60 protein-coding genes (1 of these 60 only partly in view) are annotated in these 54,174 nt (G+C 59.2%); 17 read left to right on the top strand and 43 right to left on the bottom strand.

Annotation, left to right across the window (positions count from 1 at the left end; genetic code table 11):
* From rplF to rpsJ, 17 genes are all read right to left on the bottom strand, one after another.
* Window positions 1-470, bottom strand: partial view of a 50S ribosomal protein L6 gene (rplF, locus tag ACE1BR_RS05015; protein ID WP_005340607.1) — the 5' portion only. It extends 64 nt beyond the left edge of the window; 470 of the gene's 534 nt are visible here — the first part of the coding sequence; its start codon is at window positions 468-470; the stop codon falls past the left edge of the window.
* Window positions 471-483: 13 nt separating this feature from the next.
* Window positions 484-876: a 30S ribosomal protein S8 gene (gene rpsH / locus ACE1BR_RS05010; RefSeq protein WP_005307980.1), complete on the bottom strand. Its 393-nt coding sequence runs from the start codon at window positions 874-876 to the stop codon at window positions 484-486.
* A 21-nt stretch (window positions 877-897) separates the two neighbouring features.
* Window positions 898-1,203 (bottom strand): 30S ribosomal protein S14, encoded by a 306-nt coding sequence (rpsN, locus tag ACE1BR_RS05005; RefSeq protein WP_005340609.1) that lies wholly within the window; start codon window positions 1,201-1,203, stop codon window positions 898-900.
* A gap of 10 nt (window positions 1,204-1,213) precedes the next feature.
* Window positions 1,214-1,753, bottom strand: a complete 540-nt coding sequence (rplE, locus tag ACE1BR_RS05000) for a 50S ribosomal protein L5 (RefSeq protein WP_005331162.1) — start codon at window positions 1,751-1,753, stop codon at window positions 1,214-1,216.
* A 13-nt stretch (window positions 1,754-1,766) separates the two neighbouring features.
* Window positions 1,767-2,084: a 50S ribosomal protein L24 gene (rplX, locus tag ACE1BR_RS04995; RefSeq protein WP_005307977.1), complete on the bottom strand. Its 318-nt coding sequence runs from the start codon at window positions 2,082-2,084 to the stop codon at window positions 1,767-1,769.
* 11 nt (window positions 2,085-2,095) lie between these two features.
* The gene (rplN, locus tag ACE1BR_RS04990) at window positions 2,096-2,464 is read right to left on the bottom strand and encodes a 50S ribosomal protein L14 (protein ID WP_005307975.1); all 369 of its coding nucleotides are present in this window, start codon (window positions 2,462-2,464) and stop codon (window positions 2,096-2,098) included.
* Window positions 2,465-2,611: 147 nt separating this feature from the next.
* Window positions 2,612-2,860 carry a 30S ribosomal protein S17 gene (gene rpsQ / locus ACE1BR_RS04985; protein ID WP_033138836.1) on the bottom strand — a complete coding sequence of 83 codons (249 nt, stop codon included), beginning with the start codon at window positions 2,858-2,860 and terminating at the stop codon, window positions 2,612-2,614.
* Window positions 2,860-3,051, bottom strand: coding sequence for a 50S ribosomal protein L29 (rpmC, locus tag ACE1BR_RS04980; RefSeq protein WP_005307965.1), 192 nt, complete (start codon window positions 3,049-3,051; stop codon window positions 2,860-2,862). The genes rpsQ and rpmC overlap by 1 nt, the downstream gene beginning before the upstream one ends.
* Window positions 3,051-3,464, bottom strand: coding sequence for a 50S ribosomal protein L16 (rplP, locus tag ACE1BR_RS04975; protein WP_005340612.1), 414 nt, complete (start codon window positions 3,462-3,464; stop codon window positions 3,051-3,053). The genes rpmC and rplP overlap by 1 nt, the downstream gene beginning before the upstream one ends.
* 13 nt (window positions 3,465-3,477) lie before the next feature.
* Window positions 3,478-4,191 carry a 30S ribosomal protein S3 gene (gene rpsC / locus ACE1BR_RS04970; protein ID WP_005331168.1) on the bottom strand — a complete coding sequence of 238 codons (714 nt, stop codon included), beginning with the start codon at window positions 4,189-4,191 and terminating at the stop codon, window positions 3,478-3,480.
* 3 nt (window positions 4,192-4,194) lie between these two features.
* The gene (gene rplV / locus ACE1BR_RS04965) at window positions 4,195-4,539 is read right to left on the bottom strand and encodes a 50S ribosomal protein L22 (protein WP_005319741.1); all 345 of its coding nucleotides are present in this window, start codon (window positions 4,537-4,539) and stop codon (window positions 4,195-4,197) included.
* A gap of 10 nt (window positions 4,540-4,549) precedes the next feature.
* A complete protein-coding gene (gene rpsS, locus ACE1BR_RS04960; RefSeq protein WP_005307960.1) occupies window positions 4,550-4,828 on the bottom strand; it encodes a 30S ribosomal protein S19 in 279 nt (92 codons plus the stop codon).
* A gap of 22 nt (window positions 4,829-4,850) precedes the next feature.
* Complete coding sequence (rplB, locus tag ACE1BR_RS04955) at window positions 4,851-5,672, bottom strand: 50S ribosomal protein L2 (RefSeq protein WP_005331177.1); 822 nt, start codon at window positions 5,670-5,672, stop codon at window positions 4,851-4,853.
* A gap of 15 nt (window positions 5,673-5,687) precedes the next feature.
* Window positions 5,688-5,990 (bottom strand): 50S ribosomal protein L23, encoded by a 303-nt coding sequence (gene rplW, locus ACE1BR_RS04950; protein ID WP_005331199.1) that lies wholly within the window; start codon window positions 5,988-5,990, stop codon window positions 5,688-5,690.
* The gene (gene rplD / locus ACE1BR_RS04945) at window positions 5,987-6,592 is read right to left on the bottom strand and encodes a 50S ribosomal protein L4 (RefSeq protein WP_025325386.1); all 606 of its coding nucleotides are present in this window, start codon (window positions 6,590-6,592) and stop codon (window positions 5,987-5,989) included. The genes rplW and rplD overlap by 4 nt, the downstream gene beginning before the upstream one ends.
* A gap of 17 nt (window positions 6,593-6,609) precedes the next feature.
* A complete protein-coding gene (rplC, locus tag ACE1BR_RS04940) occupies window positions 6,610-7,242 on the bottom strand; it encodes a 50S ribosomal protein L3 (protein ID WP_005340620.1) in 633 nt (210 codons plus the stop codon).
* A gap of 22 nt (window positions 7,243-7,264) precedes the next feature.
* A complete protein-coding gene (gene rpsJ / locus ACE1BR_RS04935) occupies window positions 7,265-7,576 on the bottom strand; it encodes a 30S ribosomal protein S10 (RefSeq protein WP_005307944.1) in 312 nt (103 codons plus the stop codon).
* 378 nt (window positions 7,577-7,954) lie between these two features.
* On the opposite strand from rpsJ, the gene ACE1BR_RS04930 reads away from it, so the two are divergent.
* Window positions 7,955-8,881, top strand: a complete 927-nt coding sequence (locus tag ACE1BR_RS04930) for a DMT family transporter (RefSeq protein WP_374868146.1) — start codon at window positions 7,955-7,957, stop codon at window positions 8,879-8,881.
* Between the two features lie 37 nt (window positions 8,882-8,918).
* Here the strand turns inward: ACE1BR_RS04930 and envZ are convergent, their stop codons facing one another.
* Window positions 8,919-10,229, bottom strand: a complete 1,311-nt coding sequence (gene envZ, locus ACE1BR_RS04925; protein ID WP_374868144.1) for a two-component system sensor histidine kinase EnvZ — start codon at window positions 10,227-10,229, stop codon at window positions 8,919-8,921.
* On the bottom strand, window positions 10,226-10,948 hold the full coding sequence (gene ompR / locus ACE1BR_RS04920; RefSeq protein WP_374868142.1) for a two-component system response regulator OmpR: 723 nt from the start codon (window positions 10,946-10,948) through the stop codon (window positions 10,226-10,228). Before ompR ends, envZ begins: the two co-directional genes overlap by 4 nt.
* 245 nt (window positions 10,949-11,193) lie before the next feature.
* On the opposite strand from ompR, the gene greB reads away from it, so the two are divergent.
* Together greB and ACE1BR_RS04910 are read left to right on the top strand one after the other, a co-directional pair.
* On the top strand, window positions 11,194-11,667 hold the full coding sequence (greB, locus tag ACE1BR_RS04915) for a transcription elongation factor GreB (protein ID WP_374868140.1): 474 nt from the start codon (window positions 11,194-11,196) through the stop codon (window positions 11,665-11,667).
* 265 nt (window positions 11,668-11,932) lie between these two features.
* Complete coding sequence (locus ACE1BR_RS04910) at window positions 11,933-14,245, top strand: Tex family protein (RefSeq protein WP_374868138.1); 2,313 nt, start codon at window positions 11,933-11,935, stop codon at window positions 14,243-14,245.
* 70 nt (window positions 14,246-14,315) lie between these two features.
* On the opposite strand, the gene ACE1BR_RS04905 is transcribed toward ACE1BR_RS04910, so the two are convergent.
* The 4 genes from ACE1BR_RS04905 to bioH all read right to left on the bottom strand — a co-directional run bounded on the left by ACE1BR_RS04905 (window position 14,316) and on the right by bioH (window position 16,520).
* Window positions 14,316-14,594, bottom strand: coding sequence for a hypothetical protein (locus ACE1BR_RS04905; RefSeq protein WP_374868136.1), 279 nt, complete (start codon window positions 14,592-14,594; stop codon window positions 14,316-14,318).
* An 84-nt stretch (window positions 14,595-14,678) separates the two neighbouring features.
* Window positions 14,679-15,449, bottom strand: coding sequence for a putative metalloprotease CJM1_0395 family protein (locus ACE1BR_RS04900; protein ID WP_374868134.1), 771 nt, complete (start codon window positions 15,447-15,449; stop codon window positions 14,679-14,681).
* 1 nt (window position 15,450) lies between these two features.
* A complete protein-coding gene (locus tag ACE1BR_RS04895; protein ID WP_374868132.1) occupies window positions 15,451-15,684 on the bottom strand; it encodes a flagellar basal body rod C-terminal domain-containing protein in 234 nt (77 codons plus the stop codon).
* Between the two features lie 71 nt (window positions 15,685-15,755).
* A complete protein-coding gene (gene bioH / locus ACE1BR_RS04890; RefSeq protein ID WP_374868130.1) occupies window positions 15,756-16,520 on the bottom strand; it encodes a pimeloyl-ACP methyl ester esterase BioH in 765 nt (254 codons plus the stop codon).
* A gap of 38 nt (window positions 16,521-16,558) precedes the next feature.
* On the opposite strand from bioH, the gene ACE1BR_RS04885 reads away from it, so the two are divergent.
* Window positions 16,559-17,287, top strand: coding sequence for a ComF family protein (locus tag ACE1BR_RS04885; RefSeq protein WP_374868128.1), 729 nt, complete (start codon window positions 16,559-16,561; stop codon window positions 17,285-17,287).
* Window positions 17,288-17,367: 80 nt separating this feature from the next.
* A complete protein-coding gene (gene nfuA / locus ACE1BR_RS04880) occupies window positions 17,368-17,946 on the top strand; it encodes a Fe-S biogenesis protein NfuA (protein ID WP_374868126.1) in 579 nt (192 codons plus the stop codon).
* A gap of 69 nt (window positions 17,947-18,015) precedes the next feature.
* On the opposite strand, the gene gpsA is transcribed toward nfuA, so the two are convergent.
* The 3 genes from gpsA to ACE1BR_RS04865 are packed head-to-tail and all read right to left on the bottom strand — an operon-like array spanning window position 18,016 to window position 19,976.
* The gene (gene gpsA, locus ACE1BR_RS04875; RefSeq protein ID WP_374868124.1) at window positions 18,016-19,020 is read right to left on the bottom strand and encodes an NAD(P)H-dependent glycerol-3-phosphate dehydrogenase; all 1,005 of its coding nucleotides are present in this window, start codon (window positions 19,018-19,020) and stop codon (window positions 18,016-18,018) included.
* Window positions 19,021-19,022: 2 nt separating this feature from the next.
* Window positions 19,023-19,493: a protein-export chaperone SecB gene (secB, locus tag ACE1BR_RS04870; protein ID WP_033115599.1), complete on the bottom strand. Its 471-nt coding sequence runs from the start codon at window positions 19,491-19,493 to the stop codon at window positions 19,023-19,025.
* A gap of 51 nt (window positions 19,494-19,544) precedes the next feature.
* Window positions 19,545-19,976 (bottom strand): rhodanese-like domain-containing protein, encoded by a 432-nt coding sequence (locus tag ACE1BR_RS04865; protein WP_374868122.1) that lies wholly within the window; start codon window positions 19,974-19,976, stop codon window positions 19,545-19,547.
* A gap of 246 nt (window positions 19,977-20,222) precedes the next feature.
* Here ACE1BR_RS04865 and gpmM point away from each other — a divergent pair, with 246 nt between their 5' ends.
* Together gpmM and envC are read left to right on the top strand one after the other, a co-directional pair.
* Window positions 20,223-21,752: a 2,3-bisphosphoglycerate-independent phosphoglycerate mutase gene (gpmM, locus tag ACE1BR_RS04860; protein WP_374868120.1), complete on the top strand. Its 1,530-nt coding sequence runs from the start codon at window positions 20,223-20,225 to the stop codon at window positions 21,750-21,752.
* 9 nt (window positions 21,753-21,761) lie between these two features.
* Window positions 21,762-23,114, top strand: coding sequence for a murein hydrolase activator EnvC (envC, locus tag ACE1BR_RS04855; protein WP_374868118.1), 1,353 nt, complete (start codon window positions 21,762-21,764; stop codon window positions 23,112-23,114).
* Window positions 23,115-23,226: 112 nt separating this feature from the next.
* On the opposite strand, the gene ACE1BR_RS04850 is transcribed toward envC, so the two are convergent.
* The gene (locus ACE1BR_RS04850) at window positions 23,227-23,877 is read right to left on the bottom strand and encodes a Qnr family pentapeptide repeat protein (protein WP_374868116.1); all 651 of its coding nucleotides are present in this window, start codon (window positions 23,875-23,877) and stop codon (window positions 23,227-23,229) included.
* A gap of 88 nt (window positions 23,878-23,965) precedes the next feature.
* On the opposite strand from ACE1BR_RS04850, the gene ACE1BR_RS04845 reads away from it, so the two are divergent.
* A complete protein-coding gene (locus ACE1BR_RS04845) occupies window positions 23,966-24,973 on the top strand; it encodes a substrate-binding domain-containing protein (protein ID WP_374868151.1) in 1,008 nt (335 codons plus the stop codon).
* A gap of 142 nt (window positions 24,974-25,115) precedes the next feature.
* Here the strand turns inward: ACE1BR_RS04845 and ACE1BR_RS04840 are convergent, their stop codons facing one another.
* The 3 genes from ACE1BR_RS04840 to ACE1BR_RS04830 are packed head-to-tail and all read right to left on the bottom strand — an operon-like array spanning window position 25,116 to window position 28,083.
* Complete coding sequence (locus ACE1BR_RS04840) at window positions 25,116-25,757, bottom strand: bifunctional 4-hydroxy-2-oxoglutarate aldolase/2-dehydro-3-deoxy-phosphogluconate aldolase (protein WP_374868114.1); 642 nt, start codon at window positions 25,755-25,757, stop codon at window positions 25,116-25,118.
* A gap of 23 nt (window positions 25,758-25,780) precedes the next feature.
* The gene (gene edd / locus ACE1BR_RS04835; protein WP_374868112.1) at window positions 25,781-27,577 is read right to left on the bottom strand and encodes a phosphogluconate dehydratase; all 1,797 of its coding nucleotides are present in this window, start codon (window positions 27,575-27,577) and stop codon (window positions 25,781-25,783) included.
* The gene (locus tag ACE1BR_RS04830) at window positions 27,574-28,083 is read right to left on the bottom strand and encodes a gluconokinase (RefSeq protein ID WP_374868110.1); all 510 of its coding nucleotides are present in this window, start codon (window positions 28,081-28,083) and stop codon (window positions 27,574-27,576) included. The genes edd and ACE1BR_RS04830 overlap by 4 nt, the downstream gene beginning before the upstream one ends.
* Before the next feature lie 242 nt (window positions 28,084-28,325).
* On the opposite strand from ACE1BR_RS04830, the gene gntU reads away from it, so the two are divergent.
* From gntU to ACE1BR_RS04810, 4 genes are all read left to right on the top strand, one after another.
* Entirely contained in the window at window positions 28,326-29,666 is a 1,341-nt protein-coding gene (gntU, locus tag ACE1BR_RS04825) for a gluconate transporter (RefSeq protein WP_374868108.1), read from the top strand.
* A gap of 149 nt (window positions 29,667-29,815) precedes the next feature.
* Window positions 29,816-31,165 carry a CDP-diacylglycerol--serine O-phosphatidyltransferase gene (gene pssA, locus ACE1BR_RS04820; RefSeq protein WP_374868106.1) on the top strand — a complete coding sequence of 450 codons (1,350 nt, stop codon included), beginning with the start codon at window positions 29,816-29,818 and terminating at the stop codon, window positions 31,163-31,165.
* A gap of 185 nt (window positions 31,166-31,350) precedes the next feature.
* Window positions 31,351-33,420, top strand: a complete 2,070-nt coding sequence (gene recG, locus ACE1BR_RS04815; RefSeq protein WP_374868104.1) for an ATP-dependent DNA helicase RecG — start codon at window positions 31,351-31,353, stop codon at window positions 33,418-33,420.
* Between the two features lie 144 nt (window positions 33,421-33,564).
* On the top strand, window positions 33,565-35,646 hold the full coding sequence (locus ACE1BR_RS04810) for an AsmA-like C-terminal region-containing protein (protein ID WP_374868102.1): 2,082 nt from the start codon (window positions 33,565-33,567) through the stop codon (window positions 35,644-35,646).
* 52 nt (window positions 35,647-35,698) lie between these two features.
* Here the strand turns inward: ACE1BR_RS04810 and ACE1BR_RS04805 are convergent, their stop codons facing one another.
* Window positions 35,699-36,607 (bottom strand): YiiD C-terminal domain-containing protein, encoded by a 909-nt coding sequence (locus ACE1BR_RS04805; protein WP_374868100.1) that lies wholly within the window; start codon window positions 36,605-36,607, stop codon window positions 35,699-35,701.
* Between the two features lie 51 nt (window positions 36,608-36,658).
* On the opposite strand from ACE1BR_RS04805, the gene ACE1BR_RS04800 reads away from it, so the two are divergent.
* Window positions 36,659-37,339, top strand: coding sequence for a spermidine synthase (locus tag ACE1BR_RS04800; protein WP_374868149.1), 681 nt, complete (start codon window positions 36,659-36,661; stop codon window positions 37,337-37,339).
* On the opposite strand, the gene dtd is transcribed toward ACE1BR_RS04800, so the two are convergent.
* The 5 genes from dtd to ACE1BR_RS04775 all read right to left on the bottom strand — a co-directional run bounded on the left by dtd (window position 37,328) and on the right by ACE1BR_RS04775 (window position 43,283).
* On the bottom strand, window positions 37,328-37,765 hold the full coding sequence (dtd, locus tag ACE1BR_RS04795) for a D-aminoacyl-tRNA deacylase (RefSeq protein WP_374868098.1): 438 nt from the start codon (window positions 37,763-37,765) through the stop codon (window positions 37,328-37,330). The two genes, ACE1BR_RS04800 and dtd, sit on opposite strands and share 12 nt — an antisense overlap.
* 92 nt (window positions 37,766-37,857) lie before the next feature.
* Window positions 37,858-38,730 (bottom strand): virulence factor BrkB family protein, encoded by an 873-nt coding sequence (locus ACE1BR_RS04790; RefSeq protein ID WP_374868096.1) that lies wholly within the window; start codon window positions 38,728-38,730, stop codon window positions 37,858-37,860.
* Window positions 38,731-38,906: 176 nt separating this feature from the next.
* Window positions 38,907-40,148 carry a malic enzyme-like NAD(P)-binding protein gene (locus tag ACE1BR_RS04785; protein ID WP_374868094.1) on the bottom strand — a complete coding sequence of 414 codons (1,242 nt, stop codon included), beginning with the start codon at window positions 40,146-40,148 and terminating at the stop codon, window positions 38,907-38,909.
* 241 nt (window positions 40,149-40,389) lie between these two features.
* The gene (locus tag ACE1BR_RS04780) at window positions 40,390-41,616 is read right to left on the bottom strand and encodes an aromatic amino acid transporter (RefSeq protein ID WP_374868092.1); all 1,227 of its coding nucleotides are present in this window, start codon (window positions 41,614-41,616) and stop codon (window positions 40,390-40,392) included.
* 233 nt (window positions 41,617-41,849) lie between these two features.
* The gene (locus tag ACE1BR_RS04775) at window positions 41,850-43,283 is read right to left on the bottom strand and encodes a DUF2867 domain-containing protein (RefSeq protein WP_374868090.1); all 1,434 of its coding nucleotides are present in this window, start codon (window positions 43,281-43,283) and stop codon (window positions 41,850-41,852) included.
* Between the two features lie 188 nt (window positions 43,284-43,471).
* Here ACE1BR_RS04775 and ACE1BR_RS04770 point away from each other — a divergent pair, with 188 nt between their 5' ends.
* The gene (locus tag ACE1BR_RS04770) at window positions 43,472-44,554 is read left to right on the top strand and encodes a hypothetical protein (protein ID WP_374868088.1); all 1,083 of its coding nucleotides are present in this window, start codon (window positions 43,472-43,474) and stop codon (window positions 44,552-44,554) included.
* Between the two features lie 79 nt (window positions 44,555-44,633).
* Here ACE1BR_RS04770 and priA read toward each other — a convergent pair whose 3' ends face one another.
* On the bottom strand, window positions 44,634-46,841 hold the full coding sequence (priA, locus tag ACE1BR_RS04765) for a primosomal protein N' (protein ID WP_374868086.1): 2,208 nt from the start codon (window positions 46,839-46,841) through the stop codon (window positions 44,634-44,636).
* Window positions 46,842-46,988: 147 nt separating this feature from the next.
* Here priA and rpmE point away from each other — a divergent pair, with 147 nt between their 5' ends.
* Complete coding sequence (gene rpmE / locus ACE1BR_RS04760; RefSeq protein WP_005340673.1) at window positions 46,989-47,204, top strand: 50S ribosomal protein L31; 216 nt, start codon at window positions 46,989-46,991, stop codon at window positions 47,202-47,204.
* 84 nt (window positions 47,205-47,288) lie between these two features.
* On the opposite strand, the gene ACE1BR_RS04755 is transcribed toward rpmE, so the two are convergent.
* A complete protein-coding gene (locus ACE1BR_RS04755; protein ID WP_374868084.1) occupies window positions 47,289-47,939 on the bottom strand; it encodes a chromophore lyase CpcT/CpeT in 651 nt (216 codons plus the stop codon).
* A 122-nt stretch (window positions 47,940-48,061) separates the two neighbouring features.
* Complete coding sequence (locus ACE1BR_RS04750) at window positions 48,062-49,915, bottom strand: methyl-accepting chemotaxis protein (RefSeq protein ID WP_374868082.1); 1,854 nt, start codon at window positions 49,913-49,915, stop codon at window positions 48,062-48,064.
* A 146-nt stretch (window positions 49,916-50,061) separates the two neighbouring features.
* Here ACE1BR_RS04750 and rraA point away from each other — a divergent pair, with 146 nt between their 5' ends.
* Window positions 50,062-50,547, top strand: a complete 486-nt coding sequence (gene rraA, locus ACE1BR_RS04745; RefSeq protein WP_005340678.1) for a ribonuclease E activity regulator RraA — start codon at window positions 50,062-50,064, stop codon at window positions 50,545-50,547.
* 270 nt (window positions 50,548-50,817) lie between these two features.
* Here the strand turns inward: rraA and ACE1BR_RS04740 are convergent, their stop codons facing one another.
* The 3 genes from ACE1BR_RS04740 to ACE1BR_RS04730 form a co-directional block, all read right to left on the bottom strand.
* A complete protein-coding gene (locus ACE1BR_RS04740; protein WP_374868080.1) occupies window positions 50,818-51,492 on the bottom strand; it encodes a 7-cyano-7-deazaguanine/7-aminomethyl-7-deazaguanine transporter in 675 nt (224 codons plus the stop codon).
* A 94-nt stretch (window positions 51,493-51,586) separates the two neighbouring features.
* Complete coding sequence (locus tag ACE1BR_RS04735) at window positions 51,587-51,874, bottom strand: DUF3630 family protein (RefSeq protein ID WP_374868078.1); 288 nt, start codon at window positions 51,872-51,874, stop codon at window positions 51,587-51,589.
* 10 nt (window positions 51,875-51,884) lie between these two features.
* The gene (locus ACE1BR_RS04730; protein ID WP_374868076.1) at window positions 51,885-53,312 is read right to left on the bottom strand and encodes a YdiU family protein; all 1,428 of its coding nucleotides are present in this window, start codon (window positions 53,310-53,312) and stop codon (window positions 51,885-51,887) included.
* On the opposite strand from ACE1BR_RS04730, the gene ACE1BR_RS04725 reads away from it, so the two are divergent.
* Entirely contained in the window at window positions 53,299-53,649 is a 351-nt protein-coding gene (locus ACE1BR_RS04725; protein ID WP_374868074.1) for a hypothetical protein, read from the top strand. The two genes, ACE1BR_RS04730 and ACE1BR_RS04725, sit on opposite strands and share 14 nt — an antisense overlap.
* Here ACE1BR_RS04725 and ACE1BR_RS04720 read toward each other — a convergent pair.
* The coding region (locus tag ACE1BR_RS04720; RefSeq protein ID WP_374868072.1) for an RQC domain-containing protein at window positions 53,627-54,174 on the bottom strand (548 nt) is incomplete at its 5' end. The two genes, ACE1BR_RS04725 and ACE1BR_RS04720, sit on opposite strands and share 23 nt — an antisense overlap.

Raw genomic sequence — 54,174 nt, 5'->3', positions numbered from 1 at the left:
TAGGGCTCCGGAGCGCGGTAAGCACGGATATCGGCGGCGACTTGGCCAACCAGCTGCTTGTCGACGCCACGCAGAACGATTTCTGTAGCAGTCGGGCACTCAGCGGTCACACCAGCCGGCAGCGCATGCTCTACCGGGTGAGAGAAGCCCAGAGCCAGCGCAACAGCATTGCCCTTGATGGAGGCTTTATAACCTACACCAACCAGCTGCAGCTTGCGCTCGAAGCCTTGGGTAACACCGATTACCATGTTGTTGACCAATGCACGGGCAGTACCGGCCTGAGCGTCAGCACCAGCGATGCTGCCGCGCGGGGCGAACTTGAGTACATTGTCTTCTTTGGTCACTTCTACACCGGCGTGAATAGAGCGAACCAGAGAACCTTTACCACCTTTGATGGTCAGTTCCTGGCCGTTCAGAGTCACCTCTACGCCAGCAGGAATAGTGACGGGTGCCTTAGCAACACGAGACATTTCCTACCTCCTATTAAGCGACGTAGCAGATGATCTCACCGCCCATGCTTGCTTTGCGAGCAGCACGGTCAGTCATCACACCTTTAGACGTGGACACGATAGCAACACCGAGACCGCCCATAACTTTCGGCAGATCAGTAGTGCGCTTGTAAATACGCAGGCCTGGACGGCTTACGCGTTGGATCAGTTCTACAACTGGCTTGCCCTGGAAATATTTCAGTTCAATTTCCAGTTCCGGCTTCACGTCACCAGCTACGGAGTAGCCAGCGATGTAACCTTCTTCTTTCAGCACTTTGGCGATAGCCACTTTCAGCTTGGAAGAAGGCATGGAAACCGCAACTTTGCTCGCCGCCTGACCGTTACGGATGCGGGTCAGCATATCCGCGATCGGATCTTGCATGCTCATAAGTCTAACTCCCGAGATTCGTTACCAAGAAGCCTTCTTCAGGCCCGGAATTTCGCCCTTCATGGCATGCTCACGCACCTTGATGCGAGACAGGCCAAACTTGCGCAGGAAACCGTGCGGACGACCAGTAATATTGCAACGGTTACGCTGGCGGGACGGACTGGAATCACGGGGCAGCTGTTGCAGTTGCAGTACAGCATCCCAACGCGCTTCTTCAGAAGCGTTCATGTCAACGATGATAGCTTTCAGCTCGGCACGCTTGGTCGCGTACTTGGCTACCAGCTTGGCACGCTTTGCTTCGCGCGCTTTCATGGATGTTTTAGCCATAACCCTAACCTTACTTGCGGAATGGGAAGTTAAAGGCAGCCAGCAGAGCACGGCCTTCTTCATCGGTATTCGCGGAAGTGGTGATGGTGATATCCAAACCACGGACGCGATCGACTTTGTCATAGTCGATTTCCGGGAAGATGATCTGCTCACGCACGCCCATGGAGTAGTTACCACGACCGTCGAACGCTTTAGCGTTCAGGCCACGGAAGTCACGGATACGCGGTACGGAGATGCAGATCAGCCGTTCCAGGAACTCCCACATACGCTCGCCACGCAGGGTTACTTTACAACCTATCGGGTAGCCTTCACGAATCTTGAAGCCCGCAACAGATTTGCGAGCTTTGGTGATCAGCGGCTTCTGACCGGAAATGGCAGCCATATCGGCAGCAGCATTTTCCAGCAATTTCTTGTCAGAGATCGCTTCACCAACACCCATGTTCAGGGTGATTTTCTCGATCCGAGGGACTTGCATGATAGTCTTGTAACCGAACTGCTTTGACAGTTCATTTACTACATCGGATTTGTAGTAATCATGCAGTTTCGCCATCGTTAAACTCCAATTACTTCACAAGTTCGCCGGTGGATTTGAAGAAACGGACTTTTTTGCCGTCTTCAATCCGGAAACCAACGCGGTCAGCTTTGCCAGTGGCAGAGTTGAACAGCGCTACGTTTGATACATCGATGGGGGCTTCTTTGGTGACGATACCGCCAGCCTGACCCAGTGCGGGTACCGGCTTCTGGTGTTTCTTCACCTGGTTGATGCCTTCAACGATTACCTTACCTTTTGCAATCAGGACTTGAGTGACTTTGCCACGCTTGCCCTTGTCTTTGCCGGTAAGTACGATCACTTCGTCTTCGCGACGGATTTTAGCTGCCATCGTTCGACTCCTTACAGTACTTCGGGTGCCAGGGACACAATCTTCATGAACTTCTCATTACGCAGTTCACGGGTCACCGGGCCAAAAATACGAGTACCGATTGGCTGTTGGTTGTTGTTAAGCAACACAGCCGCATTGTTGTCGAAACGGATGACAGAGCCGTCCGGACGACGAACGCCTTTACGGGTGCGTACGACCACCGCGTTATACACATCACCTTTCTTCACTTTACCGCGAGGAATAGCTTCCTTGATGGAAACCTTGATGATGTCGCCGATGCCGGCGTAACGGCGGTGCGAGCCACCCAGAACCTTAATACACATTACACTGCGAGCGCCGGAGTTGTCGGCAACACCCAGCATACTTTGCATCTGGATCATCTTAGTGCTCCGCTTTGTTTACTTCTTATCCCTGATGGGATCTGGCTGCCTTCAAAAGGCGCGAAACTATAACACAGGATTTTTAGAAAAGGTAGCCTAAAAAACAAACGGCCCCTGAAAGGGGCCGTTTGGACTAAAAAGTACCGATTAGGCCTTTTCTAAGATCGCAACCAGGGTCCAGGACTTGGTCTTGGACAGCGGGCGGCATTCGCGGATTTCCACGAGATCGCCTGCTTTACACTCGTTGGTCTCGTCATGCACGTGCAGCTTGGTAGTACGCTTGATGATCTTACCGTAGATCGGGTGCTTTACCTTGCGCTCGATAGCAACAGTGATGGACTTGTCCATCTTGTCGCTGATTACACGACCTTGCAGAGTACGGATCTTGTCAGTCATTACGCACCTGCCTTCTCAGTCAGTACAGTCTTGATACGTGCGACGTCACGACGCACTTGTTTCAGAGTGTGAGTCTGAGCCAGCTGGCCGGTGGACGCTTGCATGCGCATGTTGAATTGCTCACGCAGCAGGCCCAGCAGCTCCTGGTTCAGTTCTTCGACGCTCTTTTGACGCAGATCTTGGGCTTTCATCACATCACCGTCTTAATTACGAAAGTGGTCTGAACAGACAGCTTAGCTGCGGCCAGGGCAAACGCTTCACGCGCCAGAGCCTCAGGTACACCGTCCATCTCGTACAGAACCTTGCCAGGCTGGATCGGGCAAACCCAGTATTCCACGTTACCCTTACCTTTACCCATACGAACTTCGAGGGGCTTTTCGGTGATGGGCTTGTCCGGGAACACACGGATCCAGATCTTACCTTGACGCTTAACGTGACGGGTCATGGCACGACGGGCTGCTTCGATTTGACGAGCAGTCAGTTGACCACGGGATGTCGCCTTCAGGCCAAAGGTACCGAAGGATACTTCGTTACCAGAGGTGGCCAGACCGCGGTTACGACCCTTGTGGGTCTTGCGGAATTTAGTACGCTTAGGTTGCAACATTTACCGAATCTCCTTACTTAGCAGCGCGGCGCTTGTTGTCACGCTTGGGCTTTGCAGGAGCTTGCTCTTGAGCAGCGGCAGCGTTAACAGCAGCCAGACCGCCCAGAACTTCGCCCTTGAAGATCCAAACTTTAACGCCGATCACACCGTAAGTGGTGTGGGCTTCAGAAGTTGCGTAGTCGATGTCGGCACGCAGGGTGTGCAACGGCACACGACCTTCACGGTACCATTCGGTACGCGCGATTTCAGCGCCGCCCAGACGACCGGAAACTTCCACTTTGATGCCCTTGGCACCCAGGCGCATTGCGTTCTGTACGGCGCGCTTCATAGCACGACGGAACATTACACGACGCTCCAGCTGGGAAGTGATGCTGTCGGCAACAAGTTTGCCATCCAGCTCCGGCTTGCGGACTTCGGAAATGTTGATCTGAGCAGGCACGCCAGCAATAGCGGCTACAGCTTTGCGCAGTTTCTCAACGTCTTCGCCTTTCTTACCGATTACAACACCCGGACGAGCGGTGTGAATGGTCACACGGATGCTCTTGGCCGGACGCTCAATGGTGATCTTGGACAAGGACGCGTTTTTCAGTTCCTTGGTCAGGAACTGGCGTACTTGAAAATCGCTGTACAGGTTGTCAGCGAAGTCTTTGGTGTTCGCGAACCAGGTAGAATTCCAAGGCTTGGTAATACCCAGGCGAATGCCATTAGGATGTACTTTCTGACCCATTGCTTATCTCCCAGCCTTAGCGTCGGATACCACTACAGTGATGTGAGCGGTACGCTTGAGGATACGATCCGCACGACCTTTGGCACGCGGACGGATGCGCTTCATGGAGGGACCTTCGTCGACCATGATAGTAGCAACACGCAGCGCGTCGATGTCGGCGCCTTCGTTGTGCTCAGCGTTTGCAATGGCAGATTCCAGCACTTTCTTAACCAGCACAGCAGCCTTTTTCGGGCTGAAGGTCAGGATATTCAGAGCCTTGTCTACGGACAGACCACGTACTTGATCGGCTACCAGACGAGCTTTCTGGGCAGAAGTACGGGCATAACGGTGTTTAGCGATAGCTTCCATCATTTATCCCTTAGCGCTTCTTAGCCTTCTTATCAGCAGCATGGCCGCGATAAGTACGAGTCGGTGCGAATTCACCCAGTTTGTGACCGATCATTTCTTCGGTAACGAAAACCGGAACGTGCTGACGACCATTATGGACAGCGATGGTCAAACCGATCATGTTCGGGATGATCATTGAACGACGGGACCAGGTTTTAACCGGCTTTTTATCCCCGCTTTCCACCGCTTTCTCTACCTTCTTCAGCAAGTGCAGGTCAATAAATGGACCCTTCTTGAGAGAACGTGGCATGGTGATTCCTCTATGTTAACAATTACTTGTTACGACGACGTACGATGTACTTGTCGGTACGCTTGTTCTTACGGGTCTTGAAGCCTTTAGCCTTCTGGCCCCATGGGGACACAGGCTGCATGCCCTTGTTACGACCCTCACCACCACCGTGCGGGTGATCAACCGGGTTCATCGCCATACCGCGAACGGTCGGACGAATACCACGCCAGCGGTTTGCACCGGCTTTACCCAGTTGACGCAACATGTGCTCGGAGTTACCGACTTCACCGATGGTAGCGCGGCACTCGGCCAGAACTTTACGTACTTCGCCGGAACGCAGACGCAGAGTTACATAGTTACCTTCACGAGCCAGGATCTGGATGAAAGTACCAGCGGAACGAGCCAGCTGGGCACCTTTACCAGGCTTCATCTCTACAGCGTGAACGGTAGAACCAACCGGGATGTTGCGCATCGGCAGGGAGTTACCTACCTTGATGGCTGCATCAGCACCAGAAGCGATCGCGTCACCAGCTTTCAGGCCTTTCGGAGCCAGGATGTAACGACGCTCACCGTCTGCATACAACACCAGAGCGATGTTAGCGGTACGGTTAGGATCGTATTCCAGGCGCTCTACTTTAGCCGGGATACCGTCTTTGTCGCGTTTGAAGTCGACGATACGGTAGTGCTGCTTGTGACCACCACCGATATGACGGGTAGTGATACGGCCGTTGTTGTTACGACCACCGGACTTGCTTTTGCTGTCCAGCAGAGCGGCAAAGGGCTTACCCTTGTACAGCTCTTGATTGACGATCTTGACGACGTGACGGCGGCCCGGAGAAGTAGGCTTGCACTTAACGATTGCCATTTTTGAGAACTCCTCTTACTCGGCTGCGCCCATGAAGTCGATGTCCTGACCAGCTTTCAGGGTCACATAAGCCTTTTTCCAATCGGAACGACGGCCTACACGCGCACCTGAGCGCTTGGTCTTACCCTTCATGTTCAGGGTACGGACGGTCTCAACTTCGACCTCGAACAGTTTCGCAACTGCAGCTTTGACTTCCGCCTTGGTGGCATCAACAGCAACTTTGAACACGATAGTGTTCTGCTTTTCTGCGACCATGGTGCTCTTTTCAGAGATGTGCGGAGCCTTCAGAACTTTCAACAGACGTTCTTCGCGGATCATGCCAGCATCTCCTCGATTTGCTTAACTGCGTCAGCAGTCATCAGAATCTTGTCGAAGGCGATCAGGCTGACCGGGTCGATACCGGCAACATCACGCACGTCGACCTTGTACAGGTTGCGAGCAGCCAGGAACAGGTTCTCATCGACTTCAGCAGTCACGATCAGAACGTCAGTCAGTTCCATCTCTTTCAGCTTGGCGATCAGTTCTTTGGTCTTCGGCGCTTCGATGCCGAATTTCTCGACAACGATCAGGCGCTCTTGACGTACCAGCTCGGACAGAATGCTACGGATAGCGCCGCGGTACATCTTCTTGTTTACTTTCTGGCTGTGATCTTGCGGCTTAGCAGCAAAAGTCACACCACCGGAACGCCAGATGGGCGAACGGATGGAGCCAGCACGGGCACGACCAGTACCCTTCTGACGCCACGGCTTTTTGCCGCCACCAGACACTTCAGAGCGAGTCAGCTGCGCACGAGTACCCTGACGGGCACCTGCGGCATATGCAACGACGACCTGGTGAACCAGAGCTTCGTTGAATTCGCGCCCGAAGGTAGTCTCGGAAACTTCAAGAGCGCTCTTGGCGTCTTTCATTACCAATTCCATTACTATCTCCTCAGACGTTACGCTTTGACGGCAGGTTTGACGATCACGTTGCCGTTGGTTGCACCCGGTACTGCACCTTTGATGAGCAGCAGGTTGCGTTCAGCGTCAACACGAACCAGTTCCAGGTTCTGAGTCGTTACACGCTCAGCACCCATGTGACCAGCCATCTTTTTGCCCTTGAATACACGACCCGGAGTCTGGTTCTGACCGATAGAACCCGGAACGCGGTGAGACAAGGAGTTACCGTGGGTCATATCCTGGGTGCGGAAGTTGTGGCGCTTAACAGTACCAGCAAAGCCCTTACCTTTGGATGTGCCGGTAACGTCTACCAGCTTAACGTCAGCGAGAAGATCTACTTTCAGCTCGCTACCAACAGTGAAAGTCTCACCGTTGTTCAGGCGGAATTCCCACAGACCGCGACCGGCTTCTACACCAGCTTTGGCGAAGTGGCCAGCTTCCGGCTTGGTCACACGGCTGGCTTTTTTGGCGCCAGTGGTAACCTGAATAGCGTTGTAGCCGTCGGTTTCTACAGATTTGACCTGAGTTACACGGTTAGCTTCAACTTCGATAACAGTCACCGGGATAGAAACGCCATCTTCAGTGAAGATGCGAGTCATACCCACTTTGCGACCTACAAGACCGATTGTCATTGTTATCAACCTCTTTCCGTAATTAACCCAGGCTGATCTGGACGTCTACACCAGCTGCCAGATCCAGACGCATCAGGGCGTCTACGGTCTTGTCAGTCGGCTCAACGATGTCTACCAGACGCTTGTGAGTGCGGATCTCGTACTGATCACGCGCATCTTTGTTGACGTGCGGGGAGATCAGGACGGTGAAGCGCTCTTTGCGAGTCGGCAGCGGAATAGGACCGCGAACCTGCGCGCCAGTGCGCTTTGCAGTTTCAACGATTTCCGCAGTGGATTGATCAATCAGGCGATGATCAAAAGCCTTCAGGCGGATACGGATTCTTTGGTTCTGCATTGACAGAGCTCCAATAGATAAAAGAACATAAATCAACACCGCCCGACCGAGATTGCTCCCGCCAGAGGTGTGATTTTTCACGTTTCCTCCCATATCGGGAGGACTGTATGGCTGGTCTCTGCAAGCAGTAAACTCAGCAGCAGACATATCGTCTGGCTTACCTCATGGGTAAGCGGAGGGGATTATACGGATTTTTTCAATTTGCGCAAGTGAGGGCGAACAGATTGTGCACAATTTTATGTGGCAGATGGATCTCTGTTGCCACACCTGACATAGCCCCCCGTTACAGGAATCGCCTCAAGGAATGTCCGGCATCACGACAAACTCGTCGACAGCCTGATAGACTTTGGCTTTTTTCACGTTTGCGACACGACAGCGATGCTCAAAGATCAAAAGAAAGCCTACCAGTACGCACTCTGCGCAGTGGCCCTCTGGTCCACGGTGGCTACGGCCTTCAAGATTTCACTCACCTATTTTGCACCGGTGCAACTGCTGCTGGTTGCAGCGCTGACCTCGACCCTGCTGCTGGGGACTATCGTGCTCAAACAGGGCAAGCTGCCACTGCTCTGCAGTTATCTGCGCAGCCGCCCGTTCTATTACCTGATGCTGGGGGTGATGAACCCCTTCCTCTATTACCTGCTACTGTTCAAAGCCTATGACCTGCTGCCAGCCCAGCAGGCACAGACCCTCAGCTACACCTGGGCCATCACCCTCACGCTGCTCTCTGTGCCGTTCCTCGGCCAGACCCTGCGTCGCCGCGATGGCGTTGCAATTGTGCTGGGTTATTTCGGAGCGCTGGTGATTGCCACCAAGGGGGATGTCTTCGGTCTGCACTTTGATAATCCCTTGGGGGTCGCATTGGTGCTGCTCTCGACCCTCATCTGGGCCAGCTACTGGATCCTAAACACCCGCAATCAGGGGGATCCCATCGTCAGCCTGCTGCTCGGTTTTATTATCAGCCTCCCCTTCATCGTGCTCGCCACCTGGCTGCTGGCCGACTTCAAGCTGACTGCTTGGCAAGGATGGTTTGGCGCCATCTACGTCGGGATTATCGAGATGGGTTTTGGCTTCGTGCTCTGGCTGATGGCGATGCGCCATGCCACCAACACGGCGCCCATCAGCAACCTTATCTTCATCTCGCCATTTGCCTCGCTGGTGTTGCTCAATCTGCTGGTTGGCGAAGCGATCCATCCAGCCACGCCTATCGGGCTGGGATTGATCGTGGCAGCCCTGCTGATCCAGCAGCTGAGATATGGCAAGCGCTACCGCAAGGCTGCTGCCACCACTCCAGAGAAAGTGGTCTGATAATGCAGAAGGGCGTATCCACCGATACGCCCTTCTCTCAATCCAGCCACTCCTGCGGCTGATGTTTCGGCAACCGCATCTCAACCAGCAAGCCGCCCAGTTCCGAGCGGCCTAGCCGGATAGTACCGTGGTGCTGGGCAACAATCTTGGCCACAATCGCCAATCCCAAGCCACTGCCGCCAACGGTTCGCGCCACATTGCCCTGAGTAAATGGCTTAAGCACCCGTGAATAGTCCTGCTCGGGAATGCCGGGGCCATCATCGGAGAGACGCAAGCGCACCCAGTGCCCATCATCTTTCAATTCGGCATACAGCTGGCTCGCACCATAGCGCAGCGAGTTGCTTGCCAGGTTGTTTAATACCCGCCGCATGCTGACCGGATTGCAAGCGACTCGCACCGCATCTTGTGGCAATGCCAGTTCGACCTCCAGTCCCTGCTCCGAATAGATCAGCAAGGTGTCATGGACCAGCTGGGTCAAATCGATCGGCATCAGGTCCTGACCCTCATCCGGGCGAATATAGTCGATGAACTGATCGATGATGGCATTGGACTCATCAATGTCGGAGTTGATGCTCTCCTTGAGATACTCGTCACCGGAGGACATCATCTCGGTCGCTAGCCGGATCCTGGTCAAGGGGGTCCGCAAATCATGGGATACCCCGGCCATCATCAGATTACGCTCCTCGATCAGGCTCTTGATGGAGTGCGACATATGGTTGAAGGTGCGGGTCAGCCTGCGCACTTCCCGTGAGCCCAACTCCCCCAGCGCCTCCGGGAAATGCCCCTTGGCCACCGCCACGGCGCCGGCTTCGAGATCTTCCAGCGGCCGCACCAGCTGTCGGGCAAAACGCCAGGCAGCAAACAGGGTGATCACCAGCAGCACACTCAGATAGATAATGAGGGGCTCGATATCATCATCTTCAATCTCGGTCAGCGGGATCCGTACCCAGATTTTGCTGGCTTGGGGCGGCTGGATCCAGATGATGTAGTGATCCTGGATTTCGACCCGTACCTTGGCTTTCCCCCCCAATTCGCGACTGATGTTCTCTTCCAGATAAGGGTACGGCTTGGCATCATTGAAACCGTGCTGGACCGCCTCGCTCTGGGTGTAGATGTCTGTTCCGGTCGTCACATAAACCAGTGCTTCGGCATCTTCACTCAGCGCCAGTTGCTCGGTATTGAGTGGAAAGATCAGCTTGACCTGATTTGCCAACAAGTGACTGATCTGCTTGACGGTGGGCGCCAGCAGATAGTTATAAAAGGTGACATAGGAGACAGCTTGATAGACCACCAGTACGGCAGCCAGAAACCAGAGCATGCGAGAGAACATGCTACCGACTTTTTTCATGCCCCATCACCGTCCGGTACGAACACATAACCCAGTCCCCACACGGTCTGCAGATAGCGAGGTTGAGCAGGATCTTGCTCCAGCAGGCGGCGCAAGCGAGATACCTGCACGTCGATACTACGCTCGGTAGCGGTGTATTCGCGGCCCCGGGCCAGATTCATCAGCTTGTCGCGAGAAAGCGGCTCGCGCGGGTGGCTCACCAGCACCTTGAGTACTGCAAACTCACCACTGGTGAGCGCCATCGGCTCACCGTCCCGGTTCAGCTCGCGTGTAGCCAGATTGAGCTGGAAGGCACCGAAACTGACGACCTTCTCCGCCGCAGAAGGCGCCCCCGGCAACTCGACCGTATGGCGGCGCAACACGGCCCGGATCCGCGCCAGCAACTCGCGTGGGTTGAACGGCTTGGGCAGATAATCGTCGGCCCCCATCTCGAGTCCAACGATACGATCGACCTCATCACCCTTGGCGGTGAGCATCAGCACCGGGATCTGGTTGCCCGCCTCCCGCAAACGGCGGCAGATAGAGAGACCATCCTCTCCCGGCAACATCAAATCGAGCACCATCAGGCTAAAGTTTTCACGAGTCAGCAAGCGATCGGCCTGTTCACCATTGGCCACCCCGCGCACCACAAACCCTTGCTCGGTAAGGTAGCGCTCCAATAGGGAACGTAATTTCAGATCATCGTCTACGACCAGAACCTTGTATTGCTGCTGACTCATTGCTTTGCCTCTTAATCTTTATCTGCCACCAATACTAGGGGTGGAGATAGCGAGAGCAAAGCATAAATATGTTACGGGTTATTACCCATACCGATAGCGTGACGGGTGTCACTTGCAGCCAATTGCTATTTATGTCCCAGACCGCTCGACCAGGCCACCACAATTTCCCTCGACAGCGGGAGGACAAAAGCTAATATTCTCGGGCAGTTAGCGATGCCCCTCTTTTTGACCAGGTCAGGATCACCATGAAAACAAAGCTGATCACCCGCGAAGGCTACAACAAGCTGAAAGAAGAGCTCGATCTCCTGTGGCGGCAAGAGCGCCCGGAAGTCACCAAAAAAGTGGCATGGGCCGCCAGCCTGGGGGATCGCAGCGAAAATGCCGACTATCAGTACAACAAGAAACGGCTGCGGGAGATCGACCGGCGAGTACGCTACCTGCGCAAATGCCTCGAAGAGCTGGGGATCGTCGACTATGCCCCGTCGCAAGAGGGCAAGGTGTTCTTCGGTGCCTGGGTCGAAGTGGAAAACGAAGAGGGCGAGACCAAGCGCTTTCGCATCGTCGGCTATGACGAGATCTTCGAGCGCAAGGATTACATCTCCATCGACTCCCCCATGGCCCGCGCCCTGCTCAAGAAAGAAGTGGGTGACGAAGCCATCGTCCGCACGCCAGTTGGCGACGCCTGCTGGTATATCAACGAGATCAGCTACCCCAAATAAAGCTCCGTCACGCTACCAAACACTCCCCAGCTGGCGGGCGACCTACAAGCCGAGCCGCCGATTCGGGATGGAAACGGCACCCTCTGTCGGGACTGGCATCCCGCAGCCCGACCCCATATAGTGCTCACTCTCGGCGCCTTGTGGCGCCAACCGGCCCGCGCGGCAGTGGCTTGGTAGAACCTTGAGTTCTGCCAGGACAGACCCCCTGTATGGCGACATCGCCCCGCGCCAATCCGTTGACCAGGACCAGACCAAGAGATCTTCGATGCAAAGCCACGTAATAGAACATCAGATTGCCGGTGAGCTGAATGCCCGCCCGGAACAGGTGCAGGCCGCGGTGCGCCTGCTGGATGAAGGCTCGACCGTACCCTTTATCGCCCGTTACCGCAAAGAGGTGACCGGCGGTCTCGACGACAGTCAGCTGCGTACTCTGGAGAGTCGCCTCGGCTACCTGCGTGAACTGGCGGATCGCCGCCAGGTGATCCTGCGCTCCATCGAGGAGCAGGGCAAGCTGACCCCCGAGCTGGCCCGCGAGTTGAACGACGCCGACAGCAAGACCCGGCTGGAAGATCTCTACCTCCCCTACAAGCCCAAACGCCGCACCAAGGGGCAGATGGCGATCGAAGCGGGGCTGGAGCCACTGGCCAACCTGTTGCTCACCGATCCGATGCAGGATCCCGAGCAAGCTGCCGCCGCCTTCCTCAATGCCGAGCAGGGCATTGCCGACAACAAAGCAGCCCTTGATGGCGCCCGCTATATCCTGATGGAGCGCTTCGCCGAGCAGGCCGACCTGCTGGAGAAGCTGCGTGACTACCTGTGGCAAAACGCCACCCTGCGCGCCCGCGTGGTAGCAGGCAAGGAGCAGGAAGGGGCCAAGTTCAAGGACTACTTCGAGCACGACGAGCCACTGCACAAGGCCCCCTCCCACCGGGTGCTGGCCATGTTGCGCGGCCGCAACGAGGGGATCCTCAACCTGGCGCTGGTCACCGGTGACGATGAAAGCGCCAGCCCCTGCGAAGGGATCATTGCCCACCACCTCAAGCTCAATCTGCAAAACCGTCCGGCCGGCAAGTGGCTGCAAGGGGTGGTGAGCTGGACCTGGAAGATCAAGCTCTCTCTGCAGATGGAGACCGAGCTGATCGGGCGCATTCGCGAGTCGGCAGAGGACGAGGCGATCAAGGTGTTCGCCATGAACCTCAAGGATCTGCTGATGGCAGCCCCGGCCGGCATGCGCTGCACCATGGGGCTGGACCCCGGCATCCGCACCGGGGTTAAGGTGGCCGTGGTGGATGCCACCGGCAAACTGGTCGACCATGCCACCATCTATCCGTTCGAACCGAAACGCCAGATTGATCAGAGCCTCAAGACCCTGAACGAGCTGTGCCAGAAACACAAGGTCGAGCTTATCAGCATCGGCAACGGCACCGCCTCGCGGGAGACCGACCGCCTGGTGAGTGATCTGTTCGAACGTTACCCTACAACCAAGGCACAGAAGATCGTAGTGAGCGAGGCCGGGGCCTCGGTCTACTCCGCCTCCGAGCTCGCCTCTCAGGAGTTCCCGGATCTGGACGTATCCATCCGTGGTGCCGTCTCCATCGCCCGCCGCCTGCAAGACCCGCTGGCTGAGCTGGTCAAAATTGACCCAAAAAGTATTGGCGTGGGCCAGTATCAGCATGATGTCGGCCAGAGCCAGCTGGCCCGCCGACTGGATGCCGTGGTCGAGGATTGCGTCAACGCGGTCGGTGTCGATGTGAATACCGCCTCGGTTGCCCTGCTCAACCGGGTTTCCGGCCTCTCCCAGACGCTGGCCCAGAATATCGTCGCCTACCGGGATGAGAATGGCGCCTTCAAGAGCCGTCAGCAGTTGCTGAAAGTAAGCCGACTCGGCCCCAAAGCCTTCGAACAGTGTGCCGGCTTCCTGCGCATTCGTGGCGGCAATAACCCGCTGGACGGCTCGGCGGTGCACCCTGAGTCCTATCCCGTGGTGGAGCGGATCCTCGCCAAGCTTGAACAAACAGTAGATAGCCTGCTCGGCAACAGCAGCCTGCTGCGCGGCCTGAAACCGGCCGACTACACCGATGAACAGTTTGGCGTGCCCACCGTCACCGACATCATCGGCGAGCTGGACAAGCCGGGCCGCGACCCGCGCCCCGAGTTCAAGACCGCAACCTTCAAGGAAGGGGTGGAGAAGTTAAGCGATCTGGTACCCGAGATGGTGCTGGAAGGAGTGGTCACCAACGTCACCAACTTCGGCGCCTTCGTCGACATCGGCGTCCATCAAGATGGGCTGGTGCACATCTCCTCCCTCACCGACCGCTTCATCAAAGACCCCCGCGAGGTGGTCAAGGCGGGCGATATTGTGCGGGTCAAAGTGCTGGAAGTAGATATACCGCGCAAGCGGATCAGCCTGACCATGCGCCTTGACGAGAAAGCGGGGCAGCCTGCTCGCAAGCCAGCTGAAGCGCGCAACAGCAGCACTGGCAACGCCAAGCCAAGAAATGAGCCGCGGCAAAGCGCCCCGATGGGGGGGGCGATGGGCAATGCCTTCGCGGCAGCCCTCTCCAAAGCGAAAAAGTAACGAAGCCTTCCAGAAGTCCTCTGAATGCAAAAAGCCCCGCAAGGGGCTTTTTTACAAGCAAATCTCAGGATTATTGGGCCAGTGCGCTCAGAATGGCGTCAGCCTCCTGATGGGCCGCCAGTACCTCACGCAGCCGGTTGAATGCCTTGCAGGCCTCTTGTGGATATTTGCCATACGAGACGACTCCGGTATGGCTCCAGCCTGCCGCCAGCATCACTTTTTTCTTGAAATTGGTGCCTTCAGTTCCCCCGCCTCCCAGCTGCATCAAAAATTGCTCCATCTGCAGGTGGGGCGGTGGCACACGGGAGAAGGTGGTGAAATCTTCCGCTTTGACTTCGTCGAAATGCATGACAGCTCCTGTGAAATAGGGTGTGACTGATCTTCAGATTAGATGCAAAACGAGCAGTGCTGGCGAAAGTTTGGTTATAGCAGCTCAGACATGCAAACTGAGGGACTGGGTCGAAGCAGGACTGACTGCATGCTGGTAGCGACCGGCGATCACCTGATTGCGCTTGTCCATATAAGCGCCAAGTACCCCGGTCGTGTTATTGCTGCGCTCGGCAATCAGCTCTTTGCGAGCCTTGGCCTCATGGGCCGCCGCACTGCGGGCCACGCTCAAATCCTGGGCTGAAGGCTCGGCAGGCGCCAGCGCCGCCGCGCGGATCTGTTGCATCTTGGCGATGGTGGCGGTGGGATCACCGGGAACTTCAGAAGTGTCTATCGATACGGAACCGCCAGTCGCGTATTGCTTGCCATCCGGGCCAACCGAAAATTGATAGGTAGGTGAACCGGCATAGCCACCGCCAACCGATTGGTGGGCCTGCTCGTGAGTTCGCACCTCCTTATCCCGATCGGCCAGATCCTGAATCTGCTGTTCGTGTCTTTGTTGCTGCTCTTGCTGCTTGGGATCCTGCTGCTTGCGCTGCCCATCTTCACCGGTCGCCTCGACAAAGCGGTGATCAAGGGGATTTTGCACCGAGGGCTGGCTACCTTCACGACTACTCTGACTTGCAGGATTACTGTTAGCCGCCTGACTGGCTTTGGCTTTCTCTTTCTGGGAGCCGACCTCGGACTCGGCACTGGAAGGTAGACCCTGACGGGCCTGCGGGATCAGCTCTGCCCGACGATTATCCGTCCTGGCCGCTTCCACCTGGGGTTGCAGCTGAGTAGGGATAAGCGGGGGCAAACTGACATTGATGTTCATGTCACACCCGAATATCGATCAGGGTTCCCATCATATCACTGGCGGTCTGCATCACCTTGGAGGAAGCTCCCGCCTGTTGTTCGGCAACCTTGAGATTGACGAGTTCATCGGTCACTTGCACCTGATCCCTGCTGGGAGTATTGAGACGGGCGATCTGGTTGGATGCCTTGTCGGCAATCTGCTCGGCTCGCTGAAATCCCTGCACCCCGCTGTTGAAGGCAGAATCAATACGCATGATATTACTCCTCTGGTCACAGCTTAATTATCCGCCACACCAGAGGATTTATGAAGCTTGCTGTCTGTTTTTTAGCCAACAAAATCTCTAACGATTTCAATGAATTCGTCAGGGTGGGAGATAAAAGGTGCGTGTGAGGCCTTGTTGAGGGTCACGCTGCGGCTGGCAGGGTAGAGAGCATCCAGCAGGGGAATGGCCGCCTTGGGAACCAATGAATCCAGTCGGCCATAGATCCGCAACCAGGGCAGCGCCAGCCCCCGCAATGGTTCACGCAGGTCAATATCGGCCAACAAAGTCAGCCCGGCCTCGAGCGCGGCAAACTGGGGCGCCGGGCGATCGGCCAGCCAGTGGCGCAATTGGCGGATGTCATCCCGGGCATGTTCGCTACCCATCGCCTGGATCGCCAGAAAACGCTCTATGGTCTGGCGAAAATCCCCCGCCAGCATCTGGTTGAAACCGGTCAACACCTTGGGGGAAATACCTGGCCACTCGTCCCGCGCCATGAAACAGGGGGAGCTGGCCACTGTGATCAGCGAGTGCAGGCGCTCGGAATGGGTTAGTGCCAGCTGGCTTGCCACCAGACCACCAAGGGACCAGCCAAGCAGATGGCACTTATCCGGCAAGATGGCGGCCACCTGCTCCGCCAACCATGGGAGGTTATAGTCGACCCCCTCGGTTAGCGGGCTGTTGCCAAAGCCGGGCAGATCCACCAGATGAACCCGGTAATGTACCGCCAGCTGCTGGACGATGCCGTGCCACACTGCGCCGTTCATTCCCCATCCGTGCAACAGCACCAGATCGGGCCCCTGGCCAAACTGCTCTACCGATATGCTCATCTAGACTCAAGATCCCTGTTCATGCTCTTGGGGTCAGCATGTTAAAGCGACTGCTAGCTAAAGCAAGCCCGCTGCTCGGCAGCCACGCCGACTGGCAGGGCAGCTGTCTGCTTTGCCATCAATCTTGCGACAACGAGCCTCTGCTCTGTAGCTGGTGTCGGCAGGCACTTCATCAGTCACAACCCAGATGCCGACTCTGCGCCGCACCACTGCCGGAATATCAGGAAGAGTGTGTGCCGCTATGTGGTCGCTGCCAGCGCAGACCGCCCCCTTGGCAGCGGCTGCAGGTGATCGGCGACTATCAAGCCCCCTACCCCATGCTGATCCCCCGGCTCAAATATTCGGGCCAGATCCTGCTGGCGCCATTGCTAGCCCGCCTGCTGGCCGATCATCTGGATGGCAGCGATCCGCCGGAAGCCATCATTCCGGTTCCCCTGCACTGGTGGCGTCAGTGGTGGCGCGGTTTCAATCAGGCGGAGGAGATTGCACAAACCCTTGGCAAGATAACCGCCATCCCCTGCGATACCCGGCTGATCAACAGGATCAGAGCCACCCCGCAGCAAACCAAGCTGACTGCCGGTCAACGACGGCGCAACCTGCGTGGTGCCTTTCACATTGCGCCACATCAATACCATCATGTCGCGTTGCTGGACGATGTGGTCACCACCGGCGCCACCGCCGGTCAGCTCACCCGTCTGCTCCATGAGAGCGGCATCACAAAGGTGGAAGTGTGGGCAATTTGTCGTACGCAGAGGCACCTCAAGTAGCCATCGGCACGCTACCCAAGCATTCATAACCGCGTTATTATGAATACCCTAGTCGTACACTCAGGTTTATGAGGATAGTGATGATCAGCATTTCCGACGCCGCCCAGGCCCATTTCCGTAAACTTCTGGAAAAACAGCCTGATGGCACCAATATCCGGGTGTTTGTGGTCAATCCGGGAACCCAGAATGCCGAGTGTGGCGTATCGTATTGCCCACCCGATGCCGTGGATCCGGAAGATCAGCACCTGCCATTCAGCGGCTTCGACTGCATGGTCGATCCCCTGAGCGCCCCCTTCCTGGTGGATGCCACCATTGACTTCGTCACCGATCAGATGGGCTCCCAGCTCACCCTGAAGGCACCGAACGCCAAGATGCGTAAAGTGGCCGACGACGCCCCGCTGATCGAGCGCATCGAATACGCCCTTATCTCCGAGGTCAACCCCATGCTGGCCGGTCACGGCGGCAAGGTGACCCTGACCGAGTTGACCGAAGATGGTTACGCCATCCTGCAGTTTGGTGGCGGTTGCAACGGCTGCTCTATGGTCGATTACACCCTGAAAGAGGGGATCGAGAAGCAGCTGCTGGAGAAATTCCCGGGCGAGCTCAACGGTGTGAAAGACGCCACCGAGCACCAGCGCGGCGACCACTCCTACTACTGATTTATTGCCTTTGCGGCAAAGAAAAGGCCCCGCCAGCTGGCGGGGCCTTTTGCATGGGCAATCGGCAGATTACTCGTCCCGCTTGTCGCGCGACAACAGGGCGATGGCGGCCTCTTTCGGGTTTTTCCCCTCGTAGAGCACCTTGAAGATCTGCTCGCAGATGGGCATCTCGACACCGCAGCGCGCCGCCAGCAGATGCACCTCTTTGGTGTTGCGATACCCCTCTACCACCTGACCGATCTCGGTCATGGCGGTGTCGACATTTTTACCGGCGCCAAGCGCCAGCCCGAAGCGACGGTTGCGCGACTGGTTATCGGTACAGGTCAGCACCAGATCTCCGAGCCCGGCCATCCCCATAAAGGTTTTGGCATCGGCTCCAAGCGCGGCACCGAGGCGCTGCATCTCGACCAGACCCCGGGTGATGAGCGCGGTTCTGGCGTTGGCACCAAAGCCCAGCCCATCGGAGAGACCGGCACCGATGGCGATGACGTTCTTCACCGCACCACCCAGTTGCAGACCGACGAAGTCCGGATTGGTATAGACCCGGAACGAGCGGCCACAGTGGAGCAGATGGGAGAGATCGTCGGCGAAATCGTCGTGGGTCGACGCGACCGAGATGGCAGTCGGCATACCGGCGGCCAGCTCTTTGGCGAAGGTCGGGCCGGAGATCACCGCCAGCGGCATCTCGTCACCCAGCACCTCGCGGGCCACATCTTGCAGCAGACGGCCACTGTCCGGTTCCAGCCCCTTGGTCGCCCAGGCGATACGGGTATCGGGGCGCAGGAAAGGCTTGATCCGGGTCAGCACATCGCCAAATACATGGCTCGGCACAACCAGCAACAGCACGGGGGCGGTTTGCACCGCCTGTTGCAGATCCGCAGTCAGCAGCAGATCGGCGGGAAAAGGGACATCCGGCAAGAATGCCTTGTTGCAGCGGTCCTGTTCCAACTCGGCGACATGGGCGGGATCGTGACCCCACAGCAGGGTCGGATGACCGTTGCGCGCCAGAGAAATGGCAAGGGCGGAGCCGTAAGACCCCGCCCCAAGGACCGAGATAGCGATCTGGTCAGCCATTATCAGGCTTCCGCAGTCGCCTGCTGGGCCTGAGCTTGCGCCATATGCTGGGCAAACAGGGCATCGAAGTTGACCGGTGCCAGGTTCAGCTGCGGGAAGGAACCCTTGCTCACCATGTTGGCCACGGCTTCGCGGGCATACGGGAACAGGATGTTCGGGCAGAAGGCAGCCAGGCAGTGGGCCAGTTGCGGCTCCGGCAGGTTACCGATGGTGAAGATACCGGCTTGCTGTACTTCGCACAGGAAGGCGGTCTCGGTTTCCAGTTTGCAGGTCACGGTCAGGGTCAGAACAACCTCGTACACGCTGTCAGCCAGGATGTTGGTCTTGGTATCCATATCCAGCTTGACGTCCGGCTGCCACTCTTTCTGGAAGATGTGCGGGGTGTTGGGCGCTTCGAAAGAGACATCCTTGGTGTAGACACGCTGGATGTGGAATTCCGGTTGTACTTCCTGGTTGTTGATCTCGTCAGCCATTTCGTTTGATTCCTTGTTATATGGATAAGTGGGCTTGGGCCCTTAAATCAATCAGCGCTTTTTGGTTACCGGCAGATTCTCTGCACGCCATTGGGCCATGCCACCGTCGAGCACATATACCTGCTTGAAGCCAGCCTTGCTCAGCTGACGGCCCGCGCCGCCCGCAGTCATTCCTGACTCGCACACCACTATGATGGGGGCATCTTTATGCTTTTCAACCGGGCCCAGGTTATTGCTCTGGATCTGGGTGAGCGGCAGGTGCTGGGCTCCGGCCAGATGGCCCTTGGCAAACTCTTCCTGGCTGCGAATATCCACCACGGTAGCATTCTCACGGTTGATCAGCAGGGTTGCCGTGTGGTTGTTGACGGTTTTTACCGGAGACAAACGGGCACGCACAGTGGTGTAAACCAGGGTGCCAGCCAGACCCAACCAGGCTGCGGTCAGCAGCGGGTTACGGGTCGCAAAATCCAAATACTCTTGCATCTTCTACTATCCAGGGACCAAGACAAGGGCCCGAGTATACATGGGGGTATTGATAAGATCAGCCATCTTGGCGGCAAAGCGCGAGCAGGCTCCCATCATCAACGGAAAGCGGGCATGGCAGGAAGGGCGTGGCTTGCAAGGTCGCTGGAGCGCCCCTTGGCTATCAGGTGACTATTTCGGCAGATGTAGTAATATTACGCTAGTTTCATTTCCCGCATTTTTTCCAATCCGAGAGGACATAGTCTTATGTCAACAGCTAAGAAACCTTTGGTTCTGGTCATCATGGACGGTTGGGGCTACAGCACCAAGCAAGAGCACAACGCCGTCGCTGCCGCCAAGACTCCCAACCTCGATCGCCTGGCCCGTGACTACACCAGCACCCTGATCTCCGGCTCCGGCCTGGATGTCGGTCTGCCGGATGGCCAGATGGGCAACTCCGAAGTGGGCCACGTCAACATCGGCGCCGGTCGCATCGTCTATCAAGAGCTGACCCGCATCTCCAAAGAGATCAAGGACGGTGACTTCTTCCAGAACGTCGAGCTGGCCAAGGCTGTTGACGCTGCCGTCACCAACGGCAAAGCCGTTCACATCATGGGTCTGATCTCTCCGGGTGGCGTGCACAGCCACGAAGAGCACATCATGGGCATGATCGAGATGGCAGCCAAGCGTGGTGCCGAGAAGATCTATCTGCACGCCTTCCTGGATGGCCGTGACGTACCGCCGCGCTCCGCCCAATCCTCCATCGAGCTGTTCGACGCCCTGTTCGCCAAGCTGGGCAAGGGTCGTTTCGCCTCCATGATCGGCCGTTACTACGCGATGGACCGTGACAACCGCTGGGATCGCGTCCAGCAAGCCTATGACCTGATGACTCAGGGCAAGGGCGAGTTCACCACCGAGAGCGCCACCGAAGCACTGGCTGCCGCCTATGCCCGCGACGAGAACGACGAGTTCGTCAAAGCCACCCGCATCGGCGAAGCGGCTCCGATGGTTGACGGCGATGCGCTGATTTTCATGAACTTCCGTGCCGACCGTGCCCGTGAGATCACCCGCGCCTTCGTTGATGCCGACTTCACCGGCTTTGCCCGTGCAGTAAAGCCAAAACTGAACTTCGTGATGCTGACCGAATACGCGGCAGATATCAAAACTGCCTGTGCCTACCCGCCGACCGCTCTGGTCAACACCCTGGGTGAGTGGCTGGCCAAGCAGGGCAAGACCCAGCTGCGCATCTCCGAAACCGAGAAGTACGCTCACGTCACCTTCTTCTTCAACGGTGGCGAAGAGTCCTGCTTCACTGGCGAAGATCGCGAGATCGTGGCCAGCCCGAAAGTCGCCACCTACGACCTGCAGCCGGAAATGAGCTCCGAAGAGCTGACCGACAAGCTGGTTGCCGCCATCAAGAGCGGCAAGTACGACGTCATCATCTGTAACTACCCGAATGGCGACATGGTTGGTCACACCGGCGTGTTCGATGCCGCCGTCAAAGCCTGTGAAGCCGTTGACCACTGCATCGGTCGCGTCACCGACGCGCTGGCCGAAGTGGGTGGCGAGTGCCTGATCACTGCCGACCACGGCAACGCCGAGAAGATGATGGACGAAGAGACTGGTCAGGCCCACACCGCCCACACCAATCTGCCGGTTCCGCTCATCTACTTCGGCCGCAAAGCCGAGGTTGCCGAGGGTGGCAAACTGTCCGATCTGGCCCCTACCATGCTGACCCTGATGGGTCTGCCGGTGCCGCCGGAAATGAGTGGCAAGCCCCTGATGATTCTGAAATAATCCTTCCCCATGCGGGGATGCGAAGTTATTTCACAGAAAACCAGTCGCGTCGGCCTGTTGGCCGGCGCGCTGTTTTTTTGCCTGTCGTTTGGCGCCAGCAAACCGGTTTTGGCCGCCAATCAGCAGCTGGGCACCATGCAGTCCCAGATCAAAGAGCAACAAAAGACCATCAAGCTCAGCAAGCAGGAGCTTGCCAAGCTCAATACCCAGCTCAAGGCTGACGAACAAGCCATCTCGGCTGCCGCAGCCAAACTCGATGAGACCAAGCAGCAGCTCAAGCAGAACCAGCAGAAGCTGGCCAACCTGCAAAAAGACAAGCTGGAGCTGGAGCAACAAGCCAAACATCAGAAACAGTTGCTGGCCAAACAGGCGGAAAGCGCCTTTCAGGCGGGCAACCATGACTACCTCAAACTGCTGCTCAATCAGCAGGATCCAGCCAAACTGAGCCGCTCGCTCGACTACTACGACTATCTCAACAAGGCGCGTATCGAAGCCATCGAAGCCCTGCGCGCCACCCGCGACAAGCTGGCGAAAAACCAGCAAGCCACCAAAGAGACCGAGAGCAAGCTGCAAACCCTGCTCGGCGAACAGCAGGAGCACCATCAAACCCTGCTGGCCAGTCAGCAGAGCCGGGCCAAGGTGCGCAACCAGTTGCAGCAGTCGGTCGAAGATGACGAACAAAAGCTGACCCAGCTGGTCAAGGCAGAGAAAGCGCTGAAAGCCCGGCTGGAGGAGTTGCGCCGCAAGCGGGAAGAACAGGAGCGCCGCGAACGGGCTGAGCGGGAACGGCTGGCCAAGCTGAAAGCGGAGCAAGAGCGTCAGCGCAAGCTGGCCGAACAGCGCCGTGCCGAACAGCAGCGACTCGCCGCCCAGCAAAACAAAACGGTCAAACAACCGGAGCCTGTCGAAGAGACGGCCAGCACCTCAGAGCGGGGGTCCGGCATCAGCACGGCGGGCCACTACAGCGGCCTCAAGACCAATAGCAGCCTGCGCTGGCCGGTACAGGGCCCAATCCTGATCGCTTACGGTTCAGCGCGTACCGCCGAGCTTAAGTGGAAGGGCACCCTGATCGGCGCCAGCGAAGGAACCCAGGTCAAGGCGGTCGCCCCCGGCCAGGTGGTCTACGCCGACTGGCTCGACGGCTTTGGTATGCTGCTGGTGATCGACCACGGCAAGGGCTACATGAGCCTCTACGGTCACAACCAGTCGCTGTTGCGTCAGGTGGGCCAGAATGTGGAACAGGGGGAACCGGTGGCGCTGGTCGGTGACAGTGGCGGCCAGGACAGACCCGGTCTCTACTTCGAGATCCGCTATCAGGGCGAAGCCATCAACCCGACCAAGTGGCTGGGCAAACGCTCGTAACATGCCACCCAAGCCCCACCCCGTCCAAAGCCTGCCCTGCGCAGGCTTTTATCATTCAAAGAGAGCGCTCTCCGCCCCTCTTTGGTGAAAAATTACATATTTTTCAGCCTCCTCAGGGGAAGACGATCAAACCAATCTGCTCCAGCAGCGTCTGCTGCTGATCTTCGTTGATCTGCACCCCATCCAGGTTGACCCGGCGCAGATCCAGCCCCGGCAGATCGCACTGGCGCAGGTCGCACCCCTGCAGATTGAAGCTGTTCCAATCGATCTGGCCAAACTCGGAGCCACTGAGATCGGAGCCCGCCAGCGAGGCACCGAACAGGTTGGCCCCCTGCCAGCGGTTGCCACTCAGATCGCACTTCTCCAGCAGGCAGCCTTCGAAGCTGGCGTAGCTGAAGTTGTTGCCGGTCAGATGCGCCTCGCAGAAGTAGCTCTTGGCGGTGATCTGGTTGGCAAAACTGGCGTGGCCAAAGTTGATGCCCACCGCCTGACAGTCGCGCAACTCCAGCCCCAGACACTGGCTGCGGCTGCAATCGGCCATGGTGAGATCGCAGCGCAGAAAGCTGGCCTCACGCAGGTCGCAACCCTGTAACAGGCAGCCCCGTTCACTCTCCCGATCGTAAAAGCTGCAATCCGTGAAACGGCTATCGCTGAGATCCAGCCAGGAGAAGTTGCAGTCGATAAAGCGACAGCCCGAGAACTGCTCCCCCTCCACATCCTGCTGTTCAAAACGAACTCCCTCGAACTGCTTGCCTTTGATCATCGAAAACTCCCTCGAATACGGTTTCGTATGCTGACTTTGTCCGCTGAAAACGGTAATGTTACAGGTAACATCCATGCTGGACACCCCGATGCACGCCACCCGCAAACGCCGCCCCACCCTGCAAGATATCGCCGATCAGACCGGCGTCACCAAGATGACCGTCAGCCGCTATCTGCGCGACCCGCAGAGCGTGGCCGAAGGCACCCGGGCGCGGATTGCCATGGCGGTAGAGGAGCTGGGTTATATCCCCAACCGGGCACCGGATATTCTCTCCAATGCGACCAGCAAGGCGATCGGCATCCTGATCCCATCCCTCTCCAATCAGGTCTTCTCCGCGGTAGTGCATGGCATTGAGGCCGTGACCCGGCCAGCCGGTTACCAGACCCTGCTTGCCCACTATGGCTACAGCCCGGAGCGGGAGGAGGAGCAGATCGCCTCACTCCTCTCTTATAACGTGGATGGCCTGATCCTCTCTGACAGTCGCCACACCGAGCGCACCCGCAAAATGATCGCCACCGCCGGAATTCCGGTGGTAGAGACCATGGATCTGCCGCAAACCCCCATCGACATGGTGGTCGGCATGGATCACCAGGCCGCCGCCCGGGCCATGGTATCAGAGATGCTGCGCCGGGGCCGACGCAAGGTGGTCTATCTGGGGGCCCGGCTCGATGTGCGCACCCAGTTGCGGATGGAGGGGTACTATCAGGCGATGGCCGACTTTGGCCTGACCGGCCAGCACCTGCTGACCGAACAATCCTCCACCTTTACCCTCGGCGGCGAGCTGCTGGAACAGGCGCTGGTGCGCTACCCCGACCTCGACGGCCTGTTCTGCACCAACGATGACCTGGCGGTCGGCGCCCTGCTGCAGTGTCAGGCCAAGTGGATCCCGGTGCCGCAACAGATCGCCATCGCTGGCAGCAACGCCCTCGATATCGGCCACGCCATGACCCCCAAGCTGGCCAGTATTGTCACCCCGCGGGAAGCGATCGGCCGCGAAGCGGCCAGCATGCTGCTGGCCCGGCTCAACGGTCACCCCCTGCCAGAGACCCGCAAGGATATGGGCTTCTCTCTTTATGAAGGGGAGAGCCTGAGCTAACCCCTCCCGAGCGGCGGCAAGCGCTATAACCGGGATCGGCGACGCCGGTGGCCACCCACTCAGCACCTTCTTTCCCATTTTCCCCCATAACAAAACAGGCCACCCGAGGGTGGCCTGTTTGATTGTTCTGCACGACTTGCGATTAACGTTTAACCATTTCAACCGCTTCGCGGGAGAGGCGAGTCACCTCTTCCCAGTTGCCGCTCTTGACCGCATCTGCTGGCAGCATCCAGGAGCCGCCGACGGTGGCCACGCACTTGAGTGCCAGATAGTCGGCCACGTTTTTCGGGCTGATACCGCCGGTCGGGCAGAACTTCACCTGGGGCAGCGGGGCGGCAATGGCGGAGAGCGCCTTGGTGCCGCCGTTCGCTTCGGCCGGGAAGAATTTCAGATGGTCGTAACCGGCTTCCAGCGCCTGCATCACCTCGGAAGGAGTGGCAACGCCCGGGATCAGCGGCGCCGTGCTCTTGGCGGCGTGAGCCAGCAGGGCCGGGGTCATCCCCGGGGAGATGACGAAACGGGCACCGGCGGCGACGGCTGCATCAAACTGCGCGCAGTTCAGCACGGTACCGGCACCGACCATGGCATCCGGCATCGCCTTGGCGATGAGAGCGATGGCATCGAGCGCCACCGGGGTGCGCAGGGTGATTTCGAAGACACAGATGCCGCCATCGAGCAGCGCCTTGGCCATCGGCAGGGCCTGATCCAGCTCGTTGATAACCATCACGGGTACCAGCGGGGAGGCGGCAAACACCTCGGCCGGGGTCACTTTCCAGTTCTGCATAGCTCTTCCTTAGTCAAAGGCTCTTAGTCAAAAATCGTGGCGCCACACTCGGCGCTCGATACCGCGCGACGCATCACGCTGAACAGTTCACGGCCCCACCCCTCTTGTTCCAGAGTGAGGTCAATCTCGGCCTGGGTGCGGCCACTCAAATCGGTCAGGCAGTCGAGGCGACCACTCACCGCATCCACCCGCAGCAGATCGCCATCGGCAAGCAGGCCGATGGCCCCGCCGTGCAGCGCTTCCGGGGTGACGTGGATGGCGGCCGGGATCTTGCCGGAGGCACCGGAGAGACGACCATCGGTGACCAGTGCCACCTTGTGACCCGCCTTCTGCAGGTTACCCAGTATCGGCATCAGCTTGTGCAGCTCCGGCATGCCGTTGGCGGCCGGGCCATTGTGGCGCACCACGATAACGGCGTCCTGATTGAGAGTGCCTGCCTTGTAGGCTGCCTCCACCGCATGCTGGGAGGAGAAGACCCGTGCCGGCGCTTCAATTACCCGATATTCGGGGGCGACGGCGGAGACCTTCACCACGGCGCGGCCCAGATTGCCTGCCAGCAGCTTGGTGCCGCCGGTCGCATTGAACACGCTGCCGGAAGGTGACAACACGCTCGCATCGCCGCTCTCGCCCACCGGCTGCCATACCAGCTGGCCATCGACCAGAGTCGGACGACTGAGGTAATCCTGCATCTCGCCAAAGACCGGGGTGGCATCCATGTGGATCAGCCCCTCTTCGGCCAGACGGCGCATCAGACCAGGCACACCGCCCGCCTGTTCGAAGGCGTTGACGTCGGCCGGGCCGTTCGGGTACATGCGAACCAACAGCGGCACCACGTCGGAGAGATCGCTGATGTCATCCCAGGTCAGCACCAGACCGGCGGCGCGGGCCAGTGCCACCATGTGGATGCTGTGGTTGGTGCTGCCGCCGGAAGCGAGCAGGGCCACCAGACCGTTGACCAGCGAGCGCTCGTCCAGCACTTCGCTCAGGGGACGGTAGGCAGGGGAGCCGGGGATCATGGCGCTGATACGGCGAGCCGCCTCGGCGGTCAGCGCCTGGCGCAGTTCGCTGTGCGGATGGACGAAGGCGGAGCCCGGCAGCATCAGACCCATGGCCTCAAAGACCAGCTGGTTGGTGTTGGCGGTACCGTAGAAGGTGCAGGTGCCCGCTGCATGGTAGGCGCCACACTCCATCTCCAGCAGGGCGTCGCGACCCACTTCACCGGCGGCGTACTTCTGGCGAACCTTCACCTTCTCGTCGTTGCTGATGCCGCTCGCCATCGGGCCAGCTGGCACAAATGCAGTCGGCAGGTGCGCGTGGGAGAGGGCACCCATGATCTGGCCCGGGGCGATCTTGTCGCAGATACCGAGCAACAGGGTCGCGTCGAAGGTGTTGTGAGAGAGCGACAGCGCAGTCGCTTGGGCGATCAGGTCGCGGGAGAACAGGGACATGTCCATCCCCGGCTGACCCTGGGTCACCCCGTCACACATGGCGGGCACGCCACCGGCAACCTGAGCACTGTGGCCCAGCTCGGCCAGCACCGCTTTGATCTGATCCGGATAGCCCTGATAGGGCTGGTGGGCACTCAACATGTCGTTGTAGGCGGTGACGATGCCGACGTTGGCACGGGTCATGTCGAGGATACGCCCCTTCTCGTCACTGCTGCAGGCGGCAACGGCGTGGGCCAGGTTGCCACAAGCCAGTGCGGCGCGGGTCTTGCCCTGCTCGGCCTGACGCTGGGTGCGGGCCATAAAGGCCTGACGACGGGCGGCACTGCGCTCGCGAATGCGGGCAGTGACGCTGGAAATAACCTGATGGATCATTGGGCTTGCTCCAATGCTGTGACGGCGCGGTCAACCACCTGTTCGAAGGTGCCGTCGATATCGATGTGGAATACACCGGTTTCGCCATCCGGGCGCTCCAGGGTATCGAACTGACTTTGTACCATGCTTTCGCGCATGAAGTGGCCCTTGCGGGCACGCATCCGCTCGAGGATCAGCGGCTGGCTGCCGTCGAGGAAGATGAAGCTGACCGACTCGTTACCTTCACGGATCTGGTCGCGGTACTGTTTTTTGAGAGCGGAGCAGACGATGACGCCGATTTCGTTTTTTTGCTCGAGGCTATAAGCCGCATCGCGGATCCGCTCCAGCCAGGGGGCACGATCCTCATCGTTGAGCGGATTGCCACCCGCCATCTTCTGAATGTTGGCTCTGGGGTGCAGATCATCACCATCGATGAACTTGGCGCGCAGCGCTTCTGCCACCTTGAGGCCAACGCTGGATTTACCGCTACCACATACACCCATCACGATAATGCACTTACCCGCCATAATTTGACCTCTGTCCCACTTTTCAAAAAACAAGCTGTTAATGGCTTCTAATTTAGCACGTTACCGGTAACATGTTACCGGTAACTATCAAAAATGTGAAGTCTGCCACAGACTGAAACTAACGCTCCACGGCCTGTGCCGGATGCTGCAGACTAGCCATATATACAAATAAATCAGAACGTTATGGTTAGTGTCGAGTCCTGCAGCATTGCCACTGCACAACTGAAAAGGAACAGAGAACAATGTCTGATATCTCTCTAATCATGACGGCCGCTGGCTCGATCGTGCTGCTGCTTTTCCTGGTGATGAAGGCCCGGCTCCATGCCGTTGTCTCTCTGATCCTGGTCTCCATGGTGGCCGGTCTTGCCGCTGGCATGAACCCGGCCGACATCGCCAACACCATCCAGAAAGGGATGGGTGGCACCCTCGGCTTCGTCGCCGTGGTGGTGGCACTGGGCGCCATGTTTGGCAAAGTGATGGAAGTGACTGGCGCCCTCGATCGGGTGGCCCACACCCTGCTCGGCAAGTTCGGTGTCAAACGCGCCAACTGGGCCATGTCGCTGACCGGCTTTGTCTGCGCCCTGCCGCTCTTCTTTGACGTGGCCGTGGTGCTGCTGATTGGCGTCGCCTTCGCCATCGTCCGTCGTGGCGGCGGCAGCGTGGTGAAGATTGGTATCGCTCTGCTGGCGGGTATCGCCACCTGTCAGGCGTTCCTTATTCCCGCACCGGGTCCCATCCTGGTCGCCTCCCAGCTGGGTGCCGACTTTGGCTACATGATCCTGTTCGGCCTGATCGCCGCCGTACCGGCCCTGATCCTGGCTGGCCCGCTGTTCGGTGACTTCATCAGCAAGATCGTTGATGTGCCGCTGCCCGCCGACGCCCAAAACAGTGTCCACGATGATGGCAAATCCCTGCCCTCCTTCGGTCTGGCCATGGGTCTGATCGGCCTGCCGCTGCTGATGATCGGTCTCAAAACCATCGTTGGCCGCTTTGTCGAGGCGGGCTCAACCCTGCACGGCTGGCTGGAGTTCATCGGCCACCCGTTCACCGCCATCATGGTCGCCTGTCTGGCTGCCTTCTACCTGCTGGGTATTCGTCGCGGCATGTCCCGTGACGAGGTAATGAGCGTCTGCAACAGCGCCATCCAGCCAGCCGGTGTCATCATTCTGGTGACCGGTGCCGGTGGCGTGTTCAAGCAGGTACTGGTGGATTCTGGTGTCGGTGCCGCCCTCGGCAACATGCTGGCTGAGACTGGCCTGCCCATCGTCGCACTGGCCTTTATTCTGGCTGCCGCGGTCCGGGTGATTCAGGGCTCCGCCACCGTCGCCATGCTGACTGCCTGTGGTTTGGTACTGCCGATGCTGGAGCCGCTCGGCCTGAATGGCGCCCAACTGGCAGCCATCACCATCGCCATCGGTGGCGGTTCCATCGTCCTCTCCCACGTCAACGACTCCGGTTTCTGGCTGGCCAACCGTTACCTCGGCCTCTCCGAGAAGCAGACCCTGCAGACCTGGACGGTGATGGAGACCATCATCGGCACCACCGGCGGCGTGATGGCGATGATCATCTACAGCTTCCTCTAATCAGCACAAATGCTGTAAAAAAGGCCTCACTTGTGAGGCCTTTTTCATCTTTCTGACGATTCTTTCTTTGGCTGAGAGGGTGAGATTGCTAGAATCGCCTATTCATCGCTCCGAGTGGAACGCTTAACCCCGTGATTTCAGGTTTCTCTATGCATTCATCGGCCCATTATCGACAACTGCTGGCACGCCTGCCCCAGATCGCCGTTGCGGCGGATCAGTTTGAAGTGCTCTATAGCGCTCAGGATTTCAAACGCCGCATTCTTGCGCTCATTGCCAGTGCCACCCGACGCATCTATCTGGTGGCGCTCTATCTGCAGGATGACGAGGCCGGACGGGAGATCCTCGCCGCCCTCTATGCCGCCAAGCAGCGCAACCCGGCCCTCGACATCAAGGTGTTCGTCGACTTCCACCGCGCCCAGCGCGGCCTGATCGGCAAGGGCAAGCAGGGCGGCAACCACCTGATGTATCAGGAGATGGCGGCCAACCACCAGCACCAGATCGAAATCTACGGCGTACCGGTAAAGGGGCGCGAGCTGCTCGGCGTGTTGCACCTCAAGGGCTTCATTTTCGATGATACCGTGCTCTACTCCGGTGCCAGTCTCAACGACATCTACCTGCACCAGCAGGATCGCTACCGCTTCGACCGCTATCACCAGATCACCAGCCCCGAGCTGGCCCGCAGCATGGTCAACTATGTGGATGACCAGTTCGTGAAGAGCGACGCGGTACAGAGGCTGGATCGCAGCGACGTGCCCAGCGCCAAGCAGCTGAAGGGGCCAATCCGCCGCTTCAAGCAGAGCCTGCGCCAGAGCCAGTACCGCTTCAGCACCATGCCGGTCAATACGCAGGAGGTGGCCATCACCCCGATGGCAGGTCTGGGCAAGCGCAACAACCAGCTCAACCTGATGATCCGCAATCTGGTGCGCTCCACCGAGCGCGAGATCTTCATCTGCACCCCTTACTTCAACCCGCCCAAGGAGTTGAGCAAGGATATCGAGGATCTGCTGCAGCGCGGTTGCAAGGTGACCATCGTAGTGGGCGACAAGACCGCCAACGACTTCTTCATCCCGCCGGAAGAGAAGTTCTCCACCATCGGTGGTCTGCCCTATCTCTACGAGACCAACCTGCGCAAGTTTGCCGAGCGCAACCAGCGTCACATCGACGACGGCCGCCTCAACCTGATGCTCTGGTGCTGCGATCGCAACTCCTACCATCTCAAGGGGATCTTCGTGGATGACGAGTGGGCCCTGCTCACCGGCAACAACCTCAACCCGCGCGCCTGGGCACTGGATCTGGAGAATGGTCTGCTGGTGCACGATCGCCGTCATCTGCTGCGCCCCCAGTTCAATGCGGAACGGGAGAACATCCTGGCCAACACCAAGCGCATCAGCCGCTTCGACCAGGTGGAGCAGATCCACGACTACCCGGAACAGGTACGCAAGCTGCTGGGACGGATCCACCGGGTCAAGGCTCATCTGCTGCTCAAGCGGATCATCTGACCGGCCCCCCTGCCCCGCGGCAATGAAGCAAAGGCCTCCCCTGACGGGCAGGCCTTTGTTGTATCCAACATTCAGCCTCGCGTCCCCTTGCCCGCCCACAGCACCTGCTGCAACTTGGCTTGCATCGAGCCATCAACAACCCCTATCATCTGGACATATTTACAGTGTTTTCGGGCATCTAATTGATGAAATTGGATAAAATTCCTCTCGATAGCCTCAAGGGTGTCGGCAGCAAGATGCAGGAGAAGCTCGAGCGGCTGGGGCTGGCCACGGTACAGGATCTGCTGTTCCACCTCCCCCTGCGCTACGAGGACCGCACCCAGGTGTGGCCCATCGGCGATCTGCCGCCCGGCCTGCATGGTGCCGTCGAGGGCGAAATCCAGGACACTCAGCTGGTGATGGGACGCCGCCGCATGCTGGTCTGCCGCATCAGCGACGGCACCGGCACTCTCACCCTGCGCTTCTTCAACTTCACCGCCGCCCAGAAGAACAGTCTGGCGGCGGGCCGCCTGATCCGCTGTTTTGGCGAAGTGCGCCCCGGCAAATACGGGCTGGAGATGGCCCACCCCGAGTACAAGCTGCTCGGCGAAGAGCAGGCCGGCCAGACCGAAGAGGCGCTCACCCCCGTCTACCCGACCACCGAGGGGCTGCGCCAGCTCACCCTGCGCAACCTCACCGATCAGGCGTTGGCCCAGCTCGACCTCTATGGTGTGGAGGAGCTGCTGCCCGCCGGACTCTATCCCCATCAGATTGAACTGGCCGCGGCCCTGAAGCTGCTGCACCGTCCGCCCCCCTCGGTGGCACTGCCGCTGCTGGAAAGCGGCCAGCATCCGGCCCAGCAGCGACTGGTACTGGAGGAGCTGCTGGCTCACAACCTCTCGGTACTCAAGGTGCGCGCTCAAGCACAAACCCAGCTGGCCCGCGCCCTTAAACCGGCGCCCGCGCTGGTCGAACAGCTGCTCGGTGCCCTGCCGTTCAAGCCGACCGGTGCCCAGAGCCGGGTAGTGGCGGAAATAGGGAAGGATCTGCAACAGAGCCACCCCATGATGCGGCTGGTGCAGGGGGATGTGGGTTCCGGCAAGACGCTGGTCGCGGCGCTGGCCGCCCTGCAAGCCATCGGCAACGGCTGTCAGGTGGGGCTGATGGCACCGACCGAGCTGCTGGCCGAACAGCACGCCATCAACTTCGCCAAGTGGCTGGAGCCGCTCGGCATCGGGGTCGGCTGGCTGGCTGGCAAACAGAAAGGCAAGGCGCGGGAAGAGTCACTGGCCGCCATCGCCGATGGCAGCGTCAAGATGGTGGTGGGCACCCACGCCATCTTTCAGGAGCAGGTGGTGTTCCAGCGTCTGGCGCTGGTCATCATCGATGAACAGCACAGATTCGGTGTGCATCAGCGGCTCGCCCTGCGCGAGAAAGGGGAGCGGGAAGGGGTCCATCCCCATCAGCTGATCATGACCGCGACCCCCATCCCCCGCACCCTGGCGATGACCGCCTATGCCGACCTCGATACCTCGGTCATCGACGAGCTGCCGCCGGGCCGAACCCCCATCACCACAGTCGCGCTGCCCGACAGCCGCCGTGGCGATGTGATCGAGCGGGTCAAGCTCGCCTGCACCGAGGGCAAGCAGGCCTACTGGGTCTGCACCCTGATCGAGGAGTCGGAGGTGCTGGAGTGTCAGGCCGCCGAGGATACCGCCGCCGAGCTGCAGAACCTGCTGCCCGGCCTGCACATCGGGCTGGTACATGGCCGGATGCGCCCGGTCGAGAAACAGCGGGTGATGGAGGAGTTCAAGGCAGGCATACTGCAACTGCTGGTCGCCACCACCGTCATCGAGGTGGGGGTGGATGTGCCCAACGCCAGCCTGATGATCATCGAGAACCCGGAACGACTGGGGCTGGCGCAGTTGCACCAACTGCGCGGCCGGGTCGGGCGCGGAGCGGTAGCCTCTCACTGCGTGCTGCTCTATCATGCCCCCTTGTCCAAGACGGCACAGAGTCGGCTCGGGGTGCTGCGTGAGACCAACGATGGCTTCCTCATCGCCCAGCGCGATCTGGAGCTGCGCGGCCCCGGGGAACTGCTCGGCACCCGCCAGACCGGTCTGGCCGATCTCAAGATCGCCGATCTGGTGCGGGATCAGCCGCTTATTCCGCAGGTACAGAAAATGGCGCGCTTCCTGATGGATAGGCATCCGAGTCATGTCGAACCCTTGATACGGCGCTGGCTTGGCTTACGGGATCACTATTCAAATGCCTGATCGAGGTAGATGCAGAAGATGGGCACATGTCCTCATGGACCGCCACCCGAGTCATGTTGAACCGCTGATCCGTCGCTGGCTCGGCCTGCGAGATCACAACTCAAACGCCTGACACCCCCCCCAAAAAACAGGAGGAAAGCACTCATGAATTCCTGGCTACGCGGCCTGCTCTATACCTTCGCCTTCCTGCTGCTTTTTGTCTGGGTTGCCCTCGGTCTGTTCGACGCCGAGCGCGCCAAAGGCCCCATCGCCAGCTGGATCAGCCAGCAGACCGGCGTGCCGGTCACCATAGGGCGACTGGTGTTCAACCCGCTGCACCCCTACACCCTGCTGGCGGAGCAGGTGCGCTATGGTGATGCGGTCTCCCTCGACAAGATCTATCTGGAGATCGAGAGCATCGACTGGCTGAGCCGCGACGTGCGCATCGCCCATCTCGATCTGATCCGCCCCGCCATCAAGCTGCCGCTACCCAACCAGCTACCAAGTCTGCCGGTACACTCCCTCACCATCAGCGACAGCACCATCGACCGGCTCAGTCTGGAGAGCAGCGAACTGACCCTGCGCGGTCTCAATGCCACCCTGAGCGACTGGGAGCTGATCGACCCGAAACGGCAGCCACAGGCCAATCTGAGCCTCAATATCGGCCAGCTGGAGACCCCGCAATTCACCTTCGCCCGCCTCAACCTGCAAGGACGGCTGGAGGGGGAAGTGCTGCGCACCGACAAGCTGGTGACCAACCTGTTCGACGGCCTGCTCGAGACAGGCATGGTGCTCGACTGGCCCGCTCGCAGCCTGGAGCTGCACGATCTCAAAGTACGCGGCATGCGGGTCGAGCTGGGGGATCTGGCACAGCACAGCTTCCCGCTACAACGCGTATCGCTGGATCGCGGCCAGCTGGACGAGGTGAGCCTCAACGACATCCATCAGGAGCTCGCCTTCAACAACTTCAGCGGCCAGCTCACCGCCTTCAACTGGCAGGCGGGCAGCCAGCCGAGCGGCTATCTGACCGGCACCCTGGGCGACATGGGGCGCGGTCTGTTCCAGCTGGAGGAGATCAAGGGCAAGCTCGCCTTCTCGCCCCAACAGATCGATACCGAGCTGCAGGGCAAGGCCTATGAAGGGGAGTTCAGTGTCGAGCTCTCCCTCGATACCCAGCAGCAGAAGCTAACCCTGAAAGACCTGGCGCTGAGCGGCATGGATATCAGCCTGCCACAGGGGTGGTGGCAGGATTGGCAGAGCTGGCGCCCGCAGCAGGTCGATATCCGCAAGCTGGCGTTCGACAAGCTCAAGGTGCTCTCTTTCGAAGATACCCTGCCCCTGTCGCTGACCGGTTGGCAGCTCTATCTGAGCGATCTCTCCCTGCGCGGCAACCAGCCCGGTCCGCTGCTCGGTCGCGCTCGCATCGAGAGCAAGTGGTTCGAGCTGGTGTGGGATGGCCTCAGCGCTCGCAACGGCGAGCTGGATGGCGAGCTGACCCCCAGCTCCTGGCAACTGGGCAAGCTCGCCAGTTCGCTGCCGGATGAGGGTAGCCTCAGCATGAGCGGACAGTGGGGACGCGAGCCGGGCCAAAGCAGCACGCTGCAGTTGAAGGCAACCAAGCTCGATCTGGAACAGTGGGGCAAGATGTTCGGCTCTCCCGTCTCCTTCTCCGGCAAAGCAGACCTGAGCGCCGACCTGCAAGCCGAACATGGCAAGGCGGCGGGCGAGTGGCGGCAAACCCTGCAGGGCAGCGTTGCCCTCGATGCCGACGAGCCGTTCTGGGACAAGGTGAAGATAGACCCGCTGCTGGATCAGTGGTTCAAGGGGGCGACCCCGCCCATCCTGACACCGGATCAGCTGTGGCAAGCGATGCAGGAGGGTGACACCCCCTTCTACCGCATCAAGCTGCAGGGCAAAATCGACAAGGGACAACTGCAGATCGAGCAGGCTGGTGCCTCCACCATCACCCACCTGCTGGCGCTGCAAGGGGGGATCGATCTGGTCAACGAGCAGTGGCAGCTTGATCTGGGCATCCTCAACGGTAACCGCTGCGCCGAGCTACTCGGCCAGTGGCGCGGGCCGCTGACGGCACCCACGCTGGCATGGAGCTTCCCGCCGAAACAGGACGCCTGCGGCTGGGAGGTAGGGGTGCGCTACCCGCCGCAAGGCAACAGCGCCCCGCTCTGGCGACCTGCTCCTGCGCCAAAAGCCCAAGCCGAGCAGGCGACCAACAGCCAGCAAGGGTAAAACAAACAAGGCCTCATAATGAGGCCTTGTTTTGTGGCGAAGCGCGCTGCCGTTAATGGCCCGATCGCTTGACCGGCTGCACCACGTAGTGACCGAGGAACTCTGCCGCCAGCTTGTTGCCACTGAACAGCTTGATCTGGAGACTGAAACGGGCAGGCTCACCCCGTTTGAGCGGCTGCAGTACGGCGGGCATTCCCTCGCGGGCCACCCGCGCCTCCGGCTCCTCATCGACCGGGCCATGATATTTGATGGAGCTCTCGGCCAGCACAGGTTCACCGACCAGTCCTTCCTCCTTGAGCTGTAGCCAGATCAGCCCCCAGCCCGCCAGCACGCACTGGCTGTAGACACTGCCGGCAAACATGCTGCCATGCACGTTGATGTTGGCCGCCAGATTGGCCTTGAGGTGAAAGGTCTGGCCATCGTAGTGGCTGATGTGCATCCCCATCTTCTCGCTGATGGGCACCCCGCGCGACCAGCGGGTGGTGAGATCCTGACACCACTCCGGGCGGTACTGGATGGTCTGCAGCGGGCTCAGAGATTTGATCATCTGACGATGGGGAATGCGGCCAAAGGAGACGGGGCCGCCTCCCACTTCGAGAAAGCCGCACTTGCGATAGAACTCCACCGCCTCCTGACGGGCGTTCATCACCAGCCGTTTCACCTTCTCGCTGCGGGCCAGCTGCTCGAGATCCTCCACCATTTTGGCCCCCAGCCCCTGGCCGCGATATTCGGGACGCAGCGCCATAAAGCGGATCTGCGCCTCGTCGCCGCCGATAAAGAGGCGACCCACCGCAATGGGGGTGCCGTCGGGTGCCAGCATCAGTCGGTGAATGGCAACGGAGTCGTATTCGTCCCGCTCGGAGCCAACCGGCAGATTGAAGGGTTTACGCAGAAGTTCCCAGCGCAATTGGTAGTAGGCATCCAGCTCGGCCGCTGTCTGTGGGGTGACCACCCGGTACATAGATCGATCCTTGAGTTACACTGGTCGGAAACCATCTTGCCGTGCAAATTCATGGACTTCAATCTGCAAGCGTACCAAGCCGATCACTTGTTGCACCTCAGCGTCAAACCCCAGCGCCGCCTCACGGTACAGGAAAATAGCCACCATCGCTGGCTGGAGATAGACGGTGTGGTGCAATCCGCCATGTCGCTCGCCGACCCCGCCACCCTCTGTCTGCCCCATCAGCGGGTCATCGCCTGCCTGCTGCCAGACCAGGCTGGGCAGATCCTCGAGCTGGGGCTGGGTGGCGGCGATCTCACCCGCCACCTCTGCCAGCGCTGGCCCTCGGCCCGCCACGAGTGCGTTGACCTCGACGAAGAGGTGTTGACCGTTTATCAGCAGTTTTTCCAGCACCAACAGAGTGATCAACACGCGGTTCCCGCACTCCATCAGGCCGATGCCCTCGCCTTTCTGGAGCAAAGCGAACAGCAGTACGATCTCATCCTGCTCGATCTTTTCAGTCAGGATGGCAACCCGCTGCTGCTGTTTCAGGAGCGGCTCTACCGGGCGCTGGCTCACCGCCTCTGCGGCACTCTGGTCATCAACCTGTTACCACGCACCGAACTGGAGCTAACCCACGCCCTGACACTGATAGAACAGTGGATTGGCCCGGCTACCCCCTATCCAGTCGCGGGGCTCATCAACGTGATCGTCCACGTCATACCGCGGGACCAGGCATCCTCAGACCTGTAGCCAGAAGGTGACCGGGCCGTCGTTGACCAGCGCCACCTTCATATCTGCGGCAAAGCGGCCGGTTGCGGTCGGGATGCCGCTGGCGGCGGCCTTTGCTACGAAGTAGTCATAGAGCCGCTCGGCCTCGCTCGGGTGAGCGCCACAGGAGAAGCTGGGTCGCATCCCGCTCTTGGTGTCAGCCGCCAGGGTAAACTGGGAGACCACCACCAGGCTGCCGCCGATCTGACCGACATTGAGGTTCATCTTGCCATTCTCGTCACTGAACACCCGATATCCGCTCACCTTGTGCAGCAGCTTGTCGGCCTTGGCCTCATCATCCCCTTGCTCCACCCCGAGCAGCACCAGCAGCCCCTGACCGATGGCGCCGGTCACCTCCCCCTCGACAGTCACGCTGGCCTCGGAGACCCGCTGAATCAGTGCAATCACATCCCTCTCCTCTCAAAACAGAACGACCGCCCCTGCTCGATTGCAGGGGCGGTCGTCGATGCTACCAATAAACCGGTGGCCAAGGCGATGGCCTAACCCAGCTCCTCGCTCACCGGTTTCTCGTACTCACCAAGACAGGCCGTGGTCTCGGCACCCAGCAGCACTACCAGCCAGCTCAAATAGACCCAGACAAACAGGATAGGGATGGTCGCCAGCGCGCCATAGATGGCCTGATAGGAGGGGAAGTTGGTGATGTAGATGGCAAAACCGCGCTTGGCCAGCTCAAACAGGGTGGCCGCCACCAGCGCACCGATAAAGGCGTGGATCAGCCGTACCTTGCAGTTGGGCACCACGGTATAGACCAGCAGGAAGGTGAGTACCGAGAAGAGGAACGGCAAGCCGCGCAGCAGCAGATAACCGATACCGAACAGGCTCTCGGCGCCAAACAGCCGCAGCGAGAAGATGTAGGAGGAGATGGCGATGCTGGCACCAATCAATACCGGCCCCAGGGTCAGGATCATCCAGTACATGGCAAACGCCTGCGCCAACGGGCGACCCTGAGTCGAACGCCAGATGTAGTTGAGGTTCTTGTCGATGGCGGAGATCAGCATCAGCGCCACCACCACCAGCGCCCCGATCCCCACCGCCGTGGTGTTGGTGGCGTTGGCGACGAAGCCGTCGATGTACTCCTTGAGCATGTCCCCGGCGGTCGGCACGAAGTTGTGGTAAACGAACTGCTCCATCTCCAGCTTGAGGCTCTGGAACACCGGAAAGGCGGACATCATGCCAAATACCACGGCGATCATCGGCACCAGCGAGAGCAGGGTGACATAGGCCAGATAACCGGCGGTGACCGTCAATCTGTCCTGTTGGAAACGGCCCCAGACAAACTGGGCGAAATGGCGACCATCATGGCGCACAAAGGAGAGGGCGTGGGCCAAACGGCCGCTGATTTGCTGCTGCATCTTGATTCTCGTAAGCGTCGTCATGCAGCCATTGTGTCAGAGGTGAGCGCTGTTTGACCACCTTTGCACCGGAATTGACACTATATCCGCCCACTTGCCATGCAGGCTGCGCCTTGGCTTGTCACGAGATGCAGCAACAAAAACGGCCCCGATATGGGGCCGTTTGCAACGCCGGATTACAGCATGTAGTCCGCAGGCAGCTCGGTGCGAGCAACGCCGGAGGCCACCGCCGCCAGCGCCACGGCGCGGGCAACCTGCGGCAGCAAGCGGGCATCCATCGGCTTGGGAATGACGTAATCCTTGCCGAAGGTGAGCTCGCTCACCCCGGCTGCGGTCAGCACCTCGGCTGGCACCGGCTCTTTCACCAGAGCGCGGATCGCCTCGACCGCGGCAATCTTCATGGCATCGTTGATGCGGCTGGCGCGGGCATCGAGGGCGCCGCGGAAGATGAAGGGGAAGCAGAGCACGTTGTTGATCTGGTTCGGGTAGTCGGAATGGCCAGTCCCCATGATGAGGTCACTGCGCACCCCGTGGGCCAGCGCCGGCTTGATCTCCGGATCCGGGTTGGAGCAGGCGAAGATCACCGGGTTGGGCGCCATCAGGGCCACCGCTTCGGCGGGCAGCACATCCGGGCCGGAGACTCCGACAAACACGTCCGCCCCGTCGATGACATCCATCAGGGTGCGCAGCGGCGTCTCGTTGGCGAAGCGCTGCTTGTACTTGTTGAGATCGGTGCGGCCGGTGTGGATGACCCCCTGACGATCCAGCATGAAGATGTTGTGCGGCTTGGCACCGCACTTGATCAGCAGCTCCATGCAGGCAGTAGCAGCAGCCCCCGCCCCCATGCAGACGATGCGGCTGTCGCTGATCTGCTTGCCCTGCACTTCCAGCGCATTGAGCAGACCGGCGGCGGTGACGATGGCGGTACCGTGCTGGTCATCGTGGAATACCGGAATGTCGCAGCGGGCGATCAGCGCCTCTTCAATCTCGAAACACTCCGGCGCCTTGATATCTTCCAGATTGATGCCGCCGAAGGTGTCGGCAATTGCCGCTACCGTGTCGATGAACTGCGCACTGGTCTCGTGCTTCACCTCGATGTCGATGGCGTCAATGCCGGCGAAGCGCTTGAACAACAAGGCTTTGCCTTCCATCACCGGCTTGGAGGCCAGCGGCCCCAGATTACCCAGCCCCAGAATGGCGGTACCGTTGGAGATGACGGCCACCAGATTGCCCTTGCCGGTATAGCGGTAGGCATCGGCCGGGTTGGCGGCGATCTCGCGTACCGGCTCGGCAACACCCGGGCTATAAGCCAGCGCCAGATCATGGGCGGTTTCGGCGGATTTGGTCAGGGCGATGGCAATTTTGCCCGGTACGGGCTGGGCGTGATAATCGAGTGCTTCTTGACGCAGATCGGACATGGGGGACCCCGATGTGGTTGGTACAAATGAGGTGCCGACAAGGGGCACGCAGAAGGGCGGGGATCATAAAAGAAAGCCGCGGGCATGCCCAGCAGATCATGCTGCCATTAGCCAGATCAGACCAGTTCGTTTAGCACCATACTCCGCAAAGACATACCACTTTAGTTATAGATCCTGGGTTTTTGGCGAAAAAAATGGCGGCAAGGTTACCCTGCCGCCATCGCTTGCTCCCTGTTGGCGCTTACTGGCCCGAATAGACCGGCAGCAGATTCGCCATCGACAGGAAGTGGAACAGTGCGGTCGCCAGCCCGAACAGGATCAACAGCCAGGCCACCATCTTGCCGCCGGGTGTGACGAAATGGGGGGTCACTTCACCCCGCTCAGCCCGTGCCCGGGTACGCAACACCAGCAGTGCCGGAATAATGCAGGTCCAGATAGTGGCGGCGGCACCGGCATAGCCGATAGCCAGCAGGAAACCGAACGGGAAGAGCAGGGAGAGCACCAGCGGCGGCAGGAAGGTGACCGCCCAGGTCTTGCTGCGACCGGCGCGACTGTTGTCGAACTTGAACAGATCCGCCAGATAGTCGAACACCCCGAGCCCTACCCCGATAAAGGAGGAGAGGATGGCCGCCATGGAAAAGCCGTTGATGGCGCTGGCTACTTTCTCAGACTCAATCACCCCGGAGAGTGCGGCAAGCAGCACGCTCACGTCGCCACCCTTGGCAATCACTGGAGCAAAATCCTGACGGGGCAGGTTACCGAAGATCCCCAGCAGCCAGAGCACATAGAGCGCCAGCGCGATCAGGGTGCCCACCAGGATGGCCCATCTGGCCTGCTGCTCGTTCTGGTAATAGGCGCGCAGGGATGCCACCGAGTGGTGATAGCCAAACGAGGTGAGCGCCACCGGCAGCATCGCCATGGCATAGGGGGCGTAGCGGCTCTCACTGCCAGCCAGATCGAGCAGGGTCGGCAACTTGATGTTGCCCAGCAATCCCAACACCCCGAAGGCAAAGCTGAGGATCATGAAGGCAATCAGCACGACCGATATGCGATCAACCGCGCGGGTCGAGTGCCAGACTACCGTTGAGAAGAGAACAACAAACAGCACAGACGCGACCTTGCTGTCGATCCCGCATAACCCCTGCAAAATGGCGCCGGACGAGGTGATATAGGCATAGAGCAGGATACCACCGACAAAATAGACCGAGAGGTTATTGAAGGCGTTGAGACGGGAACCGAGCAGATCTTTGGTAACAGTGTTAAAAGAGGCACGCAACTCGTAGTGCTGAAAAGACTCAAGCAGCATCCACCCGGAGAGCGTCATCATCACCATGGTGATGGTCAGTGCCAGTACTGACCAGAGGGTCCATGCCCCGGCCCCTGAACTGGGCAACCCCAACATACCAGCCCCCACACAGACACTGGCGATGATACAAGCGCCCCCCAAAATTGATGGTTTTTTCTTCATAATCCCTTCTTTATTAACTAGTTACACATCTTGGTTGCATAAGTACCGTGGCATGATGCCAGTCTTTACCACCAGACGCATACCCATATCGGGCAAAAGAAGAGGGTGATTTTCGCGCTATGCAGGTTATCGCTGCATAAGTTCGGCAGAAATGGGGTACCGGAAAGACCCGGCTGGCCCGGCGCTGATGGTCATGCCGGAAAAAATACAACGAGGCAAGCTGGTTGCCCCGTTCAATCCATGACGGGGATACCGGCTTTCGCCTCTGCCTCTCTGGCGATCGCCTCGGTCATCCCCTGAAAGATGAAGAGGTGGAACGGCAGCATGGCGAGCCAGTAGGCCAGCCCCCAGGCGCCCTGCGGATGCCAGTGAGCAGTGACCCGGATGCGGGTCAACCCGGACTCCTCCGGCAGGATGTTGAACTCCAGCCGACCCACGCCCGGGGCCTTCATGTTGAACAGCAGATCGAGCCTGCGCCCCTCATCCACCCCGAGGATCTGCCAGGAGTCGAGCATATCCCCCTTAACGAAGCGATCGGGATTGCTGCGACCCCGGGTGCGGGCCGGGCCGCCGATCAGGTGATCCATCCATTCGCGCACTACCCACAGTTCATTCATGTAGAAGTAGCGCTTCTCGCCCCCCAACTGCTGCAACACCTGCCACACCACCTCGGGCGAGGCGAGGCAGATGGCATCACCGCTGGCGGTGCGGTCATAGAAGCCATATTCGGGATGGCGCCAGCGCAGGCCGAGCGGCGTCTCCTGCCCCTGCTGTTCGGCACCCAGCTTCTGCTCCAGCGCCAGACTCTCCGCCAGCGCCTCGTCGAAGCTGAGCAGAGTTTGCGGCAGCAGGGACCGCAGCGGGCCGTCATCGGCTGGGATGTCGTGCTTGAGGCCACCCACCAGCGCCTTGGCCACCGGCTGCGGCACCGAGGTGACAAACTGCAGCCACCAGGCGGAGAGACGCGGACTCAGAAACGGGATGGGAATGATAGGGCAACGCTTGCCGATATGGGCCGCAAACTTTTGCAACTGCTGCTGATAGCTGAGCAGCTCGGGGCCGACCGCATTGAAGATGTGGCCATCCACCTCGTCGGCTTCCACCAGCCCGCCCAGATAGTGCAGCAGGTTGGAGAGGGCAATGGGGGGCGTGTGCGAGCGCACCCACTTCGGCGTCACCATCAGCGGCAGGTTGAACACCAGATCCCGCATCACTTCGAACGCTGCCGAACCGGGCCCGATGATGATGCCGGCGCGCAGCTCTACCGTCGGCACGCCAGAGTCACGAAACAGCTCGCCACAGTGGCGACGGGAGTTGAGATGACGGCTGTTACACTGCTCGGGCTGGATTGCCCCCAGATAGATGATGCGGCGCACCCCGGCGGCACGGGCGGCGGCGGCAAAGTTCTTCACCCCCTGCTGCTCCAGCCGGTGAAAATCGGCCCCCGCCCCCATGGCGTGCACCAGATAGAAGACGGTATCGATACCCGCCAGCGCAGGCAGCAGGGTGATGGGCTTGAGGCTGTCGGCGAGGCGAAACTCCACCCCCTCCGGCAAACGGCAGGGGCGACGCGCCCCGGCAATCACCCTGTAGCCCAGCGTTTGCAGGTGGGGCACCAGATAGGAGCCTATATAGCCCGCCGCCCCCATCACCAGACAGTTTCTCATCCTCTCTCCCCTTCCCTTATTGCCCCGGCCAGCGGGTTGATGTGCTGCAACCTGAATGCCCATCATCCAGCCTCGCCGTTACTTTGCAACATGGAACTAACAATTCTGTCGGTTAGTCCGATTTGGTGTTAAGCCCCCACCGGAAAGCGGTCGATAACTGACCAGATGTATAGCCCGAGGGCGAAGATATGCGCATCGATCACTACGACCTCCAGGGGGAGGTGCAATACCAGCAGCAACAGGCGCAGGCACGCAAAGTACGCAGGCTGGGGGCAGTCGCACCGCAAGCCGATGGCACCAACGGGACGGCCGCCACACCACCATCCGGCGAGCAGCGAACCACCCTGATGCAAGCCAGTGCCCTGACGCTGCAAGCCAGCAGCCGGAGCAATACCCAGACTCCCCCGCAGACGACAGCCGCGCCAGCCAAAGCGGAGGGCACCAAAAATCAGGAGGAGAACGGCGTGCCTAACGACGGGCTCGATAACCACCAGCGGCTTATCAAGTTGATGATAGAAGCCATGCTGGGCCACGAGATCGAGCTGCCCGATCCCATCAAACCGACCGAACAGAGCGCGGAGGGGGTGAACTCCCCGACGGGCGACGGCAGCCAACCCGCCGCCGAGCCGGATCAACTGGTGGAAGTAACCGACAGCCTGCTGCAAAAGGAGCAGCTCAACGTGGTCGCCTCGGCCAGCATAGAGACCCAGGATGGCCAGAGCCTGCAGCTCGATCTCGGCTTTGTGCTCGACTGGCGTCAGCTCGATATCAGCAAGCGTCGCACCACCCTCAATGCCCTCAAGGATCCACTGGTACTTAACCTGGATGGCAAGATCGCCGGCCTGACCGACGCCCGGGTCAAGTTCGACATCGATCAAGATGGCAAAGAGGACAGCCTGCCCGGCCTCGGCGAGGGGAGCGGCTTTGTGGCGCTGGATCGCAACGGCAACGGCACCATAGATGACGGCGGCGAGCTGTTTGGGGCCCGTTCCGGCAACGGCTTTGGTGAGCTGGCGACCCTGGATGAGGATGGCAACGGGGTGCTGGACGAGCGGGACAGCCAGTTCTCGGCACTGCAGTTCTGGCAGCCGGAGCACTCCCCCATCGCCCTGGTGGAGCTGGGGATCGGCGCCATTCTGCTCCATCCCCTCGACACCCCCTTCAACCATCTGGGGGAAAACGGCAATCAGGGAGTACTGCGCCAATCCGGCCTCTATGTGACCGAACAGGGCAAGGGAGGCTGGGTGCAGCAGATCGACCTGCGGGTCTGAACATTGAAGCAGTAGTACAAAAACGGTCGCTGACATTACCTGCCAGCGACCGGTTCAAGCTAAACGGATAGCACCTGAGTCAACTTAACTCGGTGGGATCGATATCCAGACTCCAGCGCACCTTTTTGGTCTCGGGCCACCCCTCCAGCTCCTTCACCACCCAATCCAGCAGCTGGGCCAGCGGCGCCCGGTTCGGCCCTTGCACCAGCAACTGCATGCGGAACTTGCCCGCCTTGCGCTCCATAAAGCCGCTGATGGGCCCCAGCACTTGAACATGGGGATAACAGGCGCTGCGCAGGGTATCGGCGAGGCGGCTGAGGAACAGCTGCACCTCGTCACGGCCGTTGGCCTCGGCCCGAAACAGCCCCTGATAGCTGAACGGCGGCAGTCCCAGCAGGCGACGCTCTTTCAGCGCCGTGTCGGCGAAGTGGCCGTAGCCGTTCTGGGTCAGATCCTGCAGCAGGGCATGTTCCGGATGGTGGCTCTGCAGCACCACCAGCCCGGGTTTGCTGGCACGACCGGCACGGCCCGCCACCTGGGTGTAGAGCTGAGCCAGCTTCTCGGCAGCGCGAAAATCAGCGCTGAATAGCGCGCCATCCACATCCAGCAGCCCCACCAACGTCACATCCGGGAAGTGGTGGCCCTTGGCCAGCATCTGGGTGCCGATCAGGATCTTGTACTTGCCCGCCTTGATGTCACCGAGATGGGTCTCCAGCTCCCCCTTGCGGCGGGTGTTGTCCCGATCGATGCGCACTACCGGATATTGCGGGAACACAGTGGTAAGCAGCTGTTCCAGCTGTTCTGTGCCCACTCCCGATCCGATCAGCTCGTTGCTGCCACACTCCGGGCAGAGGTGGGGCAGCGGGCGCACGCTGTCACAGTGGTGGCAGTGCAGCCGTCGTCCGGCCTGATGCCAGGTGTACCAGGCGTCGCAGCGCTCGCAGGCGGCGTTCCAGCCGCACTGGTGGCAAATCAGAGCCGGGGCATAGCCGCGGCGGTTGAGGAACAGCATCACCTGATTGCCCGCCGCCAGATGCTCCGCCATCAGTTGCTCCAGCTGGGGGGAGAGTCCAGCCTGCAAGCGCACGTTCTTGATATCGAGGATCACCTGACGGGCAGTCTGGGCATTGCCTGCGCGGCGAGTCAGAGTGAGGTGGTGATACTTGCCAGTACGGGCGTTGTGCAATGTCTCCAGCGACGGGGTAGCCGAGCCAAGCAAAATGGGGATACCGGCACGATGGGCCCGCATCACCGCCAGATCCCGCGCGTGGTAGCGAAAACCGTCCTGCTGCTTGAAGGAACCGTCGTGCTCCTCGTCGATGATGATGATGCCGAGGTTGTGAAAGGGGGTGAACACCGCGGAGCGGGTGCCGATCAGGATGGCTGCACCGCCATCGCGGCAGGCGAGCCAGGCATCGAGCCGCTCCCGGTCGTTCATGGCGGAGTTCATCGCCACCACAGGCACGTTGAAGCGGCGGCGGAAGCGGTTGATGGTCTGCGGGGTAAGGCCTATCTCCGGCACCATCACCAGCGCCTGCTTGCCCGCCTTGAGCAGGGGCTCGAGGATGCTCAGGTACACCTCGGTTTTGCCGGAGCCGGTAATGCCGTCCAGCAGGAAGGCACCGAACTTGTCGCTCTGGCTGGTAACGGCAGAAACGGCCAGCGCCTGCTCGCCGTTGAGGCGCAGCCCCTCCCCCGGTTCAAAGCGGGTAGCCCAGTCGCCATCGTGGCTCGGCTCCAGCGAGCGCTTCTCCAGCAATCCCTTCTTCTCCAGCGCTGTGAGGGCTGCGCTCTGGATCTCCTCCTGCTTGAGGGCGGAGGGGGTCTGCGGCCCCTTGCGCAGCAAGGCAAGGGCCTGCTGCTGCTTGACAGCACGCTTGAGCTCGTTGAGATCGACCGCCATGCCCGCCTCGGTGGCAAACCAGAACTCCAGCTCGCGATAAGCAGCAGGCTCTCCCTTGCGCACCAGCACCGGCAGGGCGTGCGGCAACACTTCCCCCAGCGGATGCTGGTAGTAGCTGGCGCTCCAGTTCATCAGCGCCAGAATGTCGGCGCCCAGCACAGGCGTCGCGTCGAGCACGCGCTTGATGGGTTTGAGCTTGTTACGCGGCACCTGACTCTCGTCCGGGTGATCCACCACCAGCCCGACCAGAGTCTGCGGGCCGAAAGGGATCTCGACCCGACAACCGGGAGCAGGTAACGGCAGAGGAGAGAGATAGTCGAAGTGACGGCGTAACGGTACCGGGACAGCGACACGAACCAGATCCAGCGTTTGGGAAGAATTCACCAGGGGTTGCCTATTTTTTCTGCGAAGCCACTTGCCTGATCTCAGGCATTTCCTATATTATTCGCAGCCTTTGAAACTGTGTTCAACAATCGTGTGGTGTCCGACAAGAGATCGGATGGCGACACGGCCTATTAATTGAGGTTGTCCATGAAAGCTGGTATCCATCCTGACTACGTAGCCATCACCGCCAAGTGCTCTTGCGGTAACGTCATCAACACTTTCTCTACCATCGGTAAAGATCTGAACCTGGACGTGTGCTCCGAGTGCCACCCGTTCTACACCGGCAAGCAGAAAGAAGTTTCTAGCGGCGGCCGCGTAGACAAGTTCAACAAGCGTTTCGGTGCGATGACCACCAAGAAGTAATTTTACTTCTGAAGAATTCTGAAAAAGGCGCCCGATGGGCGCCTTTTTTATTGTCCTTTTTTCCCTCTTCAACCACAACACGGCTTACTGGCCAAACCCCTTGGAACGGCGCAGATAGACATAGCCTTCACCCGGACTGCCCCAACGCGACGTCCCTTCGTTATCATACGCCCGATCCAGAAATCTGACGCTGTCGGGACCAATCCAGATATGTTGCACCAGGGTGGTGGCACCGCCAAAGTCGGTGGAACAATGACCAACACGAGAGTGGCCGGCATACTCACCAGAGGCAGTACGCTTCAGCCAGATCTCGCACCCCTGGCGCAAAGAAAGTTGTTGCGGTGTCAAACTGTCGAGCAGGGCGGGGTCGTGCCAAGCTCCGGCAAAGTCGGTCGCTCTGGGCATGGTCAACTCAGCCATCAGGATGCGACCATCTGAAACAGGAGAAAAACGATAGATGCGCTGACGGAAGGGACGGATGGCACGCAAGGTCAGATACTGCTCGGCATAGACCCAGCGATACCCCTGATAGCCATGCCAGATCTCCATCAGACGCAGCTCGGCACTGGTAAAACGGCTATCGTAACCGGCCTGCTCCCTGCTAGAAAACGCTCCGTCGAACCAGCTGAGTAACGGCTCCATGCCGGGCTTGAGTGGGGTAGCCTGGGGTGCCGACCCTGCCAACGCCAGACAGGAACAGAGCAGCCCGAATACGGCCACCAGCAACTTTGCCATCGAATCCTTCCGAATCATCATAGTGGCGGCGATTATATGAGCGAATTCCCTCAATAACAGCCATTACGATCAAATGATTGCCACTCTGCTGCAAAAACCTCGCAAGGATGCCATGCCAGTCACTAAACCCGGTATTTCGCCACCGCCTTGTTCAGAAGCTGTGCCTGTTCATTAAGACCCTGGCTGGATCTGGCATTCTCCTCGGCCATGACGCTCGACTCCTGGGCAATGTCGCGGATGTTGTTGACGTTGCGATTGACCTCGTTCGCCACCAGACTCTGCTGCTCGATAGCCGCCGCAATCTGGGTGCTCATGTCCATGATGTGGGTGACATCCTGGGTAATTTGCCCCAGCAACTCCCCTGCGGTGCTGGCCTGATCCGAGCTGCGGTTACCCTGCTCGCGACAAGTCGCCATCACCTCTACGATGCTGCCGGTCTGCTTCTGCAGCGAGCTGATGATGCCGGCGATCTCCTGAGTCGATTTCTGGGTACGAATGGCGAGGCTGCGTACTTCGTCAGCCACCACCGCAAAACCACGCCCCTGATCGCCTGCTCGTGCGGCTTCAATCGCCGCATTGAGGGCCAGCAGGTTGGTCTGTTCGGCAATCCCCCTGATCACATCCAGCACCGATCCGATGGTCTCGCTCTCTTTTTGCAGCTGCCCCACTTCGCGGGATGAGCTCTCCAGATTGACCGCCAGCGAGCGGATCTGCTCGACGGTATTCTCCACCGCACTGCGCCCCTCCATCGCCTTGTGGTTGGTGGCTTGAGCATTGTTGGCAGCCTGTTCGGTATTGCGGGCGATCTCTTCGATGGTGGATCCCATCTCGGTCGAGGCGGTCGCCACCATGTCGGTCTCCTGCAACTGACGGGCCGCCCCCTCGCTGGTGCGCTTCACATTTGCCGAGAGATGATCGGCCGCTTCCGTCAAGGTGTGAGCACTCTGCTTCACATCGCCAATCAGGTTGCGGAATCCTCCCAACATCACATCAAGGTTGCCCGCCAGTTGGGCCATTTCATCTGCCCCTTGCAGCTCAATCTTCAAGCGCAGGTCATTATCCTGGCGAATGCGATTGACGGTATCATTTACTCGGCTAATGGGGCGGTCGATGCTGCGCCCCAGCAATAGGCTCATAATGCCAATAAGCACTATGATGATGCCGCCACAGACCAGCATCAGCAGATTCAGATGCGAGGTCTGCTGCTCCAGCTGGTCGGCGATATGCCGGTCGACTGCGACAAATCCCTGTTCTGTCTGGTGTACCTGTTCGCGCATCTGGTTGCGCAGCCCCTCATCATCTTTCAAACCCAGCTCTTGCATCCCCTGAACCAGAGCGACAAAGTTCTGACGGTACTGCTGGCTAGCCTGCTCCAGCATGCCGCGATCCGCCTCTGGCAGGGTTGCCAGACTCGCCAAAAAGCTCTTGTGCAGCGTTTCGAATCGATCCAGATACTGGATATCGGAACGCAGCATGAAATCTTTCTCTGCCCGTCTCAATTGCAGCATGGTGATGAGCAACTCTTGCTGATCCAGCTGCTTGAGGCCATCTTCCACCTCATGCACAGCTGCCCGCAACTTGCCATAGAGGCCCTCTTCCGGCCCCAGGCCAATCTTCTGCTGCTGGGCAACCAGGTCATTGAACGCTTTGCCATAAGCAGTGATCTGCTGATCCAGCCGGGCCAGCTCGCCTTGCGCAGCCGCGAGGTTGTCATCACTGCTCATGATCCGGTCCAGCTGATGAAAAGCAGCCAACCCCTGATTGAAATGCTCGACGAAGCTCATCTCCTTGCGGATCAGAAAATCTTTCTCGGCTCGCCGCAAATTGAGCATGGCGATCTCCAGCTGATCCACATTGCGCTGCGCATCAGTCAGATGACGATTAACCTGGTTGGAGTAGAGGAACAGGCCGCTCAACACCATCATGGCGACGGCAACCAGTACGGTATTCAGGATCAATTTATGGCGGATGAGCACGATAGACCTCACACAGGAAAAGGATGAACTGCATTGAGCTTATGCAGAAAAGCCGCAGCGGGTGGCCTGTTCAAGGAATATTCATTGAAATGCCACACCCACTCCTTATACTGGTTGCACCTGTTTCCAGCCGTGGATTTGACACTATGGAATACAACACTTCAGAACTGTGCGACATCTATCAGGACATGGTGGATGTACTAGAACCCATGCTCTGCTCCTTCGGCGGCCGAGCCTCCTTCGGTGGCGTCATCACTACCGTCAAATGCTTCGAATCGAATGGTCTGATCCGTGAACTCGTCAAAGAGAACGGGCTGGGACGCGTCTTGCTGATCGATGGCGGTGGCTCCATGCGCCGCGCCCTGATCGACAGCGACATCGCCACTACGGCGGCCGAGAACGATTGGGAAGGGATCGTCTGCTATGGCTGCGTCCGTGAAGTCGACATCCTGGAAGATCTGGATATCGGCATTCAGGCGCTGGCCGCCATTCCGGTCGGTGCCGACAGCAAGGATGTAGGGGAGACCGATCTACCGGTCAACTTCGGTGGTGTCACCTTCCTGCCTGACGATCATCTCTATGCCGATACGACCGGGGTAATCCTCTCCCCGGAGGCGCTCGATATCGAATAAGCCTCACTCTGAGTGACGACGGGAGCAATTGCTCCCGTTTTTTATGCCCGCGATTTGCCGAAACCGGGACAAAAAAAGAGGGCCAGTAAAACTGGCCCTTAACTGGAAGCAATGTGAGCAATGTCGTGCCTTCACAAGAAGTCCATCACGTTGGAACGAATGAAGTCTTTCCCGGAAAACAAGTTAACAATAATCATTCTCATTTAAATGAGCAAGCCCTATTTGCTGAAAGCACAAAAAATTGACCACCGCGAAGGGTGGTCAATCTCATCATGCTTGTCGGGTGACTGTTTGCAGACCGGGCACTTCGGCCTCACCCACCAGCTTGCGGCTGAGGTAACGCAGCAACACGCCGTAGAGCGGCACAAACAGACCCAAGCTAATCAGCAGCTTGAACACGTAATCGACCGTTGCGATCTCGACCCAGTGCTCCGCCATGAAAGGATCTGTGGTGCGCCAGAAGGCCACACTGAAGAACGCGATGGTATCGACCATGTTGCCAAACAGGGTGGAGGCTGCAGGAGCCACCCACCAGGCTTTCATCAGTCGCAGTCGGTTGAACACCACCACATCCATGAACTGACCCACCAGATAGGCCATAAAGCTGGCCAGCGCGATACGTGCCACGAACAGATTGAACTCGGCCAGATTGCCTACGCCCTGGAAACTCCCTTCAAAGAAGAGCACGGAGAGCCCATAGGAGACCGCCAACGCAGGCAGCATCACGGTCTGGATAATCTTGCGTGCCAAACCGGCACCAAAAATCCGCACCGTCAGGTCGGTCGCCAGGAAGATGAACGGGAAGCTGAACGCGCCCCAAGTGGTGTGAAAACCGAAGACGGTGATGGGCAGCTGAACCAGATAGTTGCTGCTGGCGATGATCAGGATGTGGAACAACGAGAGGCGGACGAGCGCCGTTTGGTACTGCTCAGGGGTCAGATTCATCTTGTGACCTTTTTGGTTAATGGGGTTAGGGAACCCATACCGCCACCATTGGCGATAATCGAGGGGCGAGATTATACCCCCCACGCGCGATAGTTCAATCTTTATGCTGTCGAACGAGCCAGAGCAGCGTCTCTTTATCTTCAGGGCGCACCGCCTCCAGCCAGCAGCCGCTGTAATGCTCAAACTCCAGCCGAAGCTGGCTTCCCTCGAACTCCAGCACCCAGCTGTGGCGATCGGCACCAACATCTCGCTCCAGAAGAGTCAGCTCCCACTCTTGCAGCAACTCCCCAGCCAGTGCTGGAAAAGAGTCCCAGTCAAGCGCAGGGCAATCCAGCGTCACCATCCCGATCTCGTTATCTATCTGCCTGATCTGCCAACTCATTTCAAATTTCTCAACTGCTGCAGGAGAGCTCGCCACCGCAATACCATGCCGGTAGCGGGGTGGCGAGATCCTCAAATTCAGGTTGCTCATCATAGGGACGCTGCAACGCGGTGAACAACCGTTCAAAAGGCTGCATATCGCCCGCCTCGGCCGCATCTATCGCCTGCTGAGCCAAGGTATTGCGCAGCACATACTTGGGATTGATGGCATCCATCTGCGCCTTGCGAGAGCTATCCTCGCTTCCTTCGCGCACCAACCGCGCCCGATAGCGCTCCAGCCAAGCCTGCCAATCATGCGGGTCAGACAACAGGGCCAGCAGAGACGCAGGCCATGCCCCCTCTCGTGTCACCTCACCAAGACGACGCAGGAACAGGTGGTAATCCACCTTGTGGACCGCCAGCAGCCGGAACAGCTCGCGGAATAGTGCCGGGTCATCGTCCTCCCACACCGCCAACCCGAGTTTGGCCCGCATCAGTTCGGAGTAGTGCACCATCAGCTGCTGTTCGTACCGGGCCAGCGCCGCGGCCAACGCATCACCATCCACATTGCCAGCCAGCGCCTGCGCCAGCTTTTGCAGATTCCAGTAACCAACCGCAGGCTGCTGATCCAGCGCATAGCGGCCTGCCGGATCCGAATGATTGCAGACAAAGTCGGGCACATAGGCATCGATAAAACCGTAGGGGCCGTAATCCAGGGTCAGCCCGAGCAGCGACATGTTATCGGTGTTCATCACCCCGTGGCAGAAGCCCGCCGCCTGCCATTTGGCAATAAGCAGCGCGGTGCGACGTACTACCTCGGCAAACAGCTCGGCGCCGCTGGCCTGTTCGGGAAAGTGGTGGTGCAACAGATAGTCGATAAGTGCCGGGATCCGCTCCCCCTGCCCGCTCCAGGCAAAATACTCGATATGACCGAAGCGCAGGTGACTGGGGGCGGTACGCAGCACGGTCGCCCCCGTCTCCACCTGCTCGCGGTAGACCGGCTCCTGACTCCCTACCAACACCAGTGCCCGAGTAGTAGGGATGCCGAGGGCATGCAGTGCTTCCGAAGCGAGATACTCCCGGATGCTGGAGCGCAGCACGGCGCGACCGTCACCAAAACGGGAGAACGGTGTCTTGCCCGCCCCCTTGAGATGGAGATCCCAACGCCGACCATCGGGTGCGATTTGCTCTCCCAGCAGCAGTGCCCGACCATCACCAAGGCGCGGGCTGTAGCCACCGAACTGGTGGCCTGCATACACCTGTGCCACCGACTGCATGCCGGGCAACAGCTTTCCCTCGCCACAACAGGCGATCCAGTCAGAGTCGCGAACCTCTCCCAGCCCCAGCTCCGCCAGCAAAGCGCGGTTGAGATGGAGCAGTCGGGGTTGTTGCAGCGGCTGGGGCGCCACGGGTTCACAGGCCCAGGGCAGTTCGCCCGCAAAAGTGTTGATCAGCTTCATCGTTATGCCATTCGTCCCTGAGTATGCTCACGTCACTCTTTATACTGCCGTCAGCACCTACTCCGCCAACCGGCAACCGGCAACCCTCATCTGTTCAATTCCTGGAGAAGAAGATACAAAGAAAAAAATGAAAAAGTGGCTATATGCCCTACCCCTGCTGACCTTGGCTTGGGCACATCAGGTCAAGGCGGCCGATATAGAAGCAGGCAACACCAAGGCGATCTTCTGTGCCGACGATCATGGGATGGAGAGCCAGGCACTGATCCAAAGCCGCATCGGCATCGGCCGTGGCCACTTAGGCTGCCTAATCGATCCTAGCGACGGCAGTAGTCGATGATCAGGTCCATAAAGGCTTCGCCGAAGCGTTCCAGCTTGCGGTGACCGACACCGTTGATAGCCAGCATCTCGTCTTCGGTCATCGGCATCAGCTGAGCCATTTCAACCAGGGTTGCATCGTTGAACACCACGTAGGGCGGCACCTCTTCATCTTCGGCAATCTGCTTGCGCAGGCCACGCAGCTCCTTGAACAGCCGCTTGTCGTAGTTGGCATTGTCGAGCAGGCCGTTGCGCTTCTCCTTGCGGCTGGAGATGGGCTGCAAGCGGGGCACTGCCAACTCCAGCGTCACCTCGCCACGCAAAACAGGGCGGGCAGCTTCGGTCAGCTGCAACACCAGATTGCGGGTAATATTCTGGGTCAGCAACCCCTTGTGGATCAGCTGGCGGATCACGCTCATCCAGTATTCGTGGCTCTGATCCTTGCCGATGCCGTAGGTCGAGAGCTTGTCGTGGCCGTGATCCTTGATCCGCTGGTTCAGCGACCCGCGCAGCACCTCCACCACATAGCCCACCCCGAAGTTCTGCC

This window comes from Aeromonas sp. MdU4, from assembly GCF_041929505.1.
Taxonomy (GTDB): Bacteria; Pseudomonadota; Gammaproteobacteria; order Enterobacterales; family Aeromonadaceae; genus Aeromonas.
The sequence above is the reverse complement of the archived record's forward strand: the minus strand, read 5'-3'. Positions and strand labels throughout refer to the sequence as shown.

What these genes read in the sequence shown, in the direction of transcription:
- rpsH (WP_005307980.1), bottom strand. Translation starts at nt 876, where the DNA reads ATGAGCATGCAAGATCCGATCGCGGATATGCTGACCCGCATCCGTAAC.
- rpsN (WP_005340609.1), bottom strand. Translation starts at nt 1,203, where the DNA reads ATGGCTAAAACATCCATGAAAGCGCGCGAAGCAAAGCGTGCCAAGCTG.
- rplE (WP_005331162.1), bottom strand. Translation starts at nt 1,753, where the DNA reads ATGGCGAAACTGCATGATTACTACAAATCCGATGTAGTAAATGAACTG.
- rplX (WP_005307977.1), bottom strand. Translation starts at nt 2,084, where the DNA reads ATGGCAGCTAAAATCCGTCGCGAAGACGAAGTGATCGTACTTACCGGC.
- rplN (WP_005307975.1), bottom strand. Translation starts at nt 2,464, where the DNA reads ATGATCCAGATGCAAAGTATGCTGGGTGTTGCCGACAACTCCGGCGCT.
- rpsQ (WP_033138836.1), bottom strand. Translation starts at nt 2,860, where the DNA reads ATGACTGACAAGATCCGTACTCTGCAAGGTCGTGTAATCAGCGACAAG.
- rpmC (WP_005307965.1), bottom strand. Translation starts at nt 3,051, where the DNA reads ATGAAAGCCCAAGATCTGCGTCAAAAGAGCGTCGAAGAACTGAACCAG.
- rplP (WP_005340612.1), bottom strand. Translation starts at nt 3,464, where the DNA reads ATGTTGCAACCTAAGCGTACTAAATTCCGCAAGACCCACAAGGGTCGT.
- rpsC (WP_005331168.1), bottom strand. Translation starts at nt 4,191, where the DNA reads ATGGGTCAGAAAGTACATCCTAATGGCATTCGCCTGGGTATTACCAAG.
- rplV (WP_005319741.1), bottom strand. Translation starts at nt 4,539, where the DNA reads ATGGAAGCTATCGCTAAACACCGTTATGCCCGTACTTCTGCCCAGAAA.
- rpsS (WP_005307960.1), bottom strand. Translation starts at nt 4,828, where the DNA reads ATGCCACGTTCTCTCAAGAAGGGTCCATTTATTGACCTGCACTTGCTG.
- rplB (WP_005331177.1), bottom strand. Translation starts at nt 5,672, where the DNA reads ATGGCAATCGTTAAGTGCAAGCCTACTTCTCCGGGCCGCCGTCACGTC.
- rplW (WP_005331199.1), bottom strand. Translation starts at nt 5,990, where the DNA reads ATGATCCGCGAAGAACGTCTGTTGAAAGTTCTGAAGGCTCCGCACATC.
- rplD (WP_025325386.1), bottom strand. Translation starts at nt 6,592, where the DNA reads ATGGAATTGGTAATGAAAGACGCCAAGAGCGCTCTTGAAGTTTCCGAG.
- rplC (WP_005340620.1), bottom strand. Translation starts at nt 7,242, where the DNA reads ATGACAATCGGTCTTGTAGGTCGCAAAGTGGGTATGACTCGCATCTTC.
- rpsJ (WP_005307944.1), bottom strand. Translation starts at nt 7,576, where the DNA reads ATGCAGAACCAAAGAATCCGTATCCGCCTGAAGGCTTTTGATCATCGC.
- ACE1BR_RS04930 (WP_374868146.1), top strand. Translation starts at nt 7,955, where the DNA reads ATGCTCAAAGATCAAAAGAAAGCCTACCAGTACGCACTCTGCGCAGTG.
- envZ (WP_374868144.1), bottom strand. Translation starts at nt 10,229, where the DNA reads ATGAAAAAAGTCGGTAGCATGTTCTCTCGCATGCTCTGGTTTCTGGCT.
- ompR (WP_374868142.1), bottom strand. Translation starts at nt 10,948, where the DNA reads ATGAGTCAGCAGCAATACAAGGTTCTGGTCGTAGACGATGATCTGAAA.
- greB (WP_374868140.1), top strand. Translation starts at nt 11,194, where the DNA reads ATGAAAACAAAGCTGATCACCCGCGAAGGCTACAACAAGCTGAAAGAA.
- ACE1BR_RS04910 (WP_374868138.1), top strand. Translation starts at nt 11,933, where the DNA reads ATGCAAAGCCACGTAATAGAACATCAGATTGCCGGTGAGCTGAATGCC.
- ACE1BR_RS04905 (WP_374868136.1), bottom strand. Translation starts at nt 14,594, where the DNA reads ATGCATTTCGACGAAGTCAAAGCGGAAGATTTCACCACCTTCTCCCGT.
- ACE1BR_RS04900 (WP_374868134.1), bottom strand. Translation starts at nt 15,449, where the DNA reads ATGAACATCAATGTCAGTTTGCCCCCGCTTATCCCTACTCAGCTGCAA.
- ACE1BR_RS04895 (WP_374868132.1), bottom strand. Translation starts at nt 15,684, where the DNA reads ATGCGTATTGATTCTGCCTTCAACAGCGGGGTGCAGGGATTTCAGCGA.
- bioH (WP_374868130.1), bottom strand. Translation starts at nt 16,520, where the DNA reads ATGAGCATATCGGTAGAGCAGTTTGGCCAGGGGCCCGATCTGGTGCTG.
- ACE1BR_RS04885 (WP_374868128.1), top strand. Translation starts at nt 16,559, where the DNA reads ATGTTAAAGCGACTGCTAGCTAAAGCAAGCCCGCTGCTCGGCAGCCAC.
- nfuA (WP_374868126.1), top strand. Translation starts at nt 17,368, where the DNA reads ATGATCAGCATTTCCGACGCCGCCCAGGCCCATTTCCGTAAACTTCTG.
- gpsA (WP_374868124.1), bottom strand. Translation starts at nt 19,020, where the DNA reads ATGGCTGACCAGATCGCTATCTCGGTCCTTGGGGCGGGGTCTTACGGC.
- secB (WP_033115599.1), bottom strand. Translation starts at nt 19,493, where the DNA reads ATGGCTGACGAGATCAACAACCAGGAAGTACAACCGGAATTCCACATC.
- ACE1BR_RS04865 (WP_374868122.1), bottom strand. Translation starts at nt 19,976, where the DNA reads ATGCAAGAGTATTTGGATTTTGCGACCCGTAACCCGCTGCTGACCGCA.
- gpmM (WP_374868120.1), top strand. Translation starts at nt 20,223, where the DNA reads ATGTCAACAGCTAAGAAACCTTTGGTTCTGGTCATCATGGACGGTTGG.
- envC (WP_374868118.1), top strand. Translation starts at nt 21,762, where the DNA reads ATGCGGGGATGCGAAGTTATTTCACAGAAAACCAGTCGCGTCGGCCTG.
- ACE1BR_RS04850 (WP_374868116.1), bottom strand. Translation starts at nt 23,877, where the DNA reads ATGATCAAAGGCAAGCAGTTCGAGGGAGTTCGTTTTGAACAGCAGGAT.
- ACE1BR_RS04845 (WP_374868151.1), top strand. Translation starts at nt 23,966, where the DNA reads ATGCACGCCACCCGCAAACGCCGCCCCACCCTGCAAGATATCGCCGAT.
- ACE1BR_RS04840 (WP_374868114.1), bottom strand. Translation starts at nt 25,757, where the DNA reads ATGCAGAACTGGAAAGTGACCCCGGCCGAGGTGTTTGCCGCCTCCCCG.
- edd (WP_374868112.1), bottom strand. Translation starts at nt 27,577, where the DNA reads ATGATCCATCAGGTTATTTCCAGCGTCACTGCCCGCATTCGCGAGCGC.
- ACE1BR_RS04830 (WP_374868110.1), bottom strand. Translation starts at nt 28,083, where the DNA reads ATGGCGGGTAAGTGCATTATCGTGATGGGTGTATGTGGTAGCGGTAAA.
- gntU (WP_374868108.1), top strand. Translation starts at nt 28,326, where the DNA reads ATGTCTGATATCTCTCTAATCATGACGGCCGCTGGCTCGATCGTGCTG.
- pssA (WP_374868106.1), top strand. Translation starts at nt 29,816, where the DNA reads ATGCATTCATCGGCCCATTATCGACAACTGCTGGCACGCCTGCCCCAG.
- recG (WP_374868104.1), top strand. Translation starts at nt 31,351, where the DNA reads ATGAAATTGGATAAAATTCCTCTCGATAGCCTCAAGGGTGTCGGCAGC.
- ACE1BR_RS04810 (WP_374868102.1), top strand. Translation starts at nt 33,565, where the DNA reads ATGAATTCCTGGCTACGCGGCCTGCTCTATACCTTCGCCTTCCTGCTG.
- ACE1BR_RS04805 (WP_374868100.1), bottom strand. Translation starts at nt 36,607, where the DNA reads ATGTACCGGGTGGTCACCCCACAGACAGCGGCCGAGCTGGATGCCTAC.
- ACE1BR_RS04800 (WP_374868149.1), top strand. Translation starts at nt 36,659, where the DNA reads ATGGACTTCAATCTGCAAGCGTACCAAGCCGATCACTTGTTGCACCTC.
- ACE1BR_RS04790 (WP_374868096.1), bottom strand. Translation starts at nt 38,730, where the DNA reads ATGCAGCAGCAAATCAGCGGCCGTTTGGCCCACGCCCTCTCCTTTGTG.
- ACE1BR_RS04785 (WP_374868094.1), bottom strand. Translation starts at nt 40,148, where the DNA reads ATGTCCGATCTGCGTCAAGAAGCACTCGATTATCACGCCCAGCCCGTA.
- ACE1BR_RS04780 (WP_374868092.1), bottom strand. Translation starts at nt 41,616, where the DNA reads ATGAAGAAAAAACCATCAATTTTGGGGGGCGCTTGTATCATCGCCAGT.
- ACE1BR_RS04775 (WP_374868090.1), bottom strand. Translation starts at nt 43,283, where the DNA reads ATGAGAAACTGTCTGGTGATGGGGGCGGCGGGCTATATAGGCTCCTAT.
- ACE1BR_RS04770 (WP_374868088.1), top strand. Translation starts at nt 43,472, where the DNA reads ATGCGCATCGATCACTACGACCTCCAGGGGGAGGTGCAATACCAGCAG.
- rpmE (WP_005340673.1), top strand. Translation starts at nt 46,989, where the DNA reads ATGAAAGCTGGTATCCATCCTGACTACGTAGCCATCACCGCCAAGTGC.
- ACE1BR_RS04755 (WP_374868084.1), bottom strand. Translation starts at nt 47,939, where the DNA reads ATGGCAAAGTTGCTGGTGGCCGTATTCGGGCTGCTCTGTTCCTGTCTG.
- rraA (WP_005340678.1), top strand. Translation starts at nt 50,062, where the DNA reads ATGGAATACAACACTTCAGAACTGTGCGACATCTATCAGGACATGGTG.
- ACE1BR_RS04740 (WP_374868080.1), bottom strand. Translation starts at nt 51,492, where the DNA reads ATGAATCTGACCCCTGAGCAGTACCAAACGGCGCTCGTCCGCCTCTCG.
- ACE1BR_RS04735 (WP_374868078.1), bottom strand. Translation starts at nt 51,874, where the DNA reads ATGAGTTGGCAGATCAGGCAGATAGATAACGAGATCGGGATGGTGACG.
- ACE1BR_RS04730 (WP_374868076.1), bottom strand. Translation starts at nt 53,312, where the DNA reads ATGAAGCTGATCAACACTTTTGCGGGCGAACTGCCCTGGGCCTGTGAA.